Source organism: Verrucosispora sp. ts21 (assembly GCF_002879555.1).
GTDB classification, from domain to species: Bacteria; Actinomycetota; Actinomycetes; order Mycobacteriales; family Micromonosporaceae; genus Micromonospora; species Micromonospora gifhornensis.
Genome location: NZ_PNOZ01000007.1, coordinates 1 through 57,671, shown reverse-complemented (window position 1 = coordinate 57,671; position 57,671 = coordinate 1). Strand labels below are relative to the sequence as shown.

Genomic DNA, 57,671 nt, shown 5'->3' with positions numbered 1-57,671 from the left:
CCTGGCTGGCTGCCGTTCGCCGCAGCGTGGGATTGACCCAGGCCGCCGCTGCGTGCCAGGCAGGGATCACCAGCCGGGCCTGGCAGGCCATCGAGGCCGGTAACCGGTCGTCACCCCGTACTCTCGCCCGGGTTGCCGAGGTGCTCGACCTCGACGCTGCTGCCCGCCGACACCTGGACCGGCTGAACCGGCCGCCGTACGCGGCACCCGCGCCGCCGGACCCCGCCCATCTCTCACAGTTGGTCGCAGGCCTGGCCGTTCCCGCGTGGGTGGTCGACCCGGCATGGGAGGTGTTGGCGGCCAGCCCGGCCGCCCCAACCGTGCCCAACATCGCCTGCTGGGCGATCCAGGCCAACAGCCTGTGGGACGACTGGCCGGCCGTCGCCGGTCAGTTGGTGGCCCGTACGCGGTCGGTGGCTTCGTGGTACGCCGTCCCCGGCCAGGCGGTGCACGACGTTGTCGCGGCGCTGTGCGCGGCGAGCGGTGCCGCGACCGCCGCCTGGTCCGCCGGCCGCGTCGACGACGCACCCCATCACGAACTCGTCGGTCTGGCCGGCACCGCCATCACGTTGCAGTGGGCGTGGCTGGGCACGGACCCGTCAGCCCGGCTGGTGATGGTGACGGATGTCGACGGCCGCCTGCCGCTGCTGTCATCCTGACCTGATGGATCAACTTCCCACCACCAGTCTCGTTCTGGTGCACCCCGGTCCGGGCTGGGACCACTCCCAGCCGTTGGCAGCACAGCGCAATGCGGTAGGCCATTTCGCCTGGATCAGGCGTCAGGTCGACGCCGGCACGGCAGTGGTCGCCGGTCCGATCTGGCGACATGACGAGCGACTGACCGGCGATCTCGTCGGTGCCCTGGTCCTCGCTCTGCCGCCAGGCGAGGCCGCCGATCTGACCGCGACCGATCCGGCCGTCATCGGCGGCCAGCTCACCATGACCACGCACCCGTACCACCAGGTCCAGCCCCGGTGAAAGCACGGGTAGCCGCTGCGGCCGGCTACCCGTGGCGCACGTCCTCACCGTCTCCGGCGGCGCCACCGAGAAGGTGAATGCGCTGCCGGCGTGGATCCGGGGCGACCGAAAGTGGCGGCTACCGGCGTTTGCTGATAGCTGTTGACGGGTGAGCCTGCACCCTGTCAACGGCGACCCGCACCGGTTCGGCACCGAGGCCTTCTACTCGTCAATCGGCCGAGCCTTCGTCGCCATGTGCGCCGTGGTGCCGGTGCTCTTCCTGATCGAGGGCCTCGACCAGTGGCTCGGCGCCGGCTTCGACGCCGCGGCCGGCATCATCCCGCAGCGCATCGAGGGGCTGGACGGTGTCTTCTTCTCACCGTTCCTGCATCACGGCTTCGAGCACCTCTACAGCAACAGCATCCCGCTGATCCTGCTCGGCACCTTCGTACTGGCCGCCGGTGCCCGACGGTTCCTCTGGTCCACGCTGGTGATCGTGCTGGCCAGTGGCCTGGGTGTCTGGTTCACCGGGTCGCCCAACACGATCGTCGTCGGGGCGAGCGGGGTCATCTTCGGCTATCTCGGCATCCTGCTGACCCGCGGCATCTTTGAGCGAAGCTGGTGGAACTTCGCCGTCTTCCTGCTTGTCGGCCTCCTCTACGGCGGCCAACTGGCGCTCGTCCTGCCGACCGACGAGCGGATCTCCTGGCAGGGCCATCTCTTCGGCCTGCTGGGCGGCATCGTGGCGGCGATCATCTTCCGTCGTCGTCGGCCCGAGCTGGACGATCCGTACGGCTCCACGTCGCCGATGACCATGCCCTGAGTCGTACGCCTCAGGACGGTCGTCGGCGGGTGGGCAGCGCGCGGAGCCGGCCGCCAAGCGTGGCCACGGCGACGGCGACCAGGGTGAGCAGCGCACCGAGGACGGTTCTCAGGCTCGGCTGCGACGCGGCCGTCGGAAGCAGCACGTCGAGCAGCACCGCGCCGATGACCTGACCGGCGATGGTCGCCAGCCCGAGCACGAGTACGCCGATGAGGCGGACCACCGACGCGGCGATCGCGATGAACAACACGCCGACCAGCCCGCCCAGGTAGAGCCATGGTTCGGTCGGCAGGTCACCGGAGGGTGCCCCGCGCACCACGACGCTGACGACGAAGGCGATGAGCAGGACAGTCGTCCCGGCGACGAAGTTCACCCCCGTCGCGGTCAACGTGCTGCCGGAGACCACCCGGACCCAACCGTTGACCGCCTGCTGCCAGGCGACCGCGATCCCGGCGACCAGTGGCAGCAGGGTCAGCCCGAGCGCGGCCGGCTCCAGTCCCCGGCCACCGACGGCCAGCAGCACCGCCGCCACGGTCAGCAGCGCGCCGGCCAGCCGGGCGCCGGTCACCGGCTGGCGTCCGCCCGGGCCGACACCCGCCCGGTCGACCACGAGGCTGCTCGCCGACTGGCCGGCGACCACCGCCACCGTGAACACGGCCACGCCGAGGGTGCCGACGGTGGCTCCCTGCGTGAACACCAGCAGCGCGCCACACGCCCCGCCGATGCACTGCCACGGGCGGATGGTGCCTGCGCCCAGGGCGGCGCGCAGCGCGCTGAGCCCCTGCCGCCCGCTACGGGTGGCGGGCACCAGCACCAACAGCAGCAGCAGACCCACCCCGAAGGAGATGGTCGCCGCGGCGAGGCCGTCGTCGAGGCGTACGCCCAGCTCGCCGTTGATGCGCGACTGGACGGCCACCGCCATGCCGGCGACGGCCGCCAGTGCCACCGCGCCGGCCCGGCGTCCCGCCGACCTCGCCGTCCGGGGCGCCGTGCCGGCCACGCTCACGCCGCCGCCCCGCTCCGCCCGCCAGCGGTACGAAACGGCCGGCCACCGCGCCTGAAGGTCCGCTCGCCGTACCCGCTCACGCCTGCTCGGCCAGCGGCCGGCCGTCGAAGTCGACAGCCGAGTAGAGCGCCAGCTTCTCCAACCGGTGGTACGAGTCGATCACCCGGATCGTGCCGCTCTTCGAGCGCATGACGATCGACTGGGTGTACGCCCCGCCGGCCCGGTAGCGCACCCCGCGCAGCAGGTCGCCGGAGGTGACGCCGGTGGCCACGAAGAAGCAGTTGTCGCCGGTGACCAGGTCGTCGGTGGTGAGCACCCGGTCCAGGTCGTGCCCGGCAGCCAGCGCCTTCTCCCGTTCGGCCTCGTCCTGGGGCCAGAGCTTGGCCTGCATCATCCCGCCCATGCACTTCAGCGCGCAGGCGGCGGTGATCCCCTCGGGGGTGCCGCCGATGCCCATCAGGACGTCGACGTCGGACTCCCCGCGGGCGGCGGCGATGGCACCGGCGATGTCGCCGTCGGAGATGAAGCGGATGCCGGCACCCGCCCGGCGGATGTCGTCGACCAGGCCGTCGTGGCGGGGCCGGTCGAGCACACAGACCGTCACCTCGGAGACGCTGGTGCCCTTGACCTTGGCGATCCGGCGCAGGTTCTCGGCGACACCGGCGTTGATGTCGACGACGTCGGCGTAGGCCGGCCCGACGGCGAGCTTCTCCATGTAGAAGACCGCACTCGGGTCGAACATCGCACCCCGCTCGGCGACGGCGAGCACCGCCAGGGCGTTCGGCATCCCCTTGCTCATCAGCGTGGTGCCGTCGATCGGGTCGACCGCGACGTCCACCTCGGGTCCGGTGCCGTCACCTACCTCTTCCCCGTTGAAGAGCATCGGCGCGTTGTCCTTCTCGCCTTCGCCGATCACCACGATCCCGCGCATCGGAATCGAGTTGATCAGCTTGCGCATCGCGTCGACGGCGGCGCCGTCGCCGCCCTCCTTGTCGCCCCGACCGACCCACCGGCCGGCAGCCATCGCTGCGGCCTCGGTGACCCGGACGAGGTCGAGAGCAAGGTTGCGGTCGAGATCTTGTGGGGTACGGGTCCTGGTGGTCGTCATCTGAACGGCTCCTCCTCGCGGCGGTGCGGGGTTGACCGGGCCGACGGTGGGCAGCTGCCGGCTTCGTTCCTGATCCTCACACGATGGCGGACGCGGAGCCGGGGCGGGGCGGTGATGGGCCGGATACCGCCGGTCGGGCAACTGCCAGAATGGCGGGGTGGAACCCGCACAGCATGCCGACCGCGAACCCGCAGACCAGACCCCGGGTGAGGACCGGCCGACCGCCGATCGCAGCGGTGGCCCGGGCACCGGACAGCCCTTGCCGGGCCCGTCTGCGGGTGCCGCGAAGCCGGCCTCCACCCGCTCGCCGCGTGACATGGCGATTTCGCTGCTGGTGCTGCTGGTGCCGATCGCCCTGCTGCTCGCCTTCTACCGGGGTTTCCTCGGCGGTGACCAGCCGACCTCCGTCGACCCGGCCCCCGCTTTCGAGCAGGCGCGGGCGGCCGCGGAGTTCCCGGTGAGCGAGCCGGCCGGGCTGGGCGACGGCTGGCGGACGGTGCGGGCCTCGTACCGCGCGGTCGAGGGCGGGGCCACTCTCCGGGTGGGATATGTCACTCCGGAAGGGCGCGGCCTGCAGTTGGTGCAGAGCAACGTGCCGCCGGAGCAGTTGCTGCCCACCGAGCTCACCGAACGGGGACAGCCGCAGGGGCAGGCCGATCTCGGTGGCGGCACCTGGCAGCGGTACACCGCGCGGGGCAACGAGCAGGCACTGGTGCTGCTCCAGCCGGAGCGGACCGTGATCGTGATCGGCGACGCCCGGGACAACGAGCTGCGGGAGATGGCCCGCGCCGTGGGCTGATTTCAGGGTCCCCGAAATGTCCCTCCGATCCGTTACGCTCCCGGACGGTCGTTTGTCGGACGGATCTGACCCGTCCGGTTTTCCCGATTTTGAGAAGAGATTGTCTGTGAATATTCGACGCTGGAGCGTGGGCGTTGTCGCTGCCGCGCTGCTCGTTCCCGGCGTGGCCGCCTGCAACTCCGGCGCCACCGACTCGCCCACCGCGTCGGGCTCCTCCGCTCCCGCCATCCCGAAGGACCCGAAGGAGGCGCTTGTCGCCTCCACCAAGGGGCTGGCCGAGGGCAACTTCTCCTTCACCGTCGCCTCCGAGTCGATCAACGGCAGTGGCAGCATCCACAAGCCGAGCAACAGCGCTCAGATGGCCATGACGGCCGGTGACGAGACCTTCACCATGGAGTTCGACGTCATCCAGATCGACTCCGAGACCTGGGTGAAGATGGATCTGGGTGACCTGCTCGCCGGGCTGCCCGGCATGGCGGAGATGAAGGACAAGTACCAGTACATCGACGCCGCCAAGGCCGGCGACGCCAAGAACCTCGACATGCTCAAGGACGGCAGCGATCCGGCAAACGCCGCCGAGATGTTCAAGGGGCTGTCGGACGTGCAGGAGACCGGGCCGGGCACGTACAGCGGCAAGGTCGACATGACCGCGGCGACGGACTCGGTCGCCGCCGACGAGGACATGATCAAGGCGCTGGGCGACCAGGCCAAGCAGATCCCGTTCACCGCGAAGCTCGACGACCAGGGTCGGCTGATCGAGCTGGTCATCTCCGTCCCCGCCGCCGGTGAGACCAAGGCGCAGGACGTCACGATCAAGTACGCCGACTACGGCGCGGCCAAGGCCGTCCAGAAGCCGCCGGCGGACCAGGTCGTCGAGGCCAACGAGCAGACGTACGAGATGTTCAAGTAGGTCTGACCGGTCATCACCCGAACGGGGGCGGATTCGTTCCGCCCCCGTTCGGCGTTTCCGCCCACCGTCGGGTGACGGCAGCCGAGGTGATTGCCTGACCGCCCGGCAGGGAACAGAGGAAGACAGCCGCCGGCGCGCGAGATGCGTCGGGTGACCCTGCTGGGAGACACCGATGACCGTACGACGACTGAGCGCCGGCCTGATGGCCGCCGCGTTGCTTACGCCCGGAGTCGCCGCCTGCACCGGCGACAGCACGGCCGGGCCCACCGGTACGCCGTCCGCCACCGCGAGCGCGAGCGCGAGCGGGGCGGCGGGTGACGCCGAGGCGAAGCAGGCGTTGCTGGACTCGACCCGGGAGATCAGCAACGGCAACTTCCGGTTCCGCATGTCAGGTGTCGGCTCCACCGCCGAGGGGCAGGTGCACCAGCCGAGCCAGAGCGCCCAGATGCGGGTGAACATCGGCGAACCGACCGACGACCTCGCGATGACCCTCGACCTGATCCACGCCAAGCCGGACAGCTGGGTCAAGCTGGATCTTCAGGGCGCGGCCGCGTCCAGCGTGCCGGGGCGGGACAAGCTCAGCCTCGGCAAGTACCAGCACCTCGACCAGACCCGCATCCAGGGCAACCGCAGCCTCGGCTTCGACTTCGAGAAGGTCGACCCGGCCGGCAGCGCGGTGCTCACCCAGGCCGTCACCGAGGTACGCCGTACCGGCGACGGGGCGTACGCCGGCACCATCGACCTGTCGAAGGCCGCCGAGGCGGGATCGCTCGACCAGAGCATGATCACGGCGCTCGGCGCGCAGGCGAACTCGGTGCCGTTCACCGCCACCACCGACGCCCAGGGTCGACTCACCGAGCTGGTCCTCCAGGTTCCCGGCACTGGTGAAACGGCGGCCCAGGAGATCCGGGTGACGTACAGCGACTACGGCAACGCGACCGCCGCTCAGCAGCCTCCGGCCGACCAGGTCGTCGAGGCTCCGCCGGAGCTGTACAACCTGTTCAACTGAGCGAAGCGGGATCGCGCGGCGGGGGTCAGGTGCCCCCGCCGCGTCATGCGTGGAGGCCGAGCGCCCCCGCCGCGTCGTGTGTGTGAGGCGCTCAGCCGGTGGGGTCCTGCCGGGTGGCGTCGATGCGGGCGCGGGCCCCGTCGAGCCAACGCTGGCAGATCACCGCGAGTTCCTCGCCCCGCTCCCAGAGCGCCAGCGACTCCTCCAGCGACGTGCCGCCGGCCTCCAGCCGTTCCACCACCGACGCGAGTTCGGAGCGGGCCTGTTCGTAGTTGAGCGGTACGTCCTTCGTCTGCTCGCTCATCGGAGCATCTCCTTGACCGTGGCCGACACCGTCGGCTTCCTGACCCGCGGTGCCTCTGTCGGTGATCACCGAGAGAGCGTCTGGGAGCCTACGGGGCGCTGACCGGGAACGGCGCCCGACTCGTCCGTCGGATTCGTTTCCCCGCCGGGCTGCGCGTCGTCGCCGCGCTCGCGCCCGATGAACGGCACGAGGCACGCGATCGCCACGGCCAGGACAAGCCGGGCGTTACCCCACACCACGCCGCCCGGCAGCCCGGCGCCGATCGAGGTCACCGGTGCGATCATCACGATCGCCACCAGCACGGCCCACGCCCGACGCTTCCAGACCGCGACACTGATCGGCAGGACGGCGGCCAGCACCAGCCAGACCTGGTGATGGGTCCAGGAGACCGGAGAGAAGACCAGACCTGCGGCACCGACGATCAGCGTCGCGGCCAGCAGGTTCTCCCGCCGGGACAGTCGGGTGGCCCGCACCAGGGCGATCAGGACGATGACGCCGCCGAGCAGCAGGACGGTGCCGGACCGGATGGAGTCGGGCAGGTCCAGCCGGAGCAGCGCCCCGTTGAGTGACTGGTTCCCGCCGGTGGCGATGTTGCCGACCCGCTCGACGTCCAGCAGTTCCTTCGTCCAGTAGCGCACCGACTCGTCGAACAGGACCAGCCAGCCGAGCAGGGTGGCGGCCACGAACGTGCCGAGCGCCTTCACGGCGGCCGCGCGTTGTCCGGCCAGCCAGAGGTACGGGATGAAGATCAGTGGTGTCAGCTTCAGCGCGGCGGCCAGCCCGGTGGCCACCCCCCGGTAGCGCTCGGGGACCACCTTCAACGCGTCGACCAGCACGAACAGGACCAGGAAGACGCTGATCTGCCCGAATCGCAGGTTGCTGCTGATGGGCGCGGAGAGGAAGAGGAGCAGGGCGACGGCCGGCATGGCCACGTCCCTGCGGATCCGCCAGGTGCGGGCGGCGGCGCCTGCCGTGATCCTTGCGATGGCCACGACCGCGGCAACCGTGAGGATCGTCCACCCCACCATCACCGCCGTGGTGTTCAGGTGGCCGAGTGGCAGGAAGACGAGCCCGGCAAGCGGCGGGTAGGTGAAGGGGGCACCGGTGCCGGCTGCGGCGAAATCGTAGAGGCTGCCGCCCGCCGACCAGGTCCTGACACCGCCGATGTAGACCTGAAGGTCGCTGAGCCGGTCGGCCCAGGGTCGGCTGAGGCCCGCCCACGCCTGTGCGGCCGCCGCGACGCAGACTGCCACCCACATCAGCGGTACGAGAATTCGACCGAAGCCCGCGGCCGGCCCGCCGGAGAGCTTGGCCATTCTGTCGAGCACAGCAACTCCCTTCGGTGGGTGGGGCCTGGGCGCGGGGCGGGTCAGGAAGCGGCGGACTGTTTCGGCTCGCTGTGCTCTCTCTGGTCGGCGGCGGCACCGTCGTCCGGCGTGGGTGTGGGGGTCGTGGCGCGTTGCCGCAGCCGTCGCCGTCGCCACCACCGCTCGCCGAAGCTGACGATCGCGAAGGTGCCCAGCACGTACGCCCAGCCGATCAGCACGTCGATGACGTAGTGCTCGCCCGAGTAGACGAGGGTGAACGTCATCGCCAGGGGATAGAGCAGCAGGATGGCGACGTAGCGCTTGCGGATGCGCCCGACGAAGAAGAGCACCACGAACAGGGCGAACGCGGTGTGCAGCGAGGGGATGGCCGCCACCGGGTTCGAGGCGAGCTGGCCCAGCCGGATGAGACTGAACGCGCCGTGCATGCCGAACTCGGCCCCGCCGCGCAGGCTCAGGCGCTCCACCGGCTCCAGGTATCCGTGGACCGCCGCCCACCAGGGGGGCGCGGCCGGGTACAGGAAGTACGTGATCAAGCCGGCGAGGCTGAGCACGAACCACCGCCGCATGAACGCCGCCCACCGAGGTCGTGCGGTGAGCCAGAGCGCGATGGCGACACCGAGCGCGACCACGAAGTGCGAGAAGTACACGTACGAGACGAGCACCTCCCACCACTGGACCCGGCTCGGGTCGTACAGCTCCTGCTGCAGCCAGACCGTCGGGACCTTGCCGTCGGTCAGCCACCCGAACATCCGCAGGTCAGCGTTGATGAGTTCGGTGACGTGCGGCTCCCGGATGTTGTCCGCGAAACCACGGGAGAGGTTGTAGACGGTGAGCAGGGCGATCACCGGCAGCCAGTCCCGCGCGAAGGCCAGGTGCGACCGTACGGGCTGGTCGATGCGCCAGGCCACCGCGAGCGCCCACAACCAGAGGAAGGCGTACCCCGGATCGGTCGGCAGGCCGAACGCGAGACAGGCGGCCACCAGCAGGACGGCCCACGCCGCGACCGCACGACTGCGGGTGACGGTGATCCGTCGACGCGGGCGGCGAGGTTCGTCACCGTGCCCCGTCGAGGTACCCGCTGCCTCCGCCTCCGTGGTGTCGTACGGCTGGTTGGTCATGGGGACGAAGCTTAGCTACTTCGCGCGGTCTGCTCGGTCATGGGCCGTTGGCGTCGGGACCCGAGGTCGGGCTGCACAGCCGGGCGTCGCGGGCCGCCGTCAGGAGCCGTTCACCGTCACGGCGAGGTCACCCTCGGCGAGGCGTACGCGCAGGGGGTCGCCCTTCGCCACCTCGTCCGACGCGCGTACGACGTGACCGTCGGCGCGCTGCACGATGGCGTACCCGCGGTCGAGGGTGGCGGCGGGGGAGAGCGCCCGCAGTCGGGCCAGGGTGTGCCGCAGGTCGTCGTCGGCGGCGGCGAGTCGGTGGCGCAGGTTACGTTCGGCGCGCTGGCGCAGGGCGGCCAGATCGGCGGCCCGCTGCTCGACCATCACCTGCGGGCGGGCCAGCACCGGCCGGGACCGGAGCGCGTCGATGCGGTGGGTCTCCCGGTCGACGAGGTTGTGTACCGCCCGGTGCAGCCGGTGGCGGGCCTGGTTGATCAGCCGGATCTCCTCGGCCAGGTCGGGTACCACCCGCTTGGCGGCGTCGGTGGGCGTCGAGGCGCGTACGTCGGCCACGTAGTCGACAAGCGGCGCGTCCGTCTCGTGGCCGATCGCGCTGACCACCGGCGTGCGGCAGGCGTGCACGGCGCGGCACAACGCTTCGTCGGAGAAGGGCAGCAGGTCCTCGATGCCGCCGCCACCCCGAGCCAGGATGATCACGTCGACGCTCGGGTCGCTGTCCAGCACCTTGAGCGCGTCGATGATCTGCGGCACGGCGCCGGGCCCCTGCACGGCGACGTTCACGGTGCGGAACTCCACGGCCGGCCAGCGGCGGCGGGCGTTGGTGAGCACGTCCCGCTCGGCGGCGCTGGCCCGGCCGGTGATCAGCCCGACGCGCTGCGGCAGGAACGGAGGGCGACGCTTGCGGGCCCGGTCGAACAACCCCTCGGCGGCGAGCAGCTTCTTGAGCTTCTCCAGCCGGGCCAGCAGCTCGCCGAGGCCCACCTGCCGGATCTCGTCGGCCCGCAGGCTCAGGGTGCCCCGGGCGGCGTAGAACTCCGGTTTGGCGTGCACCACGATCCGGGCGCCCTCACGCAGCTCGGGGGCACCGGAGTCGAGCACGTCGCGGTTGGTCGTGACGGTGAGGCTCAACTCGGCCGACGGGTCACGCAGAGTCAGGAAGACCGTGCTGGCACCGGGTCGCCGGCTGATCTGCGCCACCTGCCCGTCGACCCACACCCAACCCAGCCGAGCGACCCAGGCGCCGATCTTCTGGCTCACCACCCGCACCGGCCACGGCTCTTCCGAACTGCTCGCCGCCACCCCACCGTCCCCCACCCCCTCACCCTAGTTCCCCCACCCCTCACTCCCGCTCCACCCGTCCCGGTCGATCGTGAGGTCGATGGCCGTTCGAAGATCGACAACCGCCGCCAAGCTCATGATCAACAGGTCGGGGGCGGGGGAGAGCAGGGACGCGTAGGATGGGTGGGTGACTGAGGCTGGGACCGGTAAGCGCGTGCTTTTGGCCAAGCCCCGCGGTTACTGCGCGGGCGTCGACCGGGCGGTGCAGACCGTCGAGGAGGCACTCAAGCTCTACGGTGCGCCGATCTACGTGCGTAAGCAGATCGTGCACAACAAGCACGTGGTGCGGACGCTGGAGGCCAAGGGCGCGATCTTCGTGGAGGAGAACGAGGAGGTGCCCGAGGGCGCCACCGTGATCTTCTCGGCCCACGGCGTGGCACCCGAGGTCTACGAGCAGGCGAAGGAGCGGTCGCTCAAGGCCATCGACGCGACCTGCCCGCTGGTGACCAAGGTGCACCAGGAGGCGAAGCGGTTCGCCGCCGAGGACTACGACATCCTGCTCATCGGTCACGAGGGCCACGAAGAGGTCATCGGCACCGCCGGCGAGGCCCCACAGCACATCCAACTGGTGGACGGTCCGGAGGACGCCGACCGGATCACCGTGCGCGACCCGAACAAGGTCGTCTGGCTGTCGCAGACCACCCTGTCGGTGGACGAGACGATGGAGACGGTGGCCCGGCTCAAGAAGCGGCTGCCGATGCTCCAGTCGCCGCCCAGCGACGACATCTGCTACGCGACGAGCAACCGCCAGCACGTGGTCAAGGAGATCGCCGCCGAGTGTGACGTGGTGATCGTGGTCGGCTCGCGCAACTCGTCGAACTCCGTACGCCTCGTCGAGGTGGCCCTGGACGCGGGCGCCCGCGCCGGGCACCTGGTCGACTTCGCCCACGAGATCGACGACGCCTGGCTGGTCGGCGCGCAGACGGTGGGTCTGACCTCGGGAGCCAGCGTTCCCGACGAGTTGGTCCAGGAGGTGCTGACCCATCTCGCCGAGCGCGGCTACACCGACGTGGAGGAGGTGGTGACCGCCAACGAGCGACTCACCTTCTCGCTGCCGCAGGAACTCAAGCGCGACATGAAGGCCGCCGCGGCGGCCCGCAGCTGAGCGGACCGACCCGAGATGATGGAACGAAACGCCCCGCTACCGCGTCAGAGTCAGGCATGAGGACCCTTCGGATCGCCGCCGCGGCGCTGATCGTCTGCACCGCGCTCGTCGCCTGCGCCGGTCAGGACGCCGGGGACGGCTCCGCCGCCCCGACGGGAGCGCCATCCGTGACCGATCTGCCCACCCCGGACCCGACCGGCGCGGTACCCCCGCCCGTCGACCCGGTGGACCCGACCGCCCCACTCACCAAGCCCGGCAAGCAGCCGGGCGGCCAGCCGCAGCCGACGTCCACAAGCGAGATGACCCTGACCGGTCGGGTCGAGTCCGGCGTCGAGCCAGGTTGCCTGCTGCTCGACGGCTATCTGCTGCTGGGCGGCCCGCGCGAGGTGCTCACCGCCGGCGCGTCGGTGACGGTGACCGGTCGACCCGCACCCGGCCTGATGACCACCTGCCAGCAGGGCACCCCGTTCCAGGTGGCGTCCGCCAAGCGCGCCTGAGGTAGCCGCCCGGCGACTGCCGGGCGGCCTCACTGTCGTGGTCGGACGGCAGGATGCATTGATGCGTTCACGATCACTGCTCCTGCCGTTGGCGGGGCTTCTGGCCGCCGTACACGTGGTTGGCGTGCTCACGGCCGCACCGATCCTGCGCTACGCCGAGGTCCTCGCGGTGGCCGTGCTTCTGGCGTACGCGCTGCTTGCCGGGTTGCCGTCGCCGCGCTGGGTGGTGCCGGTCGGGCTGATCGTGGTGGCCGTCGACGCATGGTGGACGATGCCCGTCGATCCTGCCGAAGGCGGCTACCGGTGGCAGGTCCTTGAGCCCGGTCCGCCTCCCGAGTTCACCGACGGACTGTGGACCGGGCTCGCGCTGACCTGGGCAGCACTGTTCTTCGTGCTGCTACTGGCCGTCGTAAGTTGGCCGCAGACCGACCGCCGCCCGAGCGGACGGCTGTCGGTCGGGGCCCTGCTGGCCGCCGCGGCAGTGGTGGGGTACGTGGTGTTCCGGTTGGCGGGCTACCACGGCGGGCAGCCTCGCGTGGCTGCCGTCGCGGTGCTCGCGCCACTCGCGCTTGCGCTCGCCGCCGTCCTGCTCGCTGCGCTGCTCGTTCGTCGGGGCCATCGGTTGGCCGCCGGTGGTGCGGTTCTGTTGCTGGTGGCCGCGCTGTTCCAGTTCGATGCGGCTCTCGCCCCGTACACCCTGCTGCCGCTGTCCCCAAACCGGGGGACGTTGTTAACCGGCGCCATGGCCGGTCCGGCCCTGGTCACGATGCCGGCTCTGACCGCCGCCGCCGAGCTGGCGGGCTACCTGCTGCTCGTGGCCGGACTCCGCGCCAGGCGTACGGAACGGTCGAGGGGGCAACCGGGGCCCGCTGCCGGGTAGGTCGGCGGCCGGGGAGGAAGTCCGCAGCGGGTCAGGTTCGAGGGTGAACGGGCGGGAGCCCGCCTCCGGTAGATCCGGAGGCGGGCTCCCTGGTGCGGTGGTGGTGCGTCAGTTCACCGCGCCGATGTTGACCGCGCCGCGGCCGACGACCGCGCCTTCGCTGGTCACCACGGCCAGCTCACCGGAGAGCGTCCGGCCCGCGGGCGGGGCGGACTGGGCGGTCACCGTACCCGTGAGGGTGCCGGTGGCGCCGTGCGCCAGGGTGAGGCTGCTGCTCGGCGCCGTCAGGGTGCCGAGCGCCGGGGAGGAGTACGAGTCCCGGTAGTCGTACGCGGTGCTGCCGCCCGCGCCGTCGACCGAGTACGCCTCCACGACGACCGTGTAGGTGCCGGCCGCCGGGTTGTTGAGGGTGACGAACTCCTCCGAGTCGCCGTCGGCGTTGTACGCCACCAGGGTGGTGCCCCGGTAGACGAACAGGTCGAGGTCGGCGCTGGCGTTGGAGACGTTGCCGATGCGGGCGGTGAAGCTGGTGGCACCCGCCGGAACCTCGACAGTGAACTCCTGCACGGCGAGCTCCACGATGGTCGGGCGCTCGGTGTGCGTGCTGGACAGCGAACCGCCCTGACCGGTGACCGTGACCGGGCCGAAGGTGTTCTTCAGCGACCAGGTCACCGGGGTCGGGGCACCGGTGGTGACCGACGGCAGTTCGACCACGGCCGGCTCGACCGCGACGCCCTGCACCCGCGCCTGGATCTGGAACGGGTTGTTCAGCGACGGCGAGGTACGACGGGACTCCACCTCGATCTCCCAGATGCCGGGCATCGGGTCGGCGTAGTCACGCTCGAACGGGTTGCAGACGACCGTGCTGACGTGGTTGGTGAAGCACGCCAGGCTGGAGGTGCTCTCCACCGGAACGCCGTACGGGTTGATCGCGATGAAGCGGGTCTGCGACGCGGTGGCGATGCCGGAGAGGTTCACCTGCAGCGCACCGGCACCCGGCGGCACCGTCACGAAGTACGACGTGGTGTGGTTGCGGTCCACCGAGCCCTGCGCCGAGTAGGCGAAGTTGGGCTTCGCGACGTCGTTCGAGGCCACCACGACGGCGGAGAACTCGAAGTCGATCGTGTTGGTGGCCTTGTCGTCCAGGGTGACGATGGTGCTGTGCGCACCGGCCGTCTTCGGCTTGGCGGTGACCGTGATGGTGACGGTCTTGTTCAGCGGCAGGGTGACGTTCTTCGGCGCGGAGAAGGTGCCGTTGTTGCCGACCAGGCCGATGGAGTGCTTGATGTTGCCGGCCGGACCGCTGGTCCGGGTCAGCTTCACCTGGTACGACTTCGACTGGTTGATCTTGTGACCACCGTTTGCGGAGTCGCAGCGGTTGTAGATGCCGGTGCCCTGGTTCGGGGTGGCCAGCTGGCCGGAGAGCGGGGTGCAGACCGGCGCGTCAGCGGTGTACGAGCGGGTTTGGACGCCCTTGCGCAGCAGCTTCCAGGCACCCGGCACGTCGAACATGCCGTAGCCCTGACCGTAGGTGGGGGTGTCGGCGATCGGCTTGGCCGAGGTGTAGATCGCCCGACGCAGCGCCTCCGGGGTGACCCCCAGGTGGTTCGCCTTGGCGGCCGAGAGCAGCAGCGCGGCGGCACCGGCGGCCTGCGGGGAGGCCATCGACGTACCGTTGAACATGCTGTAGCCCGGCGGCAGCGCGTAGCCGGCCTCGGCGACCGGGCCGCCGGCCTGCCAGACCGGGGTGGTGGAGATGGCCGAACCCGGCGCGGCGATGTTCGGCTTGGCGCCGCCGTCCTCACGCGGGCCGCGCGAGGAGAAGTTGAACAGCGCGTTCTTCTTCTTGACCACGGAGCCGTAGTTGGCCAGCCAGGTGTCCTTGCTGACACTGGCGGCCACGCTCACCACGTTGCTCGACGCCGACGGGTCGCCGATGGTGTTCACACCCGGGCCGGAGTTACCGGCCGAGATGAACATCTGCACCCCGTACGTGGTGATCAGGTTGTTGTAGAGGGTGGCGCGGGCGTTGTTGCCGTCGTTGAGCGCCGGCAGACCACCGATCGACATGTTGATGACGTCGACCCCACGGTTGATCACCAGATCGGCCATGCCGGTGGTGAGTGCGGCGTAGGTGCAGCCACCGCCCCAGGAGCAGGCACGGGAGGAAACGATCTTGGCGCCGGGAGCGGCACCGTTGAACGCGCTGTTGCCCATCATGCTGTTGGCGGCGGTGATGCCGGCCACGTGGGTGCCGTGCGCGCTCTCGATGATGCCGATGTTGACGTAGTCGACCAGGCCCGGGCCGCCGGCCGGCGTGGTGTCGACGTTCTTGCGGTACTCGACGACGAACGACATGCGCTCCTTGACCGGAGTCGCCGGGTCGTCGGTGCCGAAGTAGCCGACGTCGAACTTCTCCTTGTACGGCCGCATCAGGGCCTCGTCGGTGAAGTCGCCGTCCTGGTCGGTGTCGACCCAGATGTTGTTGGTCACCGGGTCGTACAGGACGCCCCACTGGTCGGTGCGGTCGCCGTCGCGGTTGACGTCACCGGCCGGCTCGCTGTTGTTCGTGATCGACTCACTGAACAGGTTGAACCGGTAGGTGCCCGCCGGCGCGGTCCAGGTGCGGCCGGCGAGGGTGAACGACGGGCCGGTCACCTGGTTGAGCATCGGACGCCAGCTGGCGTCCTCCAGGGGATCGGTGGCGGTGACCCAGTCGACGATCTTCCGCTCGCCGGTGGTGGTCTTCTGCAGCGCCGGGTGCTCCAGGTCCACACCGGAGTCCATGATGCCGATGGTGACGCCCCGGCCGTCCCACTTCTTGTTGGACTTGACGAACTTGACCGCGCCGGTCTCGCCGGTCGGCATGTAGGGGTTGTCGGCGGGGGTCTTGGCACCCGGACCACTGAGGGTGCTGCCCTGCTTGTCGCCCTTCTTGCCGCCCTGGACGACCTCCGGCTTGGGGTCGGGCAGCTGGATCTTCTCGTCCAGGTCGACAGCGGCGACGCCGGGCAGGGTGGCGGCCTTGACCGCCTTGCTGGTCGGCACCTTGGCCAGCACGTAACCGATGGTGTCGTAGCGCTCGGTGACCGCAGCGCCCAGATCCTTGAGGTCGTCGGCGACGTCCTTCGCCTTACCCTTGTCGGTGGCGACGATCATCGTGACGGTCGGGGCCTTCTTGGCCTCCGCCTCGGCGAGCAACTTGGCGTCGTGCTCGCCCAGGGCCTCGGCGGGGGTGACCTGGGCCGGGTCGGTTCCGGCAGGAGCGGCGCTCGCGGTGGCGGCACCGCCCACCACGGACACGGCGCCAGCCGCCATGACCGAGGCGAAGAGCGCGGCGGAGGTACGCCGGCTCAGGTTTCGGGGTTTACTCACGTTCTCTTTCCTCCAGAGAACTCAGGCGCCCTCAGATGCAGGCACGCGTGAGCGAAATCCTTCGCGGTGTCGACCGTCAATGTCACTACCGACAGGTACGTTGTGACCATCTCGTGATAAGCGAGACGCGCAATGTCACATCGAAGGTGATAAGAGCCCGATTAGGTTGACCGACTTCGACCATCCGAGATGGAATCCTCGACCAGCAACTCAGGCGCCTGGGGCTGGCGGGGGGCCAGCTCCACCTGCGCCGGCGTGGTCAGCTCCTGATCAGACACGCCCAGCTCAGCCAGCTTGCGGGCGCTCACCAACACCCGCGCCTCCAGCGACCCTACCGCGCGGTTGTACGCGGTCACCGCACCGCCGAGCGAGGCACCGAGTTTGCCGACATGATCGCCGAGCGTGGAAAGACGACCGTACAGTTCACGGGCCAGGGAATGCACCGCCACGGCGTTGCGGGCCAGCTGCTCCTGCCGCCACGACCAGGCCACGGTGCGCAGCATTGCGATCAAAGTGGCCGGGGTGGCCAGCACCACGTTGCGGGCGAATGCGTGCTCCAGAAGTGTGGGATCACGCTGCAGAGCCACGTCGAGGAACGGATCGGCCGGCACGAACAGCACCACGAACTCCGGCGTCGACTCGAATGCCGTCCAGTACGACTTCGCCGCCAGCGCGTCCACATGGCCCCGCAGGTGCCTGGCGTGGGCGTCCAGTTGAGTGTCGCGGCTGCGCTCGTCGCGAGCCTCCATCGCGGTCAGGTACGCGTCGAACGGCGCCTTGGCGTCCACCACGACCGTACGGCCGCCGTGCAGGCGGACCACCAGGTCGGGGCGTACGGTCTGCTGGTCGGTGGCGGCGGTGACCTGCTCGGAGAAGTCGCAGTGCTCCAACATGCCGGCCGCCTCGACGATGCGGCGCAACTGGTGCTCGCCCCACCGGCCGCGTACCTGCGGTGCCCGCAGCGCCGCGACCAGCTGTTTGGTCTCGGTGCGCAGCTCGCCGGAGACGCTGCTCATCGCCCTGACCTGCTCACGCAGCTCGGCGTACGCGTCCACCCGGTCACGTTCCAGTTCGGCCACCCGCTGCTCGTAGCGGCGCAGGGTGTCGTGCAGTGGGGCCACCGCGCGGGCGACCGCCTCCTGGGACTGGGCCGTCGCCTCGTAGCTCAGCGCCCGCATCGACTGTTCCAGTCGCCCCTCGCCCTCGCGGGTGGCCCGCAGGGTGGCGTCCAACCGGGCGATCTCGGTGGCCGCTCGGGACCGGGCCGCGAACCAGCCCACCGCGCCGCCCGCGCCGAGACAGACGACGACCACCGCCAGGGTCGCTAGCTCCATCCCCGGAGCTTGCCAAAGATGAGCGGGCGATGCCTCGGTGGGGCCGGAAATGCCGATGGGCCGGGCACAAGGCCCGGCCCATCGCCGGTCACCGCATCAGATCGACGCGGTGACCGGGTTCGGTCACTTCAGCTTGTGAGCGAGACCGAGGGTGGCGCCGTCACGCTCGTACGAGACGAGCAGCGAGGAGCCGGCCGGCAGGGCGCCGTTGAGCGGCAGGACCAGGGTGCGGTCCTTGTTCAGCGAGACCTCGGTCTGCGCCACGACCCGCTCGCCGTCCCAGATGAAGACCCGGGCGACGCCGGACTTCTTCGCCTTCAACTCCACCGAGACCTTCGAGGAGGACTGGGTGACCTTCTTGATCTTGAGGATCTTCTCGTCAAGAGCCGCGTAGCCACCCGGTGCCACCCCGTCCGAGGCGGACTGGAGGATGGTCTGCGGCGACTTGACGCTCTGCGCCGCGGTGTCGGGCATGATCGGAGCCTTCGGCGCCGCCGGCCGCGCCGGCAGGCCCGGCAGGGTGGCGACACCCCAGCGCCACGCGTCGGCCCGCACGCCGCTCCAGGTCGACCAGCCGATCCGGGTCTGCGTGGACAGGTCCTGCGTGTCCGAGTCGTTGACCAGGATGTTCATGCCCATGTTGTTCGGGTCGATGGTGTCCGGCAGCACGCTGAACGGAACCTTGACCTCGATCTGGTACCCGGTACCGGTGAGAACCGAGGCGACCTCGAGACCCGGTGCGGTCTCCGGGCCACCCTGGTGGTTGTCCCGCTCCCGGGCGAAGCACGGCGGGTTGCCGTTGGCCGGGTCGTCGGTGGCCGGGAAGAGCGCCACGTTGAACACCGTGGAGGTGTTCGCCGAGTTGCCCCGCGGGTCGATACCGAACTCGACGGCGTCGGCACGACGCGGACGCTTGCAGTCCTCCGGCAGCAGGAACCGGCCGAGCACGTCATCGGTGATGTTGAAGATGGCGTACAGGGCGTCGTCGGTGTGGGTGACCTGCGCGGTGCCGGAGATGTCCGCCGCCGTGGTGGCGGTACCCTCCCAGCGCGTCGAGATGTCGATGACCTCGCCGGTGTACTCGTGGCTGTGGCCGTGACCGTCGACGGTCGGCGCGGTGCTGGCCTTCGGGATCACCGTGGTCGGCACCAGGTTGAAGGCACCCGGCTCGGTGGCGCTGCCACCGTTGTAGGTGGTCTCGATCTGCAGCCGGTACGCACCGTTGTCCGGCGCCCGGTTGGCGGTCGGCAGCGTGGCGTCGGTGTTGGTCACCGTGAAGGTCACCGAGCTACGGGCACCGGGCTGGAGCCCGCTGTACGGCAGCTGCTGCGGGTTCGCCGAGAAACCGGCCGGCAGGTTCAGCCGGACGGTGCCGGACTGGACGGTGTCGCTGTGGTTGGCCAGGTCCACCCGGACGCTGCGGCTCTTGCCGCTCGGGATGTTGAGCAGCGACTCGATGAGGGCGTCGAGCTGCTTGACGCCCTTCTGCTCGGTCCACGCCCGGAAGTCCGCGATCTCCTCCAGCGGCTCGAGGGTGCCCCGAACCGGAGCGGTCGCCTGCACCCGTCCACTGCTGGTGCCGCTACCGTCCTTGTTGCTGGTCATCGTCGCTTCGATCTTGAAGCGGGTGCCCACCGGGAGCTGCGCGGGCGGGGTGACCGTGAAGCTCTTCACGACCTCCTTGCCCTTCTTCAGCGTGCCGACGTTGCCGTTGCCGCTGACCCGCCAGCCGGCCGGAACCTGCAGCGAGACCTTGGCACCCTTGATGTCCTGGGTGGCGTAGAGGACGGTGTCCACCTTGATGGACTTGCCGGCGAGCACCTCCCACTTCTCCGGACGCACGTGGATCTCGGTGCCGAGCGGCAGACCGCCCGGGGCACGGAGGGTGGCGCCCTGGAGCGCACCGGTGCCGGCGCCCACGTTCGGGTCCGGGAACGGGGTGCGGGTGTCGATCAGGGTCAGCCGGTTGCAGCCGATGTTGTCGGGGTTGGTCGTCGGGAAGGAGCTGTTGCCCCAGCCCTGCGACACGTACTCCCGGCGGGCCCAGGTCGTGACCGTGTTCCACCGGTTGCCGTCGTGACGCGCCGACTCGTAACCCTGCCAGGTGCCGAAGATGACGTTGCTGGCCTCAGCCGGCGTGAAGCTGGTCTCGCAGGAGGGACCCATGTTGCCGGAGCCGCTGCCACCGGTCTGGAAGATCCGGGAGACCCGCCAGGGCTCGAGGCCCTCCTTGGTGATCTGCTCCGGGAACTTCTTCGGGTCGGCCGCGGCGTAGAAGGCGTCCACGGCCAGCATCGCGGCTTCCTGGTGGTTACCGTGGTTGCCCTGGGTGGCCGAGGGGTTCATCGTGAGGATGACCTCGGGCTTGGTGGTCCGCAGCACCCGCACGATGCGGGACAGCGTCTCGTCGTAGCCCCAGACCTCGGCGGTCAGCGGAGCGCTGGCGGTGTACCAGAAGTCGAGGGCGTCGAGGTTGTAGATGTGCTCGATGCCGGCGTAGGCGACGGCCTTGCGCTCCTCGGCCTCCCGGAGGATGCCGAGCTCCGGGCCCTCCTCGAAGCCGGTGGCGTTACCGCCACCCTCGCCACGAGTGGTGGTGATGACGCCGGCCTTCATACCGTGATACTCGTTCCAGTATCCCAGCATGCCGAGCTGACCGGCCTCGTCGTCGGGGTGGGCGCCGATGAACATGATGTCCAGGTCGATCGGCTTGTCGGACTTCTTGTCCGGACCCTTCGGCTGGGCCTTTGAGGGGGACGGGTGCTTGGGCGAGTCCTTGGGGTGAGCCTGAACCGGAGCGGCCAGGCCCAACGAGAGCAGACTGCACATGGCGATTGTCGCCGGAGTGCGCCATCTCATGGGCATACCTCTTCGTATGGGAGCGCTTGCGTCTGGGACGGATGCAGGCCCGGCCGAGGCCCCCTGACACCTGGCTCGTGCCGGCCCTGACGACGGACAGCTGTCCACTGGAGACCACTGCGGTCTCCACGAGTGATGGTTGCTAGACGGTTCGTTCGTGCACGCGCACCGTCACGGCGTGAGCGGTGCGGACGGTGGTGGGGGTAGGTCCACCGTGAAGGCCTTCGGGCCGTAACGCTAGGAATCTTGGACTCCGGTAGTCAATAGGTCCGAGGGACTTTCTTACTTCTTCGAAAAAACGATCCCCCTGTTCAGGGGCGGTGGGCTGTCGCCACATCGGACCCTTGCGGCCCCTTTGCGCCCGATTTAAGGCGATCGACTTCTCCCTTGCGGTCCGATCTGTGCGTTAAGGCGCGATGGCCAGCCGGTGATCCCTCATCGATGCTTCGTTTCCGCAGGTCGGAGCTGAGATCATCTCGTTACTTGACGGCCCACTTTTTTCTCAGTAGGAAGAAACTGTGTCTGACAGAGCACCGACCAGTCCGGTCAGCCGTGAGCGGTCCCGCGAGATCAAGCGTCTCTCGGTGATCCTGGCTGCCCGGCAGGCGCGGCTGTTGTCCCGCGTGGACCTGGCCGAGATGACCGGCCTCCCCGCTGCGACGGTGACCGCACTCGTGCGGGAGCTCATCGCCGAGGGCTATCTCATCGAGCGAGGGCCGGGCGCACCCACCACCGGGCGACCGCGGGAGATGCTCGAGTTCAACCCGCGTGCCGAACTCGTCGCGGCGGTCTCGCTCGAACCACCCCGGATCAGTTGCGAGATCGCCGACAGCGAGGGCGCGATCATCGCGCACCGCACCGCACGGTTCGGCGGCGACGTGGTGGAGACCGTCTGCACGTTCGTCCTGGACCTGGTCGGCGACAACCTGCCGTCACTGCGCGGCGTGGCGATCGCGGTGCCGGGTGTCTCCACCAACGGCGCGGTACGCCTCGCGCCGTCGGTCGGGCTGGTCGAGGCGTGGCCGATCGGCGAGTCGGTCCAACAGCGACTCGGCGTACCGGTCGTCGTCGACAACGACGTCAACCTGATGGCCGCCGGCGAGTGCGTGGCCGGTGCCGGCGCCGACGTCGCCAACCTGCTGCTGATCCACGTCGCCGACGGCATCGGCGCCGGGCTCGTGCTCGACGGCAAGGTCCGGCGCGGAGCCAGCGGAGCCGCGGGCGAGGTGGGCTTCATGCCGGTGGACGCCGCGCCGGCGCGCAGCTACAGCGGCGTCGGCGAGTTCGAGGCCCGCTGGTCGGTGAACGCGATCACGGAGCGGCTGGTCGCGCTGCACCCGGGCCGTCGACCCGAGTCACCGGTACGGGAGCTGATCCAGCTCGCCGCCACGTCGAAGCCGGCCCGCGAATATCTCGACGAGGTCCTCGACGCCTGGGCGCGGCTCATCCTCTCCTGTGTCTGCGTGATCGACCCGGGGATGGTGCTGCTCAGCGGTGCCGCCGCCGAGCTTGACGACGCCGCGCTCGAACAGATCCAGAGCCTTCTCGCCGCCAAGACCCCCGCACCCACCGAGGTGCGTCGAGCCACCCTCGGGGACCAGGCCGTACTGCACGGAGCGATCAGCTACGCGCTCTCGGCCGCGGTCCCGCTGCCCTCACTGCCCTGACCACACCCTCGTAACCCGACCCCCACACCCCTGCAACCGCCACCCTCGTCCCCTGCCCCTGAAGAACCGCCACCCGGAAGAACCGCCACCCCCGCACCACCACCGACCCCAAGCACCGATTCCCACGGGCACCCTGCCGCACCTTCGCGACCCCGTACGCGTCGGCGCGGCCGGCCACGACGTGGCCCGCTCCGTCGGCCTCGATCTCCGATCCGTGCCGCAACCGGCGGCCCACACCCTCCGGCATGCTCCGGAGCCCGATTTGCAGCTATCTATCGGAAATCTCCAATAGATCCCCCGTCAAGTGGAGGTACCAATGAGACGTCGTCCTTTGGCCATTGCCATCGCGATCGGCGCAATGCTGGCTGTCACCGCAGGCTGCGGCGGCAGTGACGACAAGGACACCGGCTCGTCCGGCACACCGACGGCCGAGAAGTTCGTCATCTACAGCGCCCGCGACAAGTCGGTCACCGACTACGTCGTCGAGCAGTTCACGACCAAGAACCCCGAGTACAAGGGCAAGGTCGAGGTGCTCAACATGGGCGCCCAGGAGGTCCTGGAGCGGGTCCGGGCCGAGAAGGCCAACCCGCAGGCGTCCGTCTGGTGGGGCGGCACCCAGCAGGGTCTCGCCGCCGGTGCCTCGGAGGACCTGCTGGAGTCGTGGCAGCCCTCGTTCGCGGCGAAGATGGACGCGCGCTACAAGGACGAGCAGGGCCGTTGGTTCGGCGAGATCCTGCTGCCCGAGATCATCATGTACAACAACAAGGCGCTGACCCCGCAGACCGCGCCGCAGGACTGGGACGACCTGATCGACCCGAAGTGGAAAGACAAGATCATCATCCGGGACGTGGCTGCCTCCGGCACCATGCGCTCGATCTACTCCTCGATGATCCAGCGGCTCTCGCCGGACGGCTCCAACCCGCAGCCGGGCTACGAGTGGCTGCTCAAGCTCGACGCCAACACCGTCGAGTACGCCGCCAACCCGGCCGACCTCTACCTCAAGATGTCGCGTGAGCAGGGCGTGGTGAGCGCCTGGAACCTGCAGGACGTGCTGCTGCAGGCCAACGAGGGCATGCCGTTCGACTACATCATGCCGGCCTCCGGCGCTCCGGTGCTCGTCGACGGTGTCGCCGCGGTCAAGGGTGGCAACACCGCCGCCGCGCAGAAGTTCCTGGAGTTCCTCTTCGACGACTCGCTGCGCGCCACGCTCGCCAAGGACTACTTCCAGATCCCCGCGGTGGAGATCGGCGAGAAGCCGGAGTGGCTGGCCAACCTCAACCTCAAGCCGATGGACGTCGACTGGGACGTGATCGGCAAGAACGAGACGGCGTGGATCACTCACTGGAACGCCGAGATCAAGGACAAGGGCTGAGTTGACAGGGGTCCGGGTCGTGCCCCCCGGCACGACCCGGCTCCGTCCTGGAAGGACCCAGAAATGATCGATGTCCGGCTGACTGCCGTCAGCAAGCGCTTCGACAAGTCGAGCGATGCCGCGGCGGTCGACGATGTCACCGTCACCATCGGCGCCGGCGAGTTCTTCACGCTGCTCGGACCCAGTGGTTGCGGCAAGACGACGACCCTTCGGATGGTGGCAGGCTTCTACTTCCCGACCTCCGGGCAGATCCACTTCGGCGACGACGACGTCACGCACTTGTCGCCGAACAAGCGGGACACCGGCATGGTGTTCCAGAACTACGCGCTCTTTCCGCACATGACGGTGGCGCAGAATGTCGCGTACGGCCTCCGGGTCCGCCGGGTCTCCCGCGCCGAGCGGGACCGCCGGGTCGAGGAGGCGCTCGCCCAGGTCCACCTCTCCGGGTACGGCGCCCGACGCATCGACGCCCTCTCCGGTGGTCAGCAGCAGCGGGTCGCCCTGGCCCGCGCCCTGGTCATCCGGCCCCGCACTCTGCTGCTCGACGAGCCGCTGTCCAACCTGGACGCCAAGCTGCGCGAGGAGACCCGCACCGAGATCCGGCGGATCCAGCGGGAGAGCGGGAACACCGCCATCTACGTGACGCACGACCAGGCCGAGGCGATGGCGATGTCGGACCGGATCGCGGTCATGCAGTCCGGCAAGGTCCAGCAGGTCGGCTCCCCGCAGGAGATCTACTACCGGCCCGCGAACGCCTTCGTGGCCCGCTTCATCGGGCGCAGCAACGTGCTCAGCCTGCCGGTGGCCGGTGCCGGTGAGAACAGGGTCGAGGTGCGAATGCCCGACGGCACGACCCTCGAGGTCGGCGCCGCCCCGGGGCACGGCCTCACCGAGGGCGACACCGCGCTGGTGTCGGTCCGTCCCGAGCACATCACCATCGCCGGTGGGGAGGACGAGCCCGCCCTGCGGGGTCGGGTCACCCATGTCGAGTTCACCGGAATGGCCACCAACCTGACCGTGGACGCCGACGGCACCGAGGTGATGGCGGCCGTCATCGATGCGCCGTCGAGCATCAACGTCGGTGACCTGGTGGGCCTGCGGCTGGTCCGGGAACGCCTCTGGGTGGTCAAGCCGTGACCGTAATGCCCGAGACTTCACCGCCCCGGCTGGCCTGGTTGCGCCAGCGCCTGGCCGGCGGCACCAACTCACAGTGGTTCCCGTACCTGCTCGTGCTGCCGTTGGTCCTGGTGCTCTACGGCTACGTCGTGCACCCGATGTTCGCCACCTTCTCGGAGAGCGTCAGCGAGAACGGCACGCGCAACTACCTCCAGTTCTTCACCTCCTCCGGGGTCGCCCGGGAGTCGCTGTTCACCTCGCTGTTCATCTCCGCGGCGAGCGTGCTGCTCTGCGGCATCGTCGGCGTGGCGATGGCGTTCCTGCTCAAGCGGTTCAGCTTCCGCGGTCGCCGGCTCATCGAGGCGATCATCCTGGTGCCGGCCGCTCTGCCGCCGCTGATCGGTGCCGTGTCGTTCCAGTTGCTCTACAGCAACATCGGCATCGTGCCCCGGGGGTTGCAGGCACTCTTCGGCACCGAGCGGCCGATCATGGCCTTCGACGGGATCGCCGGGGTGCTCGTGGTGCACACGTTCACCATGTACCCCTTCTTCTACCTCGCGGCCGCCGCGGCGCTCGCCGGGATGGACCCGTCGGTCGAGGAGGCGGCGTACAACCTCGGCGCCGGCCGGGTACGGGTCTGGCGCACCGTCCTGCTGCCGATGCTCACCCCGGCGATGGTCTCGGCGTCGCTGCTGGTCTTCATGACCTCGCTGGCGTCCTACACCGCGCCACTGCTGTTCAACGTCAGCCAGACCATGACGATGCAGATCTACATCAACCGCACCAACGGCGACCTGCCGATGGCCTCGGCGTACGCCTCTGTGCTGGGCATCGTCTCCATCATCTTCCTGCTGGCGATGCGGTGGTACGAGGGTCGGCGCAGCTACCAGTCGCAGTCGAAGGGCATCTCGGCGAACCGTCGGGAGCTGACCAACCCGATCGGCCGGTGGCTCGCCCCGGTCGCCTCGGTACTGGCCACCATGGTGCTGCTCGCCCCGGTCGCCACGATCGCCCTCGTGGCCTTCTCCGAGAACCGGACCTGGACCACCCAGGTGCTGCCGGAGACGTACACCCTGGACAACTTCGTCACCATCTTCTCCGACCCCAAGGCGTTCGAGCCGATCCTCAACTCGCTGCAGATGAGCCTGCTCGCCGCCATCGGTTGTGTGGTGATCGGTGTGCTCGTCGCGTACGCCGTGCGGCGCCTGAAGTTCATCGGCCGTGGACTGCTCGACGTGGCGGTCATGATCGCCTGGGCACTGCCGGGCACTGTCGTCGCGATCAACCTGATCTCGGCCTTCAGCACCGGCAACGCGTTCAGCTTCGGGCAGGTGCTGATCGGCACCTTCTGGATCCTGCCGCTCGCCTACTTCGTGCGGTTCCTGCCGATCGTGTTCCGGTCCAGCTCCGCGGCGCTGGCGCTGATCGACCCGTCGCTGGAGGAGGCCGCCCGTAACCTCGGCGCCTCCTGGCTGCGGGCCTTCTACACCATCACCGTACGGCTGATGCTGCCCGGCGTGCTGGCCGGCGCGTTGCTGGCCTTCGTGCACGGTGTCGGCGAGTTCGTCGCCTCGGTGCTGATCTACACCTCCTCGACCGTGCCGATCTCGGTGGCGATCAACAACCGGATGTACTCGTTCGAACTCGGCACCGCCGCGGCCTACGGCATGCTCCAGGTGGCGCTGATCTTCGTGGTGATGTGGTTCTCCGGCCGGCTGGAGAGCAGCCGCACCGCGACCCGGAGGGCCGAGCAGTGGACGAACTGATCGAACGGTGGAAGGCCGAGGGCGGACTGCTGCCCATCACCCGGGTACCCGGCCACGCGCTGGCCGCCGTGGCCGAGGCGGCCGACCTCGCGGTGCTGCCGGTCGGTGCCGTCGAGTGGCACGGTCCGCACCTGCCGCTCGGCACCGACCTGCTGCTCGCCGAGGGGTTCGCCGGTGAACTGGCCACCGGTACGGCCCGCGCCGTGCTCTTTCCCGCCGCGCCGTACGCCGCCTGCCCCGGCCAGACCCGTCCCTGGCCGGGCACGGTGGCGCTGCGGCCGGAGATCGCCGTGGGCTACCTCAGCGACGTGCTCGCCGGCATCGTGGAGTCGGGCTTTCCCCGGCTGCTCGTGGTCAACGGGCACGACGCCAACCTCTCCACGGTCCGTGCCGCGATGGAATGGGTGTCCGGCCGGCACCTGGCGAGCCTGCTGCTTGTCAACTGGTTCCAGCTGGTCGGCCCGGACGAGACGGGCGAGATCTTCGGTGCCCTGCCGGCCCGGGGACACGGCGGGGCGTACGAGAGTTCGGCAGTGCTCGCCTTCGACCCCGAGGCGGTGCACCTGTCCGCCACACCGGACCTGCCGCCGAAGCCGAAGCTGCCCACCCCGTACCCGTACGTGCTCATCGAGTCGCGGCCCGACCCCTGGCAGGGCTGGTCGGGTCATGTCTCGCTGGCCAGCGAGGCGGCCGGGCAACGGATCCGCCACCTGGCCGGCGCGCGGCTGCGTGAGGTGATCGAGGCGTGGCTGGCAGCACCGTTACCCAGCCCGCCAGGGACGGACCAGCCCGGCTGGTCCGGCCGGCCGGCCTGGTCCGACCGACCTGACGGGAGCGGAAGGTCGGACCAGGCGGTCGGGTGACCCACTCGTCGGCTGCGCAGGACAACGGACCACATTGGGAGGCCACCATGACCCCGTCACTGACCACGTACCAACAGCACCATCTGCGCGTCGTGTTCGAGCATCACGCCGCCAACCTGTACCCGGCCATGGTCAAGGCCAGCCAGGCCCACGTCGTCATGCTCGCCGAGCAGGGCCTGATCCCCGCCGACTCCGCCGCGATGATGCTGCGTGGTCTGCTCGTCCTTGCCCAGGACCGGCCCGAGGACCTCGACTACGACGGCAGCGTCGAGGACGTCTACTACACGCTGGAGAAGCGGCTCGCCGCCGCCTGCGGGGTCGAGCCCTCCCAGCTCAGCGTGCAACTCGCCCGCAGCCGTAACGACCTCGACGCCGGGGTCTTCCGGATGGTGCTGCGCGACCAGCTGCTCGCCGTGCTCGACGCGGTGCTGGCGACCGGTCGGACCGTGCTGGACCGGGCCGATCGGCACGCCGACGTGGTGGTCACCGGCTACACCCACCGACGTCCGGCCCAGCCGACGAGCATCGGGCACGTCTTCGCCGGCTACGCCGAGGCGCTGGCCGGTGAGGGCGTCGCCTACGCCGACCTGCTCGACGAGATGAACCGTTCGCCCCTGGGCTCCTGCGCGTTCGCCGGCACCGACCTGGACATCTCGCCCCGCCGCCTGGCGGACCTGCTCGGCTTCGAGCGGCTCGTCGTCAACTCCTACGAGGCGGTGGCCGGTGCCGATCACCTGGTCCGGGTCGCCACCCTCAACGCGCAGTCACTGGCCACCGGGGCCCGGCTGGCCCGTACCCTGATGGACTGGCTGACCTGGGGCTGGGTGGTCACCCCCGGCTCGTTCACCCAGGGCAGCAGCATCATGCCGCAGAAGCGCAACCCGGTCGTACTGGAACACCTGGTGTCGATGGCCGGTGCTGCCGCGGCCGACGCCGCCAGCGTGCTCAACAACGTCGGCGCCGCCTGGTGGGAGGACTCCAACAACGCCACCACCGACGTGCAGGCCCGGCTCTGGGACAGCGACGACCGGGCGTATCGGTTCTTCAACCTGCTCGGCGGGCTGATCGCGGAACTGGATCCGCTGCGTCCGCCGACCAGCGAGGAGATCGTCGCCTCCGGTGCCACCACGACCGCCGCCGCCGACGCGCTGGCCCGCCACGGCGTACCGTTCCGGGGCGCCCACTCGCTGCTCGGCCGGCTGGTACGGGCCGGCGCGCCCGCCACCTGGACCGTCGAGGACGTCCGTACCGCAGCGGTCGACCTCGGCATCGCCGACCAGCTCGACGAGGTCGCGATCAGTGACCTGCTGGCCGCCGCCGTCCGCCCCGAATTCGTGCTCCGCCGCGCCCAGGCCGACGGCCCGGGCGAGACCGCAGTACGGGAGCAGGTGGCGCAGCTGCGGTCGATAATGGACGATGTGGCAGCGCGGGCGGATGCCCTGCGGGAACGGCTGCACCGTGCCGACGCGGCTCTGGCCGAGGCGGTCGCGGCGAGGGTGAGCCCGTGACCGGGCAGCAGACACAGCATCGTGTGACAGCGGCAGTTGTGTCACCGCGACCACAGAACCACCTGGACCGACGGCCCGAAGGGCGATTTGACATCACCATGGAACAACCGGCAAACCCGCGACTGCTCGGTATCGACTTCGGCGGCACGAAGATGGCGATCGGCGTGGGTGACGTCGATGGTCGGCTGCTCGTCTCCGAGCGCCTGCCGACAAACGCCGAGCAGGGTGCGCAGCAGGCTCTGACCCGGGCGCTCGACCGGGCGCGGGAACTCGCCGACGGTACGGGCGGCACGATCGTGGCGGCCGGCATCGCCTCTCCCGGCGTGGTTCACGACCACTCCATCGAACTGGCACCGAATGTCCCCGGTTGGGAGCAGCTGCGCCTCGCCGAGGAGGTCCGCGCCCACCTCGGAGTGGCCTCCGTACGGGTGGCGAACGACCTCAACGCCGCCGCCTACGCCGAGCTGCGCCACGGCGCGTTGCGCGGCGTCGATTCCGGCCTGGTGATCGGGCTCGGGACCGGCGTGGCCGCAGCGGTGACGATCGGCGGCGAGGTGATCGCCGGACACCACGGCGCGGCCGGCGAGATCGCCTACGGTCTGACTGACCACAGCTGGCCCGCCGGTCTGGAGCCGATGCTGGAGGCGACCTTCTCCGGTCGGGCCCTGGACGAGTTGGCACAGCGCCTCGGACTGACCGGGCAGGCCGCCGCGCTCTGCGCCGCTGCGGCCCAACCCGGCCGGTTCCGGGACGAGCTGCGCCTGCGCGTCGACGAGTTGGCCCGTCACCTCGTCACCTGCTGCCTGCTGCTCGACCCGCACCGGATCGTGCTGGTCGGCAGCGTCGCCGGAAACGAGGTGGTGCGGGAGTTGCTCATCGAGCGGCTGACCCACGCGCTGCCGTACCAGCCGGAGATCGTCCTGTCGGCGTTCGCGCAGGACGCCGCGCTGCTCGGCTCGCTCGCCATGGCCGTGGAGGCGCTCCCGGCGACCGTCTGAGAACTCGTGAACGGCGAACCGGCCCAAGCTGTCGCTCGGGCCGGTTCGCCGTTTCGCCAGATGATGCCGGCGTCAGCCGGTGTTGCGCATGCCGGCGGCGATGCCGTTGACGGTGGTGAGCAGGGCACGTTCCAGCGCCGTACCGTCGTTGGGTGCGCGCCGGCCGCCCGGTGCGGTGACCACCGCCCGACCGGCCGCACCGGAGTCGCGGTACTGCCGCAGCAGCGCGACCTGGAGGTGGTGCAGCGGCTCCAGGTACGTGTCGCGCACCGCGAGGGTGCGTTGCAGCACGGGGGAGTTCTCCAGCAGGTCCGGTGAATCGGTGACGGCCAGCACCTCGCGCCGGGTCAGCTCGTACTCCGCCTCGATCTTGTCGAAGATCGGGTGCAGCTTCTTCGGGACCAGGGTCTCCACGTACCGCCGGGCGATGCCGAGGTCGGTCTTGGACAGCATCATCTCCACGTTCGACAGGAACGTGCGGAAGAAGTGCCAGTTGCGGTGCATTTCGGCCAACACGTCGGCCAGCCCGGCCTCGCGTGCGGCGGCCAGGCCGGAGCCCACGCCGTACCAGCCGGGCACGATCTGCCGGGTCTGGGTCCAGCCGAACACCCACGGGATGGCCCGCAGACCGGACAGCCCGGCCCCGGTGTTCGGGCGCTTCGCCGGACGGGAGCCGATGTTCAACGCGCCGAGCAGCTCCGTCGGCGTGGACGCCCAGAAGTACGCCGGCAGATCCGGATCCTCCACGAGCGAGCGGTACGACCGGTAGGCCGACTCGGAGACCGCGTCCATCGTGGCGTCCCAGCGCTCCAGCATCTCGGCGGGCTGCCGGGGGGCGGTGTGCAGCAGGGTGGCCTGGAGCACGGCGGCCACGGTCAGCTCCAGGTTCTCCCGGGCCAGCGCCGGCAGGGTGTACTTGTCGGAGATCACCTCGCCCTGCTCGGTCACCTTGATCGCGCCGTCCAGGGTGCCGTACGGCTGGGCCAGGATCGCGTCGTGGGTGGGGCCACCGCCGCGACCCACCGTGCCGCCCCGGCCGTGGAACAGTCGCAGGTGCACCCCGTGCCGGGCGGCCACGTCCCGCAGCGCCCGCTGCGCCCGGTGGATTGACCACTGGCTGGTGGTGATGCCGGCCTCCTTGTTGGAGTCGGAGTAGCCCAGCATCACCTCCTGCACGTCACCCCGGGCCGCCACCAGCGCCCGGTACGCGGGCAGCGACAGCAACTCGTCGAGCAGCTCACCACCGGCGTTCAACTCGGCGGGAGTCTCCAGCAGCGGCACGATGCCGATGCGTGCCCGCCCGCTGTGCACGTCGACGAGTCCCGCCTCGCGGGCCAGCACCACGGCGGCGAGCACGTCGTCGACCCCGAGGGTCATCGAGATGATGTACGACTCGATGACCTCGCTGCCGAACCGGTCCTGCGCCTCGCGAATGGTGCTGAACACGTCGAACGTCTTGCGGGCCGACTCGGACAGCGGAGTGTCCGCAGCCGACAGCGGTCGGCGGCCGGTCAGCTCGTCGGCGAGCAGCTTGGTGCGCTCCAGCCGGCTCAACGACGGGTAGTCGTCGACCTCGCCGACCGCCGCGTACAGCTGGGCCAGCACCTCGTGGTGCTTCTCGGCGTGCTCCCGCACGTCCATGGTCGCCAGGTGCAGGCCGAACGCGGAGACCGTACGGATGGTCGAGGCGAGCCGCCCCACGGCGGTGAGCTGACCGGAGTTGCGGGCCAGCGAGGCGCGCAGCAGCTCCAGGTCGGCGATCAACTCGGCCGAGCCCCGGTAGTCCCGCCCCGGCACGTGCGGGGTGCCCTGACGCAGCCGGGCGCGGGTGTTTGCCAGCTTGGCGCGTACGCACCGGGCCTTGAGCCGGTACGGCTCCTCGGCGTTGACCCGGCGGAACCGGGGGGCCACCTCGGGCAGCGCGTCCAGGTCGGCGGCGAGGCTGGCGGACAGGTCCAGCGACACCCCGCGCAGCCGGCGGGACACCGACACCTCGTTGATCAGTTCTTCCATCGCCGCCTCGGTGGCGGTCAGCCCGTGCTCGTGCTGGATGGCCAGCACCTCGCGGGTGACCGTCGGGGTGACGAACGGGTTGCCGTCCCGGTCGCCGCCGATCCAGGTGCCGAAGGTCAACGGGCGGGCCGTCGGTGAGGTCTCCACGCCGAGGGTGCGCAGCGTCTCGGCGAGGTCGTCGAGCACCTGCGGGGCGGCCTCGGCGTACAGGTCGCGTAGGTAGTAGATGGCGTTGCGGGCCTCGTCGGTCGGGTCGGGACGATCCAGCCGCAGCTCGTCGGTCTGCCACATCAGGTCGAGCAGCTCGGCCAGCCGACGGTTCGCCGGACCCTCGTCGCTGGCGCCGTAGAGGATCGCGTTCGCGGTCTCGGTGTCCAGCTCGTCGGCGATGGCGCGCAGCTTCGACAGGATCGACCGGCGGGCCGCCTCGGTCGGGTGGGCGGTGAAGACCGGCCGGATCGCCAACCGGCGGGCCACCGCGGCGATCTCCTCCGCCGGTACTCCCCGCTCGGAGATCATCTTGGCCGCCTGGTCCAGCCAGCCACCCTGCACGGCCCGACGTCGACGCAGGTCGCGGGCCCGATGCACCTGCTCGGTGATGTTGGCCAGGTGGAAGTAGGTGGAGAAGGCGCGAGCCAGCTTCGTGCCGGTGGTCACGTCCAACCCGCCGAGGCGGCGGGCGGCGGCCGGGGCATCGGTACGGACCTGGGCGCGGATCTCCTCCACGAGGTCGAGCAGCGGCCGACCCTCCTGGCGCGCCAGGGTCTGCCCGAGCAGGGTGCCCAGCCTGCGGATGTCGGCGCGCAGGGCGGCGTCGGGGCCGTCGTGATCGTGCTGGTCGGTCACCATGCGCTCCTCACGGTAGTGCGAAGGACAGCGCTGTCCGACTTCCCCCGATCGTATCCGCGTCAGCCCGGCTGAAAGGAGGGGACCCTTGTTATCGCTTTCTGTATAGGAAGGGCCCCTTCTTAACGTCACGGGCTGTCGATCGGCGAATATCAGTGCTGGTCGGGGCGGGTGGGGTCACCCCGAGCGGGCACCGGTGTGCGGGCCGCCGAAACGGGGCTGCGGTGATCAATCCCACGTCGGTACCGTCGGGGCGTGGCAGCGTTGATCTACCCGCCCAAACCCCGGCCCGGCGAGAAGGCGCGCCGTTTCGCCGAAACGGTGGGATCCGCAGGGGTGGGAAGCCGCCGTTACGGCGTAACGGAGTCGATCAAGAGTGCCCCCTCAGATGAGGCGGCAGCGGTTGGCGCTGAAGTGAGCGACGGCGGCGAGGATCTCTGCCTCGGACTTGTCGGCGAAGTTGAGGGTGGCGACCAGGCCGGAACCGTGCAGGGCGCTCAGCGCCGCACTGTCCAGCGCCGTGTAGAAGCCGGCCTTCGGCAGTATCCGGGGATCGTAGGGCTTGACCACGAGCATCTTCTCGAAGAGCCAGCGGCGACGGGAGATCTGCGCGATGGCCTCCCAGGGCAACCAGACCGCCTGACCGCGGGTGGGCCGGGTACGGATCCACAGCCCGGCCGGGCTCAGCGCCAGCACCGGGGCACGCCCGAGCAACCACAACTGGATCCCGATCGGGACGGCGCTCAGCGCGAGCTCGGGGCGCGGCTGGCGGCTGGCCGCCGTACGGCGGTTGCGGCGGATAGCCGGGTGGCGGGTTGGTCACGGTACTCCGGTGTCAGACGGATACGGACATCCAGCGTGGGAAGCCGATCACAGACAGGCGACAGCGTCAATGTTCTCCGGTGCGCGTGGGTGAGCCCGAGCACGGCAACAGCCGTGGACGGCGCGGGATCGTCGCCCCGGAGAGATAGTGTCGACCGGTATGACCCCCCGTCCGTTCGGACGCGGGGTGCTCGTCGTGTCCTCGCGTCTCGGAAGTGATCATGACTGCGCTCACCGGACTGTTCGCCGCCGCCCTTGCCGACCCCGGTCTGGCGCGGGTCCGTGACCTGGCGCGCTCCGGTGCGGCCCAGGTCGACGGGCTCGACCTGACCGCCCCACCGGCGCTGCGCCCGTTCGCGGTAGCCGCCGTCGCGGCCGACCCCGCCACCGGAACCGGCAAGCAGGGCGGCGACAAGCAGGGCGCAGGCAAGCAGGGCGGCGGCAAGCAGGGTGGCGGCGCGGGGCGGCCGGTGCTGGCGGTGACGGCGACCAGCCGCGAGGCCGAGGACCTGGTCGCCGCGCTGGGCACGCTGCTGCCGGCCGAGCAGGTGGCGATCTTCCCGAGCTGGGAGACGCTGCCGCACGAGCGGCTCTCGCCGCGCTCGGACACCGTGGGCCGCCGGCTGGCGGTGCTGCGCCGGCTCGCGCATCCGGACGCCACCGACGCGCACGGGCGTACCGGGCCGTTGCGGGTGGTCGTCGCGCCGGTGCGGTCGCTGCTGCAACCGCAGCTCAAGGGGCTGGGTGACCTGGAGCCGGTGCGGCTGTCCGCCGGGGACGAGGCCGACCTGGAGCAGGTCGCCCGCCGGTTGACCGACATGGCGTACGCCCGGGTCGACCTGGTCACCAAGCGGGGCGAGTTCGCCGTGCGCGGCGGCATCCTGGACGTCTTCCCGCCCACCGACGAGCATCCGTCGCGGGTCGAGTTCTGGGGCGACGAGGTGGAGGAGATCCGCACCTTCGCCGTCGCCGACCAACGCACCATCGAGCAGGTCGCCCAGCTCTGGGCGCCGCCCTGCCGGGAACTGCTGCTCACCCCGGCGGTACGGGAGCGGGCCGCCGCGCTGGCGCAGCAGCACCCGGAGCTGGCCGAGATCCTGGACAAGCTGGCCGGCGGCGTACCGGTGGAGGGAATGGAGTCCCTCGCCCCGGCGTTGATCGGCACGGACTCGATGGAGTTGCTGCTGGACTGCATGCCCAGGGGCGCCCACGTCCTGCTCTGCGACCCGGAGCGGATCCGCACCCGCGCGCACGACCTGGTGCGTACCTCGGACGAGTTCCTGGCGGCCAGCTGGGCCGCGGCCGCCGTCGGAGGCAAGGCCCCGATCGACCTCGGCGCCGCCGCCTTCCGAACCCTGGCCGACGTACGCGCGCACGCCGCGACCCTGCGCCAGCCCTGGTGGACGCTGTCCCCCTTCGGGCTGGCGGAGCCGGGTGCCGCGGCTGCCCGGGAGCCCTGGGAGGACGCACCGGACACGGTCGACGTCACCCCGGACGACGCGATCGCGGTGACGCTCGCCGCCCAGCCGGCACCGCTCTACCACGGTGAGACGGCCCGGGTGGTCGACGACCTGAAGCGGTGGGCCGGCGAAGGCTTGTCGATCGTGCTGGTCTTCGAGGGGCACGGTCCCGCCCAGCGGGCGGTGGAGGTGCTGCGCGACGGTGGCCTGGGTGCCCGGCTGACCGAGCAGGTGCCGGCCGCGCCCGCCCCCGGCGAGCTGCTGGTCACCTGCGGCAGCCTGACCGGTGGCTTCGTCGACGAGGCGGCCCGGTTCGTGCTGCTCACCGGCAACGACGTCACAGGTGGTCGGGGTGCCTCGACCCGGGACATGCGCAAGATGCCGAGCCGGCGGCGCAACACCATCGACCCGCTGGAGTTGCGGGCCGGCGACCACGTGGTGCACGAGCAGCACGGCATCGGCCGGTACGTGGAACTGGTGCAGCGCACGGTCAACGGCGCGTCCCGCGAATACCTGGTCATCGAGTACGCCCCGAGCAAGCGCGGCCAGCCGGGCGACCGCCTCTTCGTCCCCACCGACCAGCTCGACCAGCTCAGCCGGTACGTCGGCGGCGAGCAGCCCACCCTGCACAAGATGGGTGGCTCGGACTGGCAGAAGTCCAAGGCCCGCGCCCGCAAGGCGGTCAAGGAGATCGCCGCCCAGCTGATCCAGCTCTACGCCGCCCGCAAGGCGTCCAAGGGGCACAACTTCGGGCCGGACACGCCCTGGCAGCGGGAGTTGGAGGACGCCTTCCCCTGGCAGGAGACGCCCGACCAGCTCGCCGCCATCGACGAGGTCAAGCGGGACATGGAGCAGAGCGTCCCGATGGACCGGCTGATCTGCGGCGACGTCGGCTACGGCAAGACCGAGATCGCGGTACGCGCGGCGTTCAAGGCGGTGCAGGACGGCAAGCAGGTGGCGGTGCTGGTGCCGACCACCCTGCTGGTGCAGCAGCACTACAACACCTTCGCCGAGCGGATGAGCCAGTTCCCGGTGACCATCCGGCAGCTGTCCCGGTTCCAGACGCCCAAGGAGGCCGAGCAGACGCTGGAGATGGTGGCCAACGGCACCGCCGACATCGTCATCGGCACTCACCGGCTGCTGGCGGCCTCCACCCGGTTCAAGTCGCTGGGGCTGGTGATCGTCGACGAGGAGCAGCGCTTCGGCGTCGAACACAAGGAACACCTGAAGTCGATGCGGGCCGCGGTCGACGTGTTGAGCATGTCGGCCACCCCGATCCCGCGAACCCTGGAGATGGCGATCACCGGCATCCGGGAGATGTCGACAATCGCCACCCCGCCGGAGGAGCGGCACCCGGTGCTCACCGCCGTCGGGGCGTACGACGACCGGCAGGTGGCCGCCGCGATCCACCGCGAGCTGCTCCGCGACGGCCAGGTCTTCTACCTGCACAACCGGGTCGAGTCGATCGAGCGGACCGCCCGCAAGCTGCGGGAACTGGTGCCCGAGGCGCGGGTCGCGGTGGCCCACGGCCAGATGGGCGAGGACGCCCTGGAGAAGGTCATGGTCGGCTTCTGGGAGAAGGAGTTCGACGTCCTGGTCTGCACCACGATCGTCGAATCCGGCATCGACATCCCGAACGCCAACACCCTGATCGTGGAGCGGGCCGACCTGCTCGGCCTGGCCCAGCTGCACCAGATCCGGGGCCGGGTGGGCCGGGGCCGGGAACGGGCGTACGCGTACTTCCTCTACCCGCCGGACAAGCCGCTCACCGAGCACGCCCACGAGCGGCTGGCCACCATCGCCCAGCACACCGAGCTGGGTGCCGGCATGTACGTGGCGATGAAGGACCTGGAGATCCGGGGCGCCGGCAACCTGCTCGGCGGCGAGCAGTCCGGTCACATCGAGGGCGTCGGCTTCGACCTGTACGTCCGGATGGTCGGCGAGGCGGTTTCCGCGTTCAAGGGCGAGCAGCCCGAGGAGGAGACCGACGTCAAGATCGACCTGCCGGTGGATGCGCACCTGCCGCACGACTACGTAGGTGTGGAACGGCTGCGCCTGGAGATGTACCGCAAGCTCGCCGAGGCCCGCGACGAGGAGCGGCTGCGCGAGGTGGCCGCCGAGATGACCGACCGGTACGGCGAACCGCCCGCCCCGGTGCAGAACCTGATCGCGGTGGCGCGGTTCCGGCTGCTGGCCCGCCGTTACGGCCTGACCGACGTCAGCGTGCAGGGCAAACACCTGCGCTTCAGCCCGCTGCCGCTGCCCGACTCGAAGCAGATGCGGCTCAAGCGCTACCACCCCGACTCGGTCTACAAGACCGCGTTGGACCAGGTGAGCGTTCCGCGTCCGACGACCCGCCGGATCGGTGGGGAGCCGCTGCGCGACCAGGCCCTGCTGGACTGGTGTGCCCAGTTGCTCTCCGACGTCCTCGGTGCCCCCACCGCCGCCCAGCCCGCGACCGCCGGAGCCCGCTGACCCGCCACCGCCGGAGCCCGCTGATCCGCGACTGCCGGAGCCCGCTGACCCACCAGTCGGCTCCGGCGGAACCCTCCCAGGCAGGGCGGGAACCGGTCATGAGAGAGTGACGGAATGCGTGCTCGCCGTCTTGTCGCCGTCGCCAGCGTGGCGGTCGGCCTGGTTGCCCTCTCCGCGTGTCGTTCCGAACCCGGTGTCGCCGCCTACATCGGTGATCACTCGATCACCGAGGATGCGGTCACCGCGCTCATCGACGACGCGCGGACGAAGAACCCGGCGCCGACCGAGGAGGACGCGGCCATGCCGGGGCAGCAGCCGCGGCTGCCCGGGCGCAGCGAGGTGGTGAGCGTTCTGGTGCTCAGCGAGGTGTGCGAGCGGGTCTCCGCCGCCGAGAACTACCGGCCCCAGAACGTCGTCGATCCCGCGCAGATCGCCCAGGGTGTCGGCATGAACCCCGAGACCGAGTACGTGCGGCGCACCGCCGAGCTCTACAGCTGCCTGTCCGGCATTCCGGTCGGCGAGCCGGTGGCCCCGACCCAGCAGGAGCTGACCGAGCTGGTCAACGCGGGCAAGCGGGCCGGCGCGGTGCCGGCCGAGGTGACCGTCGAGGAGGCCGCCGGCCAGCTCGACGGTGAGCAGCTGCGCTACGCGCTGGCCAACCGCAACTCGCTGGCCGAGGCGGTCGAGGCGTACGACGTGACGGTCAACCCCCGTTACCGTCCGCTGGTGTTCCCGGTGTTGAGCTTCTCGGGTGCGACTCCGATCGTCGCGGTGGGTGTGCCGCTCGGTGAGCCGGCCTCCACGGCGGTCACCGACGTCTCCACCCCGAAGCCGCAGCCGGCGGACCACGCGGACGAAGGGGACCACGCGGGCCACGGGCACGGCTGAGCATGCCCCGGATCGTCCTGCTGGTGACCTCACCCCGGTTGCCGGCCGGTCTGCTGACGGCAGCCGCCTGGGATGTCGTACGCGCCGCTGTGGTGTTGGCCGGGGCGGAGAGTGAGCTGACCACGGCGATCCGGTCGGCGGGCGGGCAGGTGCGGGTGCCGGACGGCCCGGTGGTGCCGGCGCTGCTGGACGCCGCAGCGGCGCACGACACGGTGGTCTGGTTGGCCGGCCCGGCCGGTGACGAGGCGCTGGCCCGGGAGCTCGGCCTGCGGCTGGCCCGGGAGCCGGGCCTGGCCGAGATGGAGCTGATGTACGGCTCCTGGGATCCGCCAGGCGCCCGGCTGCTCGACGCGGTGGCGGTGCTGGACCGGCTGCTCTCGCCCGGCGGCGATCCCTGGAAGCGGGCGCAGACCCACCAGAGCCTGGCCGGCTTCCTGCTGGAGGAGTGCTACGAGGCGTACGACGCGATCGCCGCCTCGGACACCGACTCGCTTCGCGAGGAGTTGGGCGACGTGCTGCTCCAGGTGGTGCTGCACGCCCGGCTGGCCGAGGAGTTGCCCGAGGACGAGCGGTGGACCATCGACGACGTGGCCGGTGGCCTGGTCGACAAGATGATCCGCCGTAACCCGCACGTCTTCGCCGGTGCCGAGGCAGGCAGCCTGGAGGAGATCACCGCCAACTGGGAGCGGATCAAGCAGGCCGAGAAGGCTCGTAAGTCGGTGCTGGACGGCGTCGCCCTGAGCCAACCGGCCCTCTCCCTGGCCACCCAGATCCTGGAACGCGCCACCCGCGCCAACCTCATCGCTTCCCTCCCCACCCCCGAAACCCAACCAACCCCCGAACAGACCCTGGGCGCCACCCTCCTCTCCACAGTGGCCAACGCCCACGCCGCCGGCCTGAACCCGGAATCCGCCCTCCGCCACACCACCCTCACCTACGCCAAAACCCTCCCCACCCCCGAACCCCCACCCCAACCCCCCACCCCGTCGAGTTGATCAAGAAGTTTGCGTCTGAATCGCTGCCCTGTCAGACGCAAAGCTCTTGATCGACAAGCGTGGCGTCGGGGGGTCGGCCCGGTGGGTAGGGTCGGGGGATGGAGCGGTTCGAGGTGGTGGCGGAGCGGATCGTCGAGGCGCTGCTGGTCAGTCGGCCGGGGTTGGCCGGGGTGGCTGGGGATCATCGGTTCGATGATCGGTTGCCGGATCTGAGTGCTGACGCTGTCGCGGGGGACCGGGCGATGCTCGTCGACGCGGCGAGTGTGCTGTGTGAGATCGACGGGGATTCCCTCGATGTCGAGGAGCGGGTGGATCATGCGCTGCTGTCCACGCTCGTCGACCGGCAACTGTTCGAGCTGACCGAGATCCGCGAACACGAGTGGAATCCGCTCGTGCACAACCCCGGGCCACTGCTGAACGGGCTGTTCGTCCGGCCGTACGCGCCGGCCGAGCAACGGCTGACCGCGCTTGTCGGCCGGCTGACCGCCGTACCGGATGCCCTGGCCACCGCGCGCGCGACGCTGCGTGACATGCCCCGCGTGCACGCCGAGACGGCCGTCGGGCAGTTCACCGGCGCAGCCGCGCTGATCCGTGACGAGGTGCCGGCGCTGCTCGCTCAGGCACCGGCGTTGCTGGACCAGGTCGAGCCGGCGGCCACCGGCGCGATCGCCGCGCTGGAGGAGTTCGTCGCCTGGCTGCGCGTCGGTCTGGCCGCCGACGCGGGGCCCGGCCGCGACCCGCGACTGGGCCGCCGCCGGTGGGAGGCGCGGCTGTGGTACGCCCTCGACACCGAGCTGAGCGCCGCCGAGATCCAGCGCCGGGCCTGGGCGAACCTGGACCGGGTCGGCGAGGAGATCCGCGCGGCGGCGGTCGAACTGGTCGGCGGCCCGGCCGACGACGAGGCGGTACGCCGAGCCCTGGACCTGCTCGCCGCTGAACATCCGGACGATCACACAATCGTCGACCTGGCCTCGATCACCATGGACGAGGCGAGCGACTTCGTCCGCGCCCACGACCTGGTGACGGTGCCGGACGACAGGTGCGTGATCCAGGTGATGCCGGAGTTCGCCAGGGGCGTGGCGGTGGCCTACTGCGACGCGCCCGGTGCGCTGGAGACGGCCGAGGTGCCCACGTTCTACTGCATCGCGCCCACCCCGGCGGACTGGCCGGCGCACCGGGTGGACTCGTTCTACCGCGAGTACAACGACCACATGATCCGCAATCTGACCGTGCACGAGGCGATGCCGGGACACTTCCTTCAGCTCGCCCACGCCCGCCGCCACGTCGGCTCCACCCGGGTACGGGCGCTCACCCGTTCCGGCCCGTTCGTGGAGGGCTGGGCGGTCTACGCCGAGCAGGTGATGTCCGAGCACGGCTTCGGTGGTCTGCCGGTGCGTCTGCAGCAGCTCAAGATGCAGCTGCGGATGACCCTCAACGCGCTGCTCGACCAGTTGGTGCACGCCGAGGAGCTGCCCGAGGCCGAGGCGATGGCGCTGCTTACCGGACGCGGCTTCCAGGAGGAGGGCGAGGCGGCGGGCAAGTGGCGACGTGCCCTGCTCACCTCCACTCAGCTGTCGACCTACTTCGTCGGCTACAGCGAGGTGGCGGAGATCGCCGCCGCCCGTCCGGCCGAGGTGTCGCTCCGCGACTGGCACGACGCGATGTTGGCCCACAACTGCCCACCGCCGCGCCACCTGCGCACCCTGTTGGGGTGCTGAGGCTCAGGAGCCGGCCCGACGGCGGTCCACGATCCCGGCGCCCTGCGGCAGCTCGAAGGTCGCCCCGTCGACCTGCTCCTGGAATCGGCTCAGCGCCAGTTCCACAGGCTCGCCGTCGACCCGGCCGGTGAAGCTGCCCAGCGCTCCCTCACCTGTCACGCAGGCGGAGAAGTTCTCGACGGCCTGCTGCACCTCGACACAGGTGGCGAGGAGACCGGCGACGGTGGTGCCGCTCTGGGTGATCACCGCGCCCGGGTCCAGGCCGGCGGCGGTCAGCAACCCCATCACCATCGGCGGGGTGACCAGACCTTCCCGCTCGGCGGCGGCGTAGACGACCGTCGAGGGGTTGCTGTCCGCGGCGGGCGGGGCGTGCAGGGTGCAGACCGTACGCTTGCCCTCGGTGTCGCAGCGGGCCGTCGCCTCGGCGGTGGCCGTCAGCTTCCCGCCCGGCCACTCGTACGCCGACCGGTCCGGGTCCTGCGCGATGAGGGCGGTCCGCCCTCCGCCGAGCTGGTACTCCGCCGAGTAGGTCAGCTCCAGCGCCCGATTCATCCGGGCAGCCAGATCGTTGACGATGTCGGTCCGCCCCATGGCCCGCCCGGCGTCGTCCAGAGCCTGACAGCCCGTGACGCTGAGCAACACGACGACTGACGCGGCGAGCGCACGAAGGGTGGCCGAGGGGGCGGGCATGGTGACCAGCCTGATCGATCGGATCCCGCTCGTGCAAACCCGTTGTCGGTTGACGCACGAGAATCCGGGAATGTCCGACCCGTCCCTACGGACCAGTGCGGCCCGGTCGCGGTGTGGGCAGGCGGTGACCGATACGCTGCGTTCAACACACCTGCCTCAGCCGCACCGTCGCGGCCGATACCGGACGAGACCACACAAGAGGAGCGACTCAGTGGCAACCATCGAGGTAATCGAGGCTCGGGAGATCCTGGACTCGCGGGGTAACCCGACCGTCGAGGTCGAGGTCGGGCTGGACGACGGGACGATCTCCCGGGCGGCCGTGCCTTCCGGCGCCTCGACCGGCGCCTTCGAAGCGGTCGAGCTGCGCGACGGTGACAAGGGCCGCTACCTGGGCAAGGGAGTGGAGAAGGCGGTCGCCAACATCGAGGACCGGATCGTCGACCAGCTGATCGGCTACGAGGCCAGCGAGCAGCGGGTCATCGACCAGAAGATGCTCGACATCGACGGCACCGACAACAAGTCCGAGCTGGGCGCCAACGCCATCCTGGGCGTCTCGCTGGCGGTGGCGAAGGCCGCGGCCGGCAGCGCCGAGCTGAGCCTGTTCCGCTACCTCGGTGGGCCGAACGCGCACCTGCTGCCGGTGCCGATGATGAACATCCTCAACGGTGGGGCGCACGCCGACAGCAACGTCGACATCCAGGAGTTCATGATCGCGCCGATCGGTGCGCCGAGCTTCCGGGAGGCGCTGCGTTCCGGTGCCGAGGTCTACCACGCGCTGAAGTCGGTGCTGAAGAAGAAGGACCTGTCGACCGGGCTCGGTGACGAGGGCGGCTTCGCCCCGAACCTGCCCACCAACGCCGCCGCGCTGGACCTGATCGCCGAGGCGGTGGAGAAGGCCGGCTACCGGCTCGGCACCGACATCGTCTTCGCCCTCGACGTGGCGGCCACCGAGTTCTTCTCCGACGGGACGTACACCTTCGAGGGGGTCGCCAAGACCGCCGAGGAGATGAGCGAGTACTACACCAAGCTCGCCGACGCGTACCCGATCGTGTCGATCGAGGACCCGCTGGCCGAGGACGACTGGACCGGCTGGCAGACGCTCACCGCCGCGATCGGTGGCCGGGTGCAGATCGTCGGCGACGACCTGTTCGTCACCAACCCGCAGCGCATCGCCCGGGGCATCGCCGAGAAGGCCGCCAACGCCGTCCTGGTGAAGGTCAACCAGATCGGCTCGCTCACCGAGACGCTGGACGCCGTCGACCTGGCCCACCGGGCCGGCTTCAAGTGCATGATGAGCCACCGTTCCGGCGAGACCGAGGACACCACCATCGCCGACCTCGCGGTGGCCACCGGCTGCGGCCAGATCAAGACCGGTGCCCCGGCCCGTTCGGACCGGGTGGCGAAGTACAACCAGCTGCTGCGGATCGAGGAGGAGCTGGCCGACGCGGCGCGGTACGCCGGCGCGGGCGCTTTCCCGCGCTACCGTTCCGCCTGAGCCGATGCGAGACCTCGGGGGAGGGGTGTGATGCACCAGCGCCGCACGCCGGGTGGTCAGCGACCGGCCCGCCGGCCGGCTCGCCCTGGCACCGGCCGGGGCACGGTCCGCGACGGCGGGGTGCGCGCGCAGTCGCGTACCGCCGGTCGCGCGCCGTCGGCCGCTCGCGGTGCCGAGGGCGTACGCTCCGCCAAGCGGCCTGCCGCCAGGCGGGCGGCGGCCGGCGGGGTGACCCGGCTGGCCGCCCCCCGACCCCGAGGTCTCACCGGACGCGCCACCGTCCTCATCGCGGTGTTGATCGCGTTGGCGCTGGCCTACACCTATCCGGTCCGGGTCTACCTGGATCAGCAGGCGGACATCGAACGGATGGAGGCCGCGCAGGCGGCCCAACGGGAGCTGATCGCCGAGCTGACCACCCAGGCCGAGAAGTGGCAGGACAAGGCGTACATCGAGACGAAGGCCCGGGAGCGGTTCTTCATGCACCGGCCCGGCGAGAAGATGGTGATCCTGCTGGAGGATCCGGCAGGGGCGGCCCGGGACGCGGGCGAGAGCGGGGAACCGACGGCACCTGTCGAACCGGACGCCTGGTACGAAACCCTCTGGTCGAGTGTGCGGGCCGCGGACGCCGCGCGGACCGACGTCGAGACCGACGCGCAGCTGGACGAATGAGCACCGAACGAGAGATGGCACCGTGACTGTCGTACCACCGCCGGAGCCGGCGGCGGCTTCCGTACCCCCGCCCGAGCGTGAGCCGGCCACCGAGGCCGACCTGGCCGCGGTCGCCGCGCAGCTCGGTCGCCCGCCCCGGGGGACCCGCGCGGTGGCCCACCGCTGCCCCTGCGGCCTGCCCGACGTGGTGGAGACGACCCCCCGGCTGGCCGACGGCACCCCGTTCCCGACGCTGTACTACCTGACCTGTCCCCGGGCGACCGCGGCGTGCAGCCGGCTGGAGTCGGCCGGGCTGATGCGCGAGATGGCGGACCGGCTGGCCACCGACCCGGAACTGGCCGCCCGCTACCGCGCCGCGCACGAGGACTACCTGGCCCGCCGGGACGCCATCGCCGAGGTACCGGAGATCGCCGGCATCTCGGCCGGCGGCATGCCGGGCCGGGTGAAGTGCCTGCACGTGCACCTCGGTCACGCGCTCGGCGCCGGGCCCGGAGTCAACCCGTTCGGTGACGAGACCCTCGACCTGATCGAGCCCTGGTGGGCGGCCGGGCGCTGCGTCGACGTGCCGGAGAGCGAGTGACCGCCGAGGCGACCCAGGCGGTGCCCGACGACATCGTGATCCGGCGGGCCCGCACCGCCGACGTACGGGCCATCCGGCGGCTGGTGGACACCTACACCGACGATCGGCGGCTGCTCAGCAAGGCCACCGTGACCCTCTACGAGGACGTGCAGGAGTTCCGGGTGGCCACCCGGGTCAGCGACGGCCGGGTGGTGGGCTGCGGCGCGCTGCACGTCATGTGGGAGGACCTGGCCGAGATCCGTACCGTCGCCGTCGACCCGTCCTGCCGGGGACGGCGGATCGGGCACCGGATCGTCGCCGAGCTGATCGACGCGGCCCGCGAGCTGGGCGTGGCCCGGATCTTCGTACTGACCTTCGAGACCAGCTTCTTCGCCTCGTTCGGCTTCACCGAGATCGACGGTGCGCCGGTGCCGCACGCGGTCTACGAGCAGCTGCTGCGCTCCTACGACGAGGGTGTCGCCGAGTTCCTCGACCTGGAACGGGTCAAGCCGAACACCCTGGGCAACACCCGCATGCTGCTGCGGCTCTGACCCTGGGATGCCGCGCGCTGAAGCCCCCGGCTGGGCGGGGGCTTCAGCGTCGGGGTGGTCAGGCGGTCGGGTCGATCGTCTTCGCCAGCGCGATGAAGCTCGCCCAGGAGGTCGGGGTGAAGGCGAGGGTGCCGCCGTCTCGGTCCTTCGTGTCGCGGACGAGCACGACCCCGGTCAGGTTGTCGGCCACCTCCACGCACGACCCGCCGTTGCTGCCGGAGTAGCTCGACTTGCGCCACCTGGCATCTGTCATGTCCATGTCTGCGCCGCTTCCTTGATCAGCTGGAGGGACTGCCTGCGGGGGAGCGCCTCACCCCGGACCGCCTCCCAGGTCCGTTGCAGGGCGGCCAGGTCGTCGGTGTGGTTGACGATCTGCGCCCGGACCTGGTGGTCGAGGTGGGCCACCTCTGAGCCGTCGCTCAGCGTGGCGAGGATGAACCCTCCCTGCAACCCAGAGTAGAGCCCGGTCTCCTCCGGCACCACGAGGATCTGCACGTGCGGCAGCTCGGTGATCTTGACCAACTGTTCGAGCTGCTCCCGCATGATGTCGGTACGCCCGTTGATGCCCCGTCGGAGCACCATCGCGTCGAGTACCGCCACCACCGGCACCGGCACGTCCCGGGTGAGGATCGCCTGGCGGTCCAGCCGGGACGCGACCCGCTGGTCGACCTGGTCGGGTAGGAGCAGGCCGTCGCTCATGGTCGCGCGGGCATATGCCTCGGTCTGGAAGACGCCGGGCAGGTACGCCGGCTCGTACCACCGCAGCAGCGCCGCCTCGCGTTCCAGCTCGATCCACTCCCGCAGCCACGACGGGGTCTGCTCCAGCTTCGACAACTCCCGCAGCATTCGACCGAACCGCCCTTCCGCCGCCTCCGCGTCGAAGGTCGGGTCGTGGGCGCGGTCGACGGCCAGCATGTAGTCCTTCGTGGGCGGTCGGCCGCCGGTCTCGACCGAGCTGACGTGCGAGCCGGAATAGCCGATGGCACGGCCGAAATCGTCCTGACTCAACCCGAGGTGAGCCCGGAGCAGCCGCAGTTCCTCACGTACGTAGTCGATCGCGTTGCCCATCGATTCCTCACCTCTGCCCAATTCCGCTCGACGTCTCGTCAAACCGGCTCTGTAGCCGCTTCCACCTGCGCAGATGCCGCGAGCACCTATCGATGTCCCTGCGGTCCTATGCAGACTCCCACACATACGGATTCGCTCCTATCCAAGAAGGGACGGGGTGGATTTCGTGTCGGGGCCGCCCCTGGACTTCCCCCGTACCGGGGGCGGCCCCTATCCCGATCACCGATGTGCCGGAGGCCGATGTGCGTACCCGACCGTTTCTTTGCCCGACGGTGGCCCTCGCCGTCCTGCCACGTCGCCGACGCGGCACCCACCTGCCCGAATGGCTGCGCGAGCCCACCCAGCCGCTGCCGCTGCAACGCCCCGGCCGCCCCGGCTGGCTCACCCCCGGCCAGCAGTGGCGGGCGGACGGCGGGCAACGATGATCACCACTCAACTCGTGCCGGGCCGGGGTCCGCACCCTGTGCGCCCGTACGCCGGCGGGGTGAACGCCCCACACACCCCGCTGCGGCCGATGTGGTGCTGTCGGGTCGACGGGCAGCCCTGGCCCTGCGCCGAGGCGCGGCTCCTGCTCCGCGCCGAGTTCGACCGCAACGCCGTCGGCCTGACGATCTACCTCGCCGGCCTGATGTACGAGGCCATGCGCGATCTCTACCACCTCAACCCACATGACGGACCCGAGCCGACGGCGTTGTTCGACCGGTTCGTCGGTTGGGCGGGACGGGGGCGGAACGCCCGGCAGGACGGCGACGGCGAGTAGGCGTTCGCGGCGCTGCGGGGCTATATAGGGTGACCGACGTGACGACGCGTGTGGCCGCCATCGACTGCGGAACCAATTCCATCCGGTTGCTGGTCGCCGACCTACCCGACCCGTCGGCGGGCTCGACCGCGCCCCTGGTCGACCTGAGTCGGCGAATGGAAATCGTGCGGCTCGGTCAGGGGGTCGACGCGACCGGCCGGCTGGCGCCGGAGGCGATCGAGCGGACCCGGGTCGCGTTGACCGACTACGCCGCCGACATCGCGAAGCTGGGCGCCGAGCGGGTCCGGATGTGCGCCACCTCGGCCACCCGGGACGCGGAGAACGCGGCTGACTTCCGGGCCATGGTGGAGCAGACCCTCGGGGTACCGCCCGAAGTGGTCAGCGGCGACGAGGAGGCCCGGCTCTCCTTCACCGGCGCGGTGCGGGGGCTGCCCGCCGACGCGCAGTCGCCGTACCTGGTGGTGGACATCGGTGGCGGTTCGACGGAGTTCGTCGTCGGCAGCCGCGACGCGGGCGTGCACGCCGCGATCTCGATGGACATTGGCTGCGTCCGGATGACCGAGCGGCACCTGCACGGCGACCCGCCCAGCCTCGACGAGGTCGCCGCCGCGCAGGCGGACATCGCGGTCGCGGTGGACCGGGCGCTGACCGCCGTGCCGGGACGCGAGGCGGCCACCCTGGTCGGGCTCGCCGGTTCGGTCACCACCGTGGTCGCGATCGCCCAGGAACTCACCGAGTACGACCCGACCCGCATCCACCACGCCCGCGTGTCGTACGACCGGGTGGCCGAGGTGACCGCGCGGCTGCTGACCCTGACCCGTGAGCAGCGGCTGGCCATCCCGGTGATGCACCCCGGTCGGGCCGACGTGATCGGTGCCGGGGCCCTCGTCCTCCGCGTGATCATGGAGCGGGCCGGCATGGATTCGGTGGTCGCCTCCGAGCACGACATCCTCGACGGCATCGCCTGGAGCCTGGCGGCGACCTCGAGATAGGTGCTTCCCCTGCGTGTGGCCGGTATGATTTCCATATGGTCACCACGGTCAATCTCCCTGACGGACTGCACGAACGGCTCAAGCAGCTTGCCGAGCAGGAGCACCGGTCGATGAACGCCACCATCGTTGTGGCCGTCGAGGAGTACGTCTCGGCGCGCAATCATCGTGCCCGCGTGCGGGATCTTGCGCGGGAGGTTGCCGAGCGTGACGCCGAGCTGCTGCGGCGGTTGGCGGAGTGATCAACTATCTCGAGGTCGACGACCTCGTGGAGATCGCCTCGATCGTGTTGGGTGAGACGCCGCAGGTCCGTGATTTCGGTCTGCTCTCTTCGGCGGTGGTCCGCCCGGCCACCGTGGCGTTCGGCCAGGAGGCTTATCCCGACCTCTGGGCCAAGACCGCCGCGCTGCTGCACTCGGTCTGCATGAACCACGCGCTGATCGACGGGAACAATCGTCTCGCCTGGGCGGCGGCGCGGGTGTTTCTGGCCCTCAACGAGGTGCCGATCCAGGATGTCGACGTTGATCAGGCCGAGGCTCTCGTGATGTCGGTGGCCAGCGGCACCCTGACCGAGGTTTCGGACATCGCCCGCGAGCTCCGCAAGCTCTATGTCTGAGCCTTCGACAGAAACGCTGTCGCAGATGCCGGACGGTATTTCCTGGAATCTCGCCGATTGAGACGTCTTCCGCAGCGGCCAGCACGGATGCGAACAGGAGGTGAATGCCACTGTTTCGGCATCTTCCGGCGGGAGGTCACCGCGTGGCAGGCTACCGGCACGTAGGACCACTGGGCGACCAGCCAACGATGACTGACCGCTAGGAGGACGGGCCGATGGGCGAAATGGTGACCTACCGTGGCGATGGCGGTACGGGTGAGGGATACCTCGCGATACCGGCCACCGGTACGGCAAGTCCCGCGGTGATCGTCATCCAGGACTGGTGGGGGCTCGCCCCGCACATCCGGTCGGTGGTGGACCGGTTCGCCGAGGCGGGCTTCGTCGCCCTCGCCCCGGACTTCCGGCACGGTGAACCGGCCGGCAAACCGAGCGAGCCGCAGCAGATGCTGAACGGGCCGCAGATGGACGAGGCGGCGCGGGAGATCGCCGCAGCCGCCGAGTACCTCGCCGGCCGACACGAGGTCACCGGCAAGATCGGCTGTGCCGGGTTCTGCGCCGGGGCCAGCCTGGCCCTGTGGGCCGGGAACTTCTCCGAGCGGATCGTCGCCACCACCGCGTTCTACCCCCGCCTGCCCTGGGAAGGCATGCGGTCGGAGTGGACGGAGTACGCCGGCAAGGACGCCCTGGTGCACTGCTCCGAGGCGGACGGCACCTCGGCCGACCCGGGAGTGCAGACCGTACGCCGGGCCATCGAGAACGCCGGTGGCACCTGCCACCTGCACGACTACCCGGGCACCTCGCACGCCTTCTTCAACGAGGACCGGCCGGAGCACTTCGACCAGCGCGCCGCCACCAGCGCCTGGGCCCGCAGCCTCGAACTCTTCCGGGCGAAGCTTGGCTGAGCCACGTACCCCCGCCGAGGTGGTCGCCCGCGCCGCGCGGGCGACCGACCTGGCCGGCCTCGACGCGGCGGTGAGCGACTGTTTCGCCTGCCCGAGGCTGCTCCAGTGGCGGGAGAAGGTGGCGCGTACCAGGCGGGCCGCCTTCCGCGACCAGGAGTACTGGGGTCGACCGGTGCCCGGCTTCGGCGACCCGGCGGCGCGGATCGGCATTCTCGGGCTGGCCCCGGCGGCGCACGGCGGCAACCGCACCGGGCGGATCTTCACCGGTGACCGTTCCGGCGACGTGCTCTTCGCCGCCCTGCACCGCGCCGGGCTGGCCAACCAGCCCACAAGCGTGGCCGCCGACGACGGGCTGACCCTGCGGCACACCCGGATCTTCGCCGCCGTCCGCTGCGCCCCACCGGACAACAAGCCCACCCCCGCCGAACGGGACACCTGCGCGCCCTGGCTGCATCGAGAGGTGGCGCTGATCCGACCGACCCTGCGGGTGGTGGTCGCACTGGGCGCCTTCGCCTGGGCCGCGTGGTGGCCGGTGTCGCGGGACGTCTATGGCGTCGCCGCGCCCAGCCCGCGACCGTCGTTCGGCCATGGGGCACACTGGTCCGGCACGGCCGTACCGGAACTGCTCGGCTGTTACCACGTCAGCCAGCAGAACACCTTCACGGGACGGCTGACACCAGGGATGCTGGACGATGTGTTCACCGAGGCGAAACGGTTGGCCGAGGTGGACTGAGGCTGCGGGGTGGTGGCGATGACGGACAGGACCCCTGACCTGCCCGGCGTACGCCCCGGTGGCCCGGAGGCAGGCCGGATGGACCTCGTACGCAGGTGGTGGTCGGTCGCACTGGTGGCCGGGTTGCTCGCTGCCGTGGCGTTGGCCGCCACCCATTCCTCCATCGGAGCCAGCCGGATCCCGCCCGCCGTGCAGGACGCTCCCTTCGTGCTGGAATACCCGACCGGTGACCCCAGACCCTCCATCCCGGCCGAGCCGCGGCAAGCCGCCGAGCAGGCCAGCACCGCCCTGCCCGCCTGGCTCGGCACGGTGGCCGTGGTGCTGCTCGGGATGGCGCTGCTGGCCGCCCTCAGCTATCTGGGGTGGAGTGTGGCGCGGTCGGTGGCCCGGCGGGTCACCCGGCGGCTGCCGGTCGGCATCAACCGGCGCAACGCCGAAGGCACCGCCCGGGAGGTCGTCGCCGCGGTCGACGCCGGTCTGGTCGAACTGGACGATCGCGCCACCGACCCCCGGACCGCGGTGATCGCCTGCTGGGTACGCCTCGAAGAGGCCGCCGCCGCGGCCGGGGTGCCCCGGCTGGCCGGGGACACCCCGACCGACCTGGTCACCCGGCTGCTACGCGGCGACCCCTCCGCCGGTGTGCCGGCCATCGTCAGCGCCGATGTGCTCGCCGAGTTCGCGAACGTCTACCGGGAGGCCCGCTACGCCACCCGGCCGGTCGACGAACACACCCGCGACCAGGCGCGGGCCGCCCTGCGTCGGTTGCGCGGTGAACTCGCCGCCACCGTCGAGCAGGTGCCGACATGAGCAGCACCAGCATCGACGACCTGCTCAGCTTCTCCGAGGAGGACCGGTCGGTCCAGCCCGAGCAGCGCCCAGCCGGGCGGGTACGGTCCGTCGCCACCTTCCTCGGTGTCGCGGCCGCCAGCACGGTGGTGCTCGTCGCCGGGCTCCGCGCCGTCGGCCTGCGGGTGTCGTTGCTGGTGCTGGTGGCTGCGGTGGTCACCCTGCTGCTGGTGCGTCGCATCGTCGTCCTGCTCGCCCCGCCGCCGAAGCCCCCACGGTCCACCTCGGGTTCCGGTGGCGAGGAGGACGGCATGTACAACTGGGACGCCCGGGACGCGTTGCGTGCCGCGATCAACGGTTGGGAAATGCCGCTGGAGTGGACGAAGTCCCGCCCGGAGCGGTTCACCACGCTGGTCCTGCCTCGGCTGGCGGAACTGGCCGACGAGCGGCTCCGCCTCAAGCACGGCGTGACCCGTGAGTCGGACCCGACCCGGGCCCGTGCCCTGCTCGGTGACCGCCTGTGGATGTTCCTGGAAACCCCGCCTCGTCGTACCCCCTCACCGCGCGACCTCGCGGTGATCGTCGCCGAACTGGAGAAGATCTGATGAACGACGCCGCCCGGACCATGCCCCCCACCGAGGTCGGTCACCTCGCCCGGGCGGTACTGGACGCGGTGGGCCAGGTCGTGGTCGGCAAGCGGGACGCCCTGGAACTGGTGCTCGCCGGCATCCTCGCCGGTGGCCACGTGCTGCTGGAGGACCTGCCCGGCCTGGGCAAGACCCTCACCGCCCGGTGCTTCGCCCAGGCGCTCGGGTTGGACTTCCGCCGCCTGCAGTTCACCCCGGATCTGTTGCCGGCCGATGTCACCGGCTCCTTCCTGTACGACCAGCGCAGCGGGGACTTCGCCTTCCGGGCCGGGCCGGTCTTCACCAACCTGCTGCTCGCCGACGAGATCAACCGGACGCCGCCGAAGACCCAGTCCGCCCTGCTGGAGGCGATGCAGGAGAAGCAGGTCTCGGTGGAGGGCGTGACCTACCGGCTCGACGAGCCCTTCCACGTGCTGGCCACCGCCAACCCCATCGAGTACGAGGGCACCTATCCGCTGCCGGAGGCGCAGCTGGACCGGTTCCTGTTGCGGGTGTCCTTCGGTTATCCGCCCCAGGACGAGGAGTGGGAGGTGCTGCGCCGCCGGATGGCCCGCCGCCGCGAGGAGGCAGACATCAAGCCGGTGGTCGACGCGGCGACCCTGCGGGCCATGCAGGGGGCGTTGGAGGACGTCACCGTGGAGGATTCGGTGGGCCGCTACATGGTGGCATTGACCGCGGCCACCCGCGAACATCCCTCGGTGCTGGTCGGCGCCTCGCCGCGCGGCTCGTTGGCCCTGCTGCTGCTGGCCCGGGTACGGGCGGTGCTCTCCGGGCGGGACTTCGTGGTGCCGGAGGACGTCAAGGATGTGGCGGCACCGGCCCTGGCCCACCGGATCACCCTGCGGCCGGAGATGTGGCTGCGTCGGGTCGATCCGTCCTTCGTGGTCGGTGAGGTCCTCGACCAGACCCCGGCACCGGCCAGCGGGGCACTGCCCAGCTACGCCGCCGGGCGGCAGGGGATCTGACCCGACGTGAGGCTCGCGGATCGATCGGCACCTGCCAACTGGGCGCCCACTGCGGCACTCGGTCGGGCGGTGCTGCTCACCGGCCTGCTGCTGGTCGCGGCGGTGCTGCTGGGCCGGGTGGACCTGATCGTGCTGGCCGCTCCCTTCGCCCTCGGCACGGCGTACGCGCTGCGCAATCGCCCCACCGAGCTGCCCCGGGTGTGGGTCAGTGTCGACGAGGGGCACCTGGTGGAGGGCGGTGAACTGGTCGGCCGGGTCAGCGTCGGCAACCCGGACGCGACCCCGTACGACGTGGCCGTGCTGCGTACCCGGGTGTCGCCCTGGCTGCGCATCGACCGGGCCACCCTGGCTGGTGGCGCGGTCAGCGGGCGCAGCGGCGACCGCCGTTCGGTGACCGACCGGCCGTTCGTCACCTCGGTGGACCCGGACACCGCTGTGGACCTGGAACTGACCGGCACCGCCCTGCGCTGGGGACGGCACCCGTTCGGCCCGGCCGGTGCCCGGGTCGCCGCCGCGCAGGGTCTGCTGGTCTCCCGCGCGGTGATCGCCGAACCGGTCGTCAACCCGGTGTACCCGAAAACCGAGCCCTTCGAGGCGGTCAACGCGATGCCGCGGGCGGCCGGGCTGGTCGGCGCGCACCACTCGCGGCGGGCCGGGGAAGGGGGAGAGTTGGCCGGGGTACGGGTCTTCGCCCCCGGTGACCGGCTCCGTCGCATCGACTGGCGGGTGTCGCTGCGGGCCCGGCAACTGCACGTGGCGGCCACCCTCTCCGACCGGGACGCCGAGGTGGTGGTCCTGCTGGACGTGCTGGCCGAGGCGGGCCGCTCCGGCGGCATCACGGGCAAGGCCACGGTGCTGGACACCACGGTCCGGGCCGCCGCCGCCATCGCCGAGCACTACCTGCACCGGGGCGACCGGGTGGCGCTGCTGGAGTACGGCCCGAACGCCCGGCGACTGCGTCCGGCCACCGGCCGGCGGCAGTACCTGACAGTCCTGGAATGGCTGCTGGACGTCAAGGCACAGCATTCCCCGCACGAGCCGTACGACCAGGTCTTCGGTTCGCAGCTGCTCTCCGCGGACGCCCTGGTGGTGGTGCTCACCCCGCTGCTGGAGGAGCGGTCCGCGCAGATGCTTGCCCGGCTGGCCCGTTCGGGACGGTTCGTGGTCGCCGTGGACACCCTGCCGGCCGACCTGTCGCCACCCAAGGACCGGGGCTGGGCCGAGGTGGCGTACCGGCTGTGGCGGCTGGACCGGGACACGATGATCGCGCAACTACGCGAGCACGGCGTGCCGGTCGTACCGTGGGCCGGCGCCGGCAGCCTCGACCAGGTCCTGCGCGACGTGGCCCGCCTGGCCACCGCCCCCCGGGTGGGTGGCCGGTGAGCGCGAGGAACGCAGCGCAGCGGAGTCCCGCAGTCGCGAACGAAAGGTGGGCTCGGTGAGCGCGAGGAACGCAGCGCAGCGGAGTCCCGCAGTCGCGAACGGAGAGCCAGCTCAGTGATTGGAAGCATCACCGGTCGGATCCGGGAGTTGCAGACGGTGGCGAGCCGGATCGCGTTGGCCCCGGTGTTGATCCGCCTCGGGATCTTCGTCAGCTCGCTGGCGGGCCTCCTGCTCGCGTACCCGGCCGAGGTCGTCGCGGGGCAGGCCCTGCCGGCGTTGCTGGGGGTCGCGGCGCTGCCCGCGCTGGCACCGCGCCGGTTTTGGCCGACCTTCGCCGCGCTGGTCACCGTCGGCGGCTGGCTGATGGCCACCGACGGGTACGACCGGCCGGTCGCCCTGTGGCGGCTGATGGCTGTGGCGGTGCTGCTCTACCTCACCCACACCCTCTGCGCACTGGTGGCGGTCCTGCCGTACGACGCGGTGGTGGACCCGGATCTGATCGTGCGTTGGCTCACGCGTACCGGCTGGGTGTTGCTCGCCACTGCCGTGCTCGGGGTGCTGCTGCTGGAGTTGGGCCGCATGGGGGCGGGTACGGCCGGCTGGCAGTTCGTCACGATCGCCGGTCTTCTCGTCGCGCTGGCGGTGACCGCGACGCTGGCCTGGCTGCTGAAACGCCGGTGACGACGGGGAGGAGTGCCGTTTGGGGCGGTCCTGCCCGGGTGCCCGAAGTGCCGTGAGTGGCCTGGGTAGTCCAGGTCACACAGAGGTTGTGCTCGGTCACAGAAGGGGGCCGGGAACGGGATTAGCGCTGCCGCTGGGGGAAAGATGGTAGGCGTGAATCCGAAGCGGATCCTTGTGGTGGGCGCCGGGCACGTCGGTCTCTACGCGGCGCTGCGCCTGTCGAAGAAGCTGAGTTCCCGTGAGGCCGAGGTCATCGTCGTCGACCCCCAGCCGCACATGACGTACCAACCGTTCCTGCCGGAGGCGTCCGGCGGCAACATCTCGCCGCGGCACTCCGTGGTGCCGCTGCGCCGGGAGTTGCGCCGGTGCACAGTCGTGTCCGGTGCGGTGACCCGCATCGACCATCACCGCAAGACCGCCACCGTGCAGCCGATCGTCGGCCCGCCCCGGGAGATCGCGTACGACCATGTGGTGGTCGCGCCCGGTTCGGTCTCCCGTACGCTGCCGATTCCCGGTCTGCACGAGCACGGCATCGGCTTCAAGACCATCGGTGAGGCCATCTATCTGCGCAACCACGTGTTGGAGCAGTTGGACGTGGCCGCCGCGACCACCGACCCGCAGGTGCGCCGCCGGGCGCTGACCTTCGTGTTCGTCGGTGGCGGGTACGCCGGCATCGAGGCGCTCGCCGAGATGGAGGACATGGCCCGCGACGCGCTGCGGTACTACCCGGAGCTGAAGACGTCGGACATGCGGTGGGTGCTTGTCGAAGCCACCCAGCGGGTGCTGCCCGAGGTCGACCGGGACATGGGCGCCTACACGGTGCAGCAGTTGCTGAAGCGGGACATGGACATCCGGCTGGACACCCGCCTGGAGTCCTGCGTCGACGGGGTGGTCAAGCTCTCCGACGGCGACAGCTTCGCCTCCGACACCATCGTCTGGACCGCCGGGGTGAAGCCCTCGCCGATGCTGGACGCGACCGACTTCCCCCGCGACGACCGGCGGCGGGTCACCTGCCTGCCGACGCTCCAGGTGGTCGACGGCGACCGGGTGGTCGAGGGCGCGTGGAGCGCCGGGGACTGTGCCGCCGTACCGGACCTGACCAAGGCACCGGGCAACTACTGCTCGCCGAGTGCGCAGCACGCCGTACGCCAGGCCCAGCGGATGGCCGACAACATCGTGGCCGTGATCCGGGGGCGCGAGCCGGTCGCCTACAAGCACAAGCACGCCGGCAGCGTGGCCAGCCTCGGCCTGCACAAGGGCGTGGCCCAGGTGTACGGCATCAAGATGACCGGCTGGCCGGCCTGGTTCATGCACCGCACGTACCACATGAGCCGGATACCGTCGTTCAACCGGAAGATCCGAGTGGTGGTCGACTGGACGCTGGCGTTCTTCCTCAAGCGTGAAGTGGTCGCCCTCGGGCAGCTGCACGACCCCCGCGAGGAGTTCGCCGAAGCCTCCCGCAAGTAGGAACGCATGTAAGGAAGGGCCCCTTCTTAACGCCTCGCGTAGAGCAGGGGCCCCCTTTTAACACCTGTGCCTATGCCGCATCCAGCTGCGTCCGCCCGGTTGTCGTCCGATTGGGGCCGGGGTGCGTTGACGTGTGTCGTTTTGGATCGGCGCTGGAGTGGTCGGCGCACGGGACGTCGTATCGGCCGGGAAACCGCTACCGTGGCACTGCACCGCCGCGTGTCGGCGCGTCGGGGTCACCCGCCCGGGTGGTGGAACGGCAGACACGGCCGCCTTAAAAGCGGCTGCCGCAAGGCGTGCGGGTTCGACCCCCGCCCCGGGCACTCTCAGCGTTCCTTCAGCCTTCCGACGTCCACCCGACTGTTTCGGCCGTTTACTCTTATAGGGCGCGTTGACGTGCCACGACCCCCTTAGGGAGGCCAGACAGTGAAGACTTCGAACCCGGTACTCGCTCGGCTCGGCCAGGCGGCCGAGCGGGAGCGTGCCGCCGGGTACGCCCCCACCGGGCCGTACGGACAGCCCGGTTACCCCCAGCAGTACCCGCAGGCCGGCTACCCCCAGCAGCCCGGTTACCCCCAGCAGTACCCGCAGGCCGGCTACCCCCAGCAGCCTGGTTACCCCCAGCAGTACCCGCCGCAGGCCGGCTACCCCGGCGCGCCGGGCTTCCCGGCGGCACCGCAGGCCGTCACCCCCATGTCGATCGACGACGTGGTGGTCAAGACGGTCATGCTCCTGGCCATCGTCGGCGTCTCCGCCGCAGCGGCCTGGATCCTGGTGCCGGACGCACTGCTCGGTGTTGCTTGGATCGGTGCCGCCGTTGTCGGCCTGGTGCTCGGCCTGATCATCTCGTTCTCGAAGATGGCGAACCCGGCGCTGGTCGTCGCGTACGCCCTCGTCGAGGGTGTCCTGGTCGGCGCGATCAGCAAGTTCTTCGAGGCGCGTTACCCGGGCATCGTCATCCAGGCGGTCGTCGCCACCTTCGGTGTCTTCTTCGTGATGACCATGCTCTACAAGGCGCGGGTCATCCGGGCTACGCCGAAGTTCACCAAGGGTCTGATCGCGGTGATGGCCGGCCTCTTCGCGGTCATGATGATCAACCTGGTGCTGTCGCTGTTCGGCGTCAACACCGGCCTGCGTGACGGTGGCGCGTTGGCCATCGGCTTCAGCCTGGTCTGCATCGTGGTGGCCTCGCTGAGCTTCGTGCTCAGCTTCAAGGAGGTCGAGGACGGCGTCCGGATGGGCCTGCCGCAGCGCTACTCCTGGGTGGCCGCCTTCGGCATCCTGGTCAGCCTGATCTGGCTCTACATCGAGATCCTGCGCCTACTGAGCTACTTCCAGGGCGACGACTGACCCTCGCCGCCCCACGACCGACCGGCGCCCGCTCCCCCCAGGGAACGGGCGCCGTCGTCATTCCCCCACCCCACCCAGCCCCGCCCACCCCAGC

General features: G+C 70.5%; 51 protein-coding genes, 1 tRNA gene and 1 pseudogene (1 of these 53 running past the window's edge). 39 read left to right on the top strand and 14 right to left on the bottom strand.

Annotated features, from left to right (window positions below; all coding sequences use genetic code 11):
* The 3 genes from C1A38_RS04520 to C1A38_RS04510 all read left to right on the top strand — a co-directional run.
* Positions 1-659: the 3' portion of a helix-turn-helix domain-containing protein gene (locus tag C1A38_RS04520; protein ID WP_102656565.1), read on the top strand. Its footprint begins 25 nt before the window's first position; the window shows 659 of its 684 coding nt (coding positions 26-684); the start codon falls outside the window, past its left edge; the stop codon is at positions 657-659.
* A gap of 4 nt (positions 660-663) precedes the next feature.
* Entirely contained in the window at positions 664-978 is a 315-nt protein-coding gene (locus tag C1A38_RS04515; RefSeq protein WP_102656564.1) for a YciI family protein, read from the top strand.
* A 148-nt stretch (positions 979-1,126) separates the two neighbouring features.
* Entirely contained in the window at positions 1,127-1,780 is a 654-nt protein-coding gene (locus C1A38_RS04510) for a rhomboid family intramembrane serine protease (protein ID WP_013731593.1), read from the top strand.
* Between the two features lie 10 nt (positions 1,781-1,790).
* Here the strand turns inward: C1A38_RS04510 and C1A38_RS04505 are convergent, their stop codons facing one another.
* Both C1A38_RS04505 and glpX read right to left on the bottom strand, forming a co-directional pair.
* Positions 1,791-2,780 (bottom strand): DMT family transporter, encoded by a 990-nt coding sequence (locus C1A38_RS04505; protein ID WP_502696917.1) that lies wholly within the window; start codon positions 2,778-2,780, stop codon positions 1,791-1,793.
* 82 nt (positions 2,781-2,862) lie between these two features.
* Positions 2,863-3,894, bottom strand: coding sequence for a class II fructose-bisphosphatase (gene glpX, locus C1A38_RS04500; protein WP_102656562.1), 1,032 nt, complete (start codon positions 3,892-3,894; stop codon positions 2,863-2,865).
* Positions 3,895-4,051: 157 nt separating this feature from the next.
* Here glpX and C1A38_RS04495 point away from each other — a divergent pair, with 157 nt between their 5' ends.
* The 3 genes from C1A38_RS04495 to C1A38_RS04485 all read left to right on the top strand — a co-directional run bounded on the left by C1A38_RS04495 (position 4,052) and on the right by C1A38_RS04485 (position 6,612).
* Complete coding sequence (locus C1A38_RS04495) at positions 4,052-4,693, top strand: DUF4245 domain-containing protein (protein WP_102656561.1); 642 nt, start codon at positions 4,052-4,054, stop codon at positions 4,691-4,693.
* Between the two features lie 106 nt (positions 4,694-4,799).
* Positions 4,800-5,603: a hypothetical protein gene (locus tag C1A38_RS04490; protein WP_233196617.1), complete on the top strand. Its 804-nt coding sequence runs from the start codon at positions 4,800-4,802 to the stop codon at positions 5,601-5,603.
* 172 nt (positions 5,604-5,775) lie between these two features.
* A complete protein-coding gene (locus tag C1A38_RS04485) occupies positions 5,776-6,612 on the top strand; it encodes a hypothetical protein (RefSeq protein ID WP_102656559.1) in 837 nt (278 codons plus the stop codon).
* Between the two features lie 91 nt (positions 6,613-6,703).
* Here C1A38_RS04485 and C1A38_RS04480 read toward each other — a convergent pair whose 3' ends face one another.
* From C1A38_RS04480 to xseA, 4 genes are all read right to left on the bottom strand, one after another.
* Positions 6,704-6,916, bottom strand: coding sequence for an exodeoxyribonuclease VII small subunit (locus tag C1A38_RS04480; RefSeq protein WP_102656558.1), 213 nt, complete (start codon positions 6,914-6,916; stop codon positions 6,704-6,706).
* Positions 6,917-6,981: 65 nt separating this feature from the next.
* Positions 6,982-8,244: a glycosyltransferase 87 family protein gene (locus C1A38_RS04475; RefSeq protein ID WP_146017426.1), complete on the bottom strand. Its 1,263-nt coding sequence runs from the start codon at positions 8,242-8,244 to the stop codon at positions 6,982-6,984.
* A gap of 41 nt (positions 8,245-8,285) precedes the next feature.
* A complete protein-coding gene (locus C1A38_RS04470; protein WP_102656556.1) occupies positions 8,286-9,362 on the bottom strand; it encodes a phosphatase PAP2 family protein in 1,077 nt (358 codons plus the stop codon).
* A 99-nt stretch (positions 9,363-9,461) separates the two neighbouring features.
* Positions 9,462-10,685: an exodeoxyribonuclease VII large subunit gene (xseA, locus tag C1A38_RS04465; protein WP_102656555.1), complete on the bottom strand. Its 1,224-nt coding sequence runs from the start codon at positions 10,683-10,685 to the stop codon at positions 9,462-9,464.
* 151 nt (positions 10,686-10,836) lie between these two features.
* Here xseA and C1A38_RS04460 point away from each other — a divergent pair, with 151 nt between their 5' ends.
* From C1A38_RS04460 to C1A38_RS04450, 3 genes are all read left to right on the top strand, one after another.
* On the top strand, positions 10,837-11,814 hold the full coding sequence (locus C1A38_RS04460; protein WP_102656554.1) for a 4-hydroxy-3-methylbut-2-enyl diphosphate reductase: 978 nt from the start codon (positions 10,837-10,839) through the stop codon (positions 11,812-11,814).
* A 56-nt stretch (positions 11,815-11,870) separates the two neighbouring features.
* Positions 11,871-12,311 (top strand): hypothetical protein, encoded by a 441-nt coding sequence (locus C1A38_RS04455; protein ID WP_102656553.1) that lies wholly within the window; start codon positions 11,871-11,873, stop codon positions 12,309-12,311.
* A gap of 61 nt (positions 12,312-12,372) precedes the next feature.
* On the top strand, positions 12,373-13,191 hold the full coding sequence (locus tag C1A38_RS04450) for a hypothetical protein (RefSeq protein ID WP_102656552.1): 819 nt from the start codon (positions 12,373-12,375) through the stop codon (positions 13,189-13,191).
* A gap of 108 nt (positions 13,192-13,299) precedes the next feature.
* Here C1A38_RS04450 and C1A38_RS04445 read toward each other — a convergent pair whose 3' ends face one another.
* The 3 genes from C1A38_RS04445 to C1A38_RS04435 form a co-directional block, all read right to left on the bottom strand.
* The gene (locus C1A38_RS04445) at positions 13,300-16,566 is read right to left on the bottom strand and encodes a S8 family serine peptidase (RefSeq protein WP_102656551.1); all 3,267 of its coding nucleotides are present in this window, start codon (positions 16,564-16,566) and stop codon (positions 13,300-13,302) included.
* A gap of 161 nt (positions 16,567-16,727) precedes the next feature.
* A complete protein-coding gene (locus C1A38_RS04440) occupies positions 16,728-17,900 on the bottom strand; it encodes a DNA recombination protein RmuC (protein ID WP_102656550.1) in 1,173 nt (390 codons plus the stop codon).
* A 123-nt stretch (positions 17,901-18,023) separates the two neighbouring features.
* Positions 18,024-20,759 carry a sugar-binding protein gene (locus C1A38_RS04435; protein ID WP_102656549.1) on the bottom strand — a complete coding sequence of 912 codons (2,736 nt, stop codon included), beginning with the start codon at positions 20,757-20,759 and terminating at the stop codon, positions 18,024-18,026.
* Positions 20,760-21,277: 518 nt separating this feature from the next.
* Between C1A38_RS04435 and C1A38_RS04430 the strand changes: the two genes are divergently transcribed.
* The 7 genes from C1A38_RS04430 (at position 21,278) to C1A38_RS04400 (ending at position 30,049) form a co-directional block, all read left to right on the top strand.
* Complete coding sequence (locus tag C1A38_RS04430; protein WP_102656548.1) at positions 21,278-22,426, top strand: ROK family transcriptional regulator; 1,149 nt, start codon at positions 21,278-21,280, stop codon at positions 22,424-22,426.
* Between the two features lie 316 nt (positions 22,427-22,742).
* On the top strand, positions 22,743-23,798 hold the full coding sequence (locus C1A38_RS04425) for an extracellular solute-binding protein (RefSeq protein WP_102656547.1): 1,056 nt from the start codon (positions 22,743-22,745) through the stop codon (positions 23,796-23,798).
* A 63-nt stretch (positions 23,799-23,861) separates the two neighbouring features.
* Positions 23,862-24,935, top strand: a complete 1,074-nt coding sequence (locus C1A38_RS04420) for an ABC transporter ATP-binding protein (protein ID WP_102656546.1) — start codon at positions 23,862-23,864, stop codon at positions 24,933-24,935.
* A gap of 5 nt (positions 24,936-24,940) precedes the next feature.
* The gene (locus C1A38_RS04415) at positions 24,941-26,680 is read left to right on the top strand and encodes an ABC transporter permease (RefSeq protein WP_102656545.1); all 1,740 of its coding nucleotides are present in this window, start codon (positions 24,941-24,943) and stop codon (positions 26,678-26,680) included.
* Complete coding sequence (locus C1A38_RS04410) at positions 26,668-27,543, top strand: creatininase family protein (RefSeq protein WP_102656544.1); 876 nt, start codon at positions 26,668-26,670, stop codon at positions 27,541-27,543. Before C1A38_RS04415 ends, C1A38_RS04410 begins: the two co-directional genes overlap by 13 nt.
* Before the next feature lie 47 nt (positions 27,544-27,590).
* Positions 27,591-29,051: an argininosuccinate lyase gene (locus tag C1A38_RS04405; RefSeq protein WP_102656633.1), complete on the top strand. Its 1,461-nt coding sequence runs from the start codon at positions 27,591-27,593 to the stop codon at positions 29,049-29,051.
* A gap of 98 nt (positions 29,052-29,149) precedes the next feature.
* Entirely contained in the window at positions 29,150-30,049 is a 900-nt protein-coding gene (locus tag C1A38_RS04400; protein ID WP_102656543.1) for an ROK family protein, read from the top strand.
* A gap of 72 nt (positions 30,050-30,121) precedes the next feature.
* Here the strand turns inward: C1A38_RS04400 and ppc are convergent, their stop codons facing one another.
* Both ppc and C1A38_RS04390 read right to left on the bottom strand, forming a co-directional pair.
* A complete protein-coding gene (ppc, locus tag C1A38_RS04395) occupies positions 30,122-32,908 on the bottom strand; it encodes a phosphoenolpyruvate carboxylase (protein ID WP_102656632.1) in 2,787 nt (928 codons plus the stop codon).
* Positions 32,909-33,292: 384 nt separating this feature from the next.
* Positions 33,293-33,622: a hypothetical protein gene (locus C1A38_RS04390; RefSeq protein ID WP_146017425.1), complete on the bottom strand. Its 330-nt coding sequence runs from the start codon at positions 33,620-33,622 to the stop codon at positions 33,293-33,295.
* 560 nt (positions 33,623-34,182) lie between these two features.
* Here C1A38_RS04390 and mfd point away from each other — a divergent pair.
* The 4 genes and pseudogenes from mfd to C1A38_RS04370 form a co-directional block, all read left to right on the top strand.
* Positions 34,183-37,665: pseudogene (gene mfd, locus C1A38_RS04385) on the top strand (transcription-repair coupling factor); the annotation flags it as partial.
* A 114-nt stretch (positions 37,666-37,779) separates the two neighbouring features.
* Positions 37,780-38,553, top strand: coding sequence for a hypothetical protein (locus C1A38_RS04380; protein WP_102656541.1), 774 nt, complete (start codon positions 37,780-37,782; stop codon positions 38,551-38,553).
* A 2-nt stretch (positions 38,554-38,555) separates the two neighbouring features.
* Positions 38,556-39,548: a nucleoside triphosphate pyrophosphohydrolase gene (locus C1A38_RS04375; RefSeq protein ID WP_102656540.1), complete on the top strand. Its 993-nt coding sequence runs from the start codon at positions 38,556-38,558 to the stop codon at positions 39,546-39,548.
* 98 nt (positions 39,549-39,646) lie between these two features.
* The gene (locus tag C1A38_RS04370) at positions 39,647-41,266 is read left to right on the top strand and encodes a DUF885 domain-containing protein (protein WP_102656539.1); all 1,620 of its coding nucleotides are present in this window, start codon (positions 39,647-39,649) and stop codon (positions 41,264-41,266) included.
* Between the two features lie 3 nt (positions 41,267-41,269).
* Here the strand turns inward: C1A38_RS04370 and C1A38_RS04365 are convergent, their stop codons facing one another.
* On the bottom strand, positions 41,270-41,956 hold the full coding sequence (locus C1A38_RS04365; RefSeq protein WP_102656538.1) for a hypothetical protein: 687 nt from the start codon (positions 41,954-41,956) through the stop codon (positions 41,270-41,272).
* Between the two features lie 211 nt (positions 41,957-42,167).
* Between C1A38_RS04365 and eno the strand changes: the two genes are divergently transcribed.
* Genes eno through C1A38_RS04345 form a run of 4 tightly spaced genes read left to right on the top strand, consistent with a single transcriptional unit; the run spans position 42,168 to position 45,230 of the window.
* Positions 42,168-43,451, top strand: coding sequence for a phosphopyruvate hydratase (gene eno / locus C1A38_RS04360; RefSeq protein ID WP_102656537.1), 1,284 nt, complete (start codon positions 42,168-42,170; stop codon positions 43,449-43,451).
* A 30-nt stretch (positions 43,452-43,481) separates the two neighbouring features.
* The gene (locus C1A38_RS04355) at positions 43,482-44,120 is read left to right on the top strand and encodes an FtsB family cell division protein (protein ID WP_102656536.1); all 639 of its coding nucleotides are present in this window, start codon (positions 43,482-43,484) and stop codon (positions 44,118-44,120) included.
* Positions 44,121-44,142: 22 nt separating this feature from the next.
* Positions 44,143-44,700: a DUF501 domain-containing protein gene (locus C1A38_RS04350; RefSeq protein ID WP_102656535.1), complete on the top strand. Its 558-nt coding sequence runs from the start codon at positions 44,143-44,145 to the stop codon at positions 44,698-44,700.
* Complete coding sequence (locus C1A38_RS04345; protein ID WP_233196616.1) at positions 44,697-45,230, top strand: amino-acid N-acetyltransferase; 534 nt, start codon at positions 44,697-44,699, stop codon at positions 45,228-45,230. The genes C1A38_RS04350 and C1A38_RS04345 overlap by 4 nt, the downstream gene beginning before the upstream one ends.
* A 58-nt stretch (positions 45,231-45,288) precedes the next feature.
* Here the strand turns inward: C1A38_RS04345 and C1A38_RS04340 are convergent, their stop codons facing one another.
* Together C1A38_RS04340 and C1A38_RS04335 are read right to left on the bottom strand one after the other, a co-directional pair.
* Positions 45,289-45,489, bottom strand: a complete 201-nt coding sequence (locus C1A38_RS04340) for a DUF397 domain-containing protein (RefSeq protein ID WP_102656534.1) — start codon at positions 45,487-45,489, stop codon at positions 45,289-45,291.
* A complete protein-coding gene (locus tag C1A38_RS04335) occupies positions 45,480-46,298 on the bottom strand; it encodes a helix-turn-helix domain-containing protein (protein ID WP_013731629.1) in 819 nt (272 codons plus the stop codon). Before C1A38_RS04335 ends, C1A38_RS04340 begins: the two co-directional genes overlap by 10 nt.
* A 242-nt stretch (positions 46,299-46,540) precedes the next feature.
* Between C1A38_RS04335 and C1A38_RS30625 the strand changes: the two genes are divergently transcribed.
* From C1A38_RS30625 to C1A38_RS04265, 15 genes are all read left to right on the top strand, one after another.
* The gene (locus C1A38_RS30625; RefSeq protein ID WP_146017424.1) at positions 46,541-46,723 is read left to right on the top strand and encodes a hypothetical protein; all 183 of its coding nucleotides are present in this window, start codon (positions 46,541-46,543) and stop codon (positions 46,721-46,723) included.
* Positions 46,720-47,058 carry a hypothetical protein gene (locus tag C1A38_RS04330; protein ID WP_102656533.1) on the top strand — a complete coding sequence of 113 codons (339 nt, stop codon included), beginning with the start codon at positions 46,720-46,722 and terminating at the stop codon, positions 47,056-47,058. Before C1A38_RS30625 ends, C1A38_RS04330 begins: the two co-directional genes overlap by 4 nt.
* 50 nt (positions 47,059-47,108) lie before the next feature.
* Positions 47,109-48,050 carry a Ppx/GppA phosphatase family protein gene (locus tag C1A38_RS04325; protein WP_102656532.1) on the top strand — a complete coding sequence of 314 codons (942 nt, stop codon included), beginning with the start codon at positions 47,109-47,111 and terminating at the stop codon, positions 48,048-48,050.
* Between the two features lie 35 nt (positions 48,051-48,085).
* Positions 48,086-48,289, top strand: a complete 204-nt coding sequence (locus tag C1A38_RS04320) for a ribbon-helix-helix domain-containing protein (RefSeq protein ID WP_013731632.1) — start codon at positions 48,086-48,088, stop codon at positions 48,287-48,289.
* Complete coding sequence (locus C1A38_RS04315; protein WP_102656531.1) at positions 48,286-48,663, top strand: type II toxin-antitoxin system death-on-curing family toxin; 378 nt, start codon at positions 48,286-48,288, stop codon at positions 48,661-48,663. Before C1A38_RS04320 ends, C1A38_RS04315 begins: the two co-directional genes overlap by 4 nt.
* Positions 48,664-48,878: 215 nt before the next feature.
* Positions 48,879-49,565, top strand: a complete 687-nt coding sequence (locus tag C1A38_RS04310; protein WP_102656530.1) for a dienelactone hydrolase family protein — start codon at positions 48,879-48,881, stop codon at positions 49,563-49,565.
* A complete protein-coding gene (locus C1A38_RS04305; protein ID WP_353505507.1) occupies positions 49,558-50,298 on the top strand; it encodes a uracil-DNA glycosylase in 741 nt (246 codons plus the stop codon). The genes C1A38_RS04310 and C1A38_RS04305 overlap by 8 nt, the downstream gene beginning before the upstream one ends.
* A gap of 18 nt (positions 50,299-50,316) precedes the next feature.
* A complete protein-coding gene (locus tag C1A38_RS04300; protein WP_233196614.1) occupies positions 50,317-51,105 on the top strand; it encodes a DUF4129 domain-containing protein in 789 nt (262 codons plus the stop codon).
* Positions 51,102-51,689 (top strand): hypothetical protein, encoded by a 588-nt coding sequence (locus C1A38_RS04295; RefSeq protein ID WP_102656528.1) that lies wholly within the window; start codon positions 51,102-51,104, stop codon positions 51,687-51,689. The genes C1A38_RS04300 and C1A38_RS04295 overlap by 4 nt, the downstream gene beginning before the upstream one ends.
* On the top strand, positions 51,689-52,696 hold the full coding sequence (locus C1A38_RS04290) for an AAA family ATPase (protein ID WP_102656527.1): 1,008 nt from the start codon (positions 51,689-51,691) through the stop codon (positions 52,694-52,696). Before C1A38_RS04295 ends, C1A38_RS04290 begins: the two co-directional genes overlap by 1 nt.
* Positions 52,697-52,702: 6 nt before the next feature.
* Positions 52,703-54,079: a DUF58 domain-containing protein gene (locus tag C1A38_RS04285; protein ID WP_102656526.1), complete on the top strand. Its 1,377-nt coding sequence runs from the start codon at positions 52,703-52,705 to the stop codon at positions 54,077-54,079.
* Positions 54,080-54,196: 117 nt separating this feature from the next.
* Positions 54,197-54,760, top strand: coding sequence for a hypothetical protein (locus C1A38_RS04280; protein WP_502696916.1), 564 nt, complete (start codon positions 54,197-54,199; stop codon positions 54,758-54,760).
* A 153-nt stretch (positions 54,761-54,913) separates the two neighbouring features.
* Positions 54,914-56,227, top strand: coding sequence for an NAD(P)/FAD-dependent oxidoreductase (locus tag C1A38_RS04275; RefSeq protein ID WP_102656524.1), 1,314 nt, complete (start codon positions 54,914-54,916; stop codon positions 56,225-56,227).
* A gap of 242 nt (positions 56,228-56,469) precedes the next feature.
* A tRNA-Leu gene (locus C1A38_RS04270) sits at positions 56,470-56,550 on the top strand.
* A gap of 103 nt (positions 56,551-56,653) precedes the next feature.
* Positions 56,654-57,577 (top strand): Bax inhibitor-1/YccA family membrane protein, encoded by a 924-nt coding sequence (locus tag C1A38_RS04265; RefSeq protein ID WP_102656523.1) that lies wholly within the window; start codon positions 56,654-56,656, stop codon positions 57,575-57,577.
* The last annotated feature ends 94 nt before the right edge of the window (positions 57,578-57,671 follow it).

Excerpts from the sequence above, each read along its gene's own strand:
- C1A38_RS04515 (WP_102656564.1), top strand. The coding sequence starts at position 664 with ATGGATCAACTTCCCACCACCAGTCTCGTTCTGGTGCACCCCGGTCCG.
- glpX (WP_102656562.1), bottom strand. The coding sequence starts at position 3,894 with ATGACGACCACCAGGACCCGTACCCCACAAGATCTCGACCGCAACCTT.
- C1A38_RS04485 (WP_102656559.1), top strand. The coding sequence starts at position 5,776 with ATGACCGTACGACGACTGAGCGCCGGCCTGATGGCCGCCGCGTTGCTT.
- C1A38_RS04480 (WP_102656558.1), bottom strand. The coding sequence starts at position 6,916 with ATGAGCGAGCAGACGAAGGACGTACCGCTCAACTACGAACAGGCCCGC.
- C1A38_RS04470 (WP_102656556.1), bottom strand. The coding sequence starts at position 9,362 with ATGACCAACCAGCCGTACGACACCACGGAGGCGGAGGCAGCGGGTACC.
- C1A38_RS04455 (WP_102656553.1), top strand. The coding sequence starts at position 11,871 with ATGAGGACCCTTCGGATCGCCGCCGCGGCGCTGATCGTCTGCACCGCG.
- C1A38_RS04450 (WP_102656552.1), top strand. The coding sequence starts at position 12,373 with ATGCGTTCACGATCACTGCTCCTGCCGTTGGCGGGGCTTCTGGCCGCC.
- C1A38_RS04440 (WP_102656550.1), bottom strand. The coding sequence starts at position 17,900 with ATGGAGCTAGCGACCCTGGCGGTGGTCGTCGTCTGTCTCGGCGCGGGC.
- C1A38_RS04435 (WP_102656549.1), bottom strand. The coding sequence starts at position 20,759 with ATGAGATGGCGCACTCCGGCGACAATCGCCATGTGCAGTCTGCTCTCG.
- C1A38_RS04425 (WP_102656547.1), top strand. The coding sequence starts at position 22,743 with ATGAGACGTCGTCCTTTGGCCATTGCCATCGCGATCGGCGCAATGCTG.
- C1A38_RS04420 (WP_102656546.1), top strand. The coding sequence starts at position 23,862 with ATGATCGATGTCCGGCTGACTGCCGTCAGCAAGCGCTTCGACAAGTCG.
- C1A38_RS04415 (WP_102656545.1), top strand. The coding sequence starts at position 24,941 with ATGCCCGAGACTTCACCGCCCCGGCTGGCCTGGTTGCGCCAGCGCCTG.
- C1A38_RS04405 (WP_102656633.1), top strand. The coding sequence starts at position 27,591 with ATGACCCCGTCACTGACCACGTACCAACAGCACCATCTGCGCGTCGTG.
- C1A38_RS04400 (WP_102656543.1), top strand. The coding sequence starts at position 29,150 with ATGGAACAACCGGCAAACCCGCGACTGCTCGGTATCGACTTCGGCGGC.
- C1A38_RS04380 (WP_102656541.1), top strand. The coding sequence starts at position 37,780 with ATGCGTGCTCGCCGTCTTGTCGCCGTCGCCAGCGTGGCGGTCGGCCTG.
- C1A38_RS04375 (WP_102656540.1), top strand. The coding sequence starts at position 38,556 with ATGCCCCGGATCGTCCTGCTGGTGACCTCACCCCGGTTGCCGGCCGGT.
- C1A38_RS04370 (WP_102656539.1), top strand. The coding sequence starts at position 39,647 with ATGGAGCGGTTCGAGGTGGTGGCGGAGCGGATCGTCGAGGCGCTGCTG.
- C1A38_RS04365 (WP_102656538.1), bottom strand. The coding sequence starts at position 41,956 with ATGCCCGCCCCCTCGGCCACCCTTCGTGCGCTCGCCGCGTCAGTCGTC.
- C1A38_RS04355 (WP_102656536.1), top strand. The coding sequence starts at position 43,482 with ATGCACCAGCGCCGCACGCCGGGTGGTCAGCGACCGGCCCGCCGGCCG.
- C1A38_RS04340 (WP_102656534.1), bottom strand. The coding sequence starts at position 45,489 with ATGGACATGACAGATGCCAGGTGGCGCAAGTCGAGCTACTCCGGCAGC.
- C1A38_RS04335 (WP_013731629.1), bottom strand. The coding sequence starts at position 46,298 with ATGGGCAACGCGATCGACTACGTACGTGAGGAACTGCGGCTGCTCCGG.
- C1A38_RS04330 (WP_102656533.1), top strand. The coding sequence starts at position 46,720 with ATGATCACCACTCAACTCGTGCCGGGCCGGGGTCCGCACCCTGTGCGC.
- C1A38_RS04320 (WP_013731632.1), top strand. The coding sequence starts at position 48,086 with ATGGTCACCACGGTCAATCTCCCTGACGGACTGCACGAACGGCTCAAG.
- C1A38_RS04310 (WP_102656530.1), top strand. The coding sequence starts at position 48,879 with ATGGGCGAAATGGTGACCTACCGTGGCGATGGCGGTACGGGTGAGGGA.
- C1A38_RS04300 (WP_233196614.1), top strand. The coding sequence starts at position 50,317 with ATGACGGACAGGACCCCTGACCTGCCCGGCGTACGCCCCGGTGGCCCG.
- C1A38_RS04295 (WP_102656528.1), top strand. The coding sequence starts at position 51,102 with ATGAGCAGCACCAGCATCGACGACCTGCTCAGCTTCTCCGAGGAGGAC.
- C1A38_RS04290 (WP_102656527.1), top strand. The coding sequence starts at position 51,689 with ATGAACGACGCCGCCCGGACCATGCCCCCCACCGAGGTCGGTCACCTC.